Here is a 57095-nt window from a genome sequence, read left to right on the forward strand (position 1 = left end):
GGGGGGGGGGGGGGGGGGGGGGGGGGGGGGGGGGGGGGGGGGGGGGGGGGCGGGGCCCCCCCCCCCCCCGCCGCCCGCCCCCCCCCCCCCCCACGTCCACGTCCCGGCAGGTGTTACGACCCCAGGATCGTCGTCAGGAACTCGCCGGTCCACGCCAGCAGTTCGCGGCCGATGACCGGCTTGCCGCCGATCTTGCCGGTCGTCGGGCGCGGGACCAGGATCTGGTGGGCGGACGGCTTGATGACCGTCTTGGGGTGCAGGCGCTTCAGACGCAGCTCCTGGGACTCACGCAACTCCACCGGGGCGAAGCGGATGTTGGAGCCCTGGAGGACGATCTCGCCGACTCCGCAGGCGCGGGCCAGCATGCGCAGGCCCGCCACCAGGAGGAGGTTCTCCACCGGTTCGGGCAACGGGCCGTAGCGGTCGGTCAGTTCCTCGCGGACCGCGCGGATGTCGTCCTCCGAGGTGGCCGAGGCGATCGCGCGGTACGCCTGGAGGCGCAGCCGCTCGCCGGGGGCGTAGTCGTGCGGGACGTGCGCGTCGACCGGGAGCTCGATCTTGACCTCCAGCGGGGGCTCCTCCTCGACGCCGCCCTCCATCTGGGCCCGGTAGTCGGCCACCGCCTCGCCGACCATGCGGACGTACAGGTCGAAGCCGACGCCCGCGATGTGGCCGGACTGCTCGCCGCCCAGCAGGTTGCCCGCGCCGCGGATCTCCAGGTCCTTCATCGCCACGTACATGCCCGCGCCCATCTCCGTGTGCTGGGCGATCGTGGCGAGGCGTTCGTGGGCCGTCTCCGTCAGGGGCTTCTCGGGCGGGTACAGGAAGTAGGCGTAGCCCCGGTCACGGCCCCGGCCCACCCGGCCGCGCAGCTGGTGGAGCTGGGAGAGGCCGAAGTTGTCGCCGCGCTCCACGATCAGGGTGTTGGCGTTGGAGATGTCGATGCCGGACTCGACGATCGTCGTGGAGACCAGGACGTCGAACTTCTTCTCCCAGAAGTCCACCACGACCTGTTCCAGGGCCTGTTCGGACATCTGGCCGTGGGCGGTGGCGATGCGCGCCTCGGGGACGATCTCCCGCAGGCGGGCGGCCGCCCGGTCGATGGACTCGACCCGGTTGTGGATGTAGAAGACCTGGCCCTCACGCAGCAGTTCGCGGCGGACCGCCGCGCCAATCTGCTTCTCCTCGTACGGGCCGACGAAGGTCAGCACCGGGTGGCGCTCCTCCGGCGGGGTGGTGATCGTGGACATCTCGCGGATGCCGGTGACCGCCATCTCCAGCGTACGGGGGATGGGCGTCGCGGACATCGTCAGCACGTCCACGTTGGCACGGAGCTTCTTCAGCTGTTCTTTGTGCTCGACGCCGAACCGCTGCTCCTCGTCGACGATGACGAGGCCGAGGTCCTTGAACTTCGTCTCGGACGAGAACAGCCGGTGCGTGCCGATGACCAGGTCGACCGCGCCGTCCTTCAGACCTTCGAGCGTCGCCTTGGACTCCGTCTCCGACTGGAAGCGGCTCAGCGCGCGGACGTTGACCGGGAACTGGGAGTAGCGCTCGGTGAACGTGCCGTAGTGCTGCTGGACCAGCAGCGTCGTGGGAACGAGGACCGCCACCTGCTTGCCGTCCTGCACCGCCTTGAACGCCGCCCGGACCGCGATCTCCGTCTTGCCGTAGCCGACGTCGCCGCAGATCAGCCGGTCCATCGGGACCGTCTTCTCCATGTCCTCCTTGACCTCGGCGATCGTGGACAGCTGGTCGGGCGTCTCCGCGTACGGGAAGGCGTCCTCCAGCTCGCGCTGCCAGGGGGTGTCCGCGCCGAAGGCGTGTCCGGGAGCCGCCATGCGGGCGCTGTACAGCTTGATCAGGTCGGCGGCGATCTCCTTGACCGCCTTCTTGGCCCGCTGCTTCGTCTTCGTCCAGTCCGCGCCGCCGAGCCGGTGCAGCGTCGGGGCCTCGCCGCCGACGTACTTGGTGACCTGCTCCAGCTGGTCGGTCGGGATGTAGAGGCGGTCGCCGGGCTGGCCGCGCTTGGCCGGGGCGTACTCGACCAGCAGATACTCGCGGGTCGCGCCCTGGACCGTGCGCTGCACCATCTCCACGTACCGGCCGACGCCGTGCTGCTCGTGGACGATGTAGTCGCCGACCTCCAGGGTCAGCGGGTCGATGGTCTTCCGGCGGCGGGCCGGCATCCGGCCGAGGTCCTTGGTGGCGGTGCGCTGCCCGGTCAGGTCGGTCTCGGTGAGCACCGCCAGCTTCAGCGCCGGGGCGACGAAGCCCTGGTCGATCGCCCCACAGGAGACGTGCACGAGGGAGGGGGCGATCTCGGTGAGGTCCGGGTCGAGACGGGCCGCGATGCCCTCGCCGCCCAGCACCTCGACCGTACGGGAGGCGAGGCCCTGCCCCGCCGTCACGTACACCGTGCGCCAGCCGTCGGCCAGCCAGCCCTTGGTGTCGGCCAGCGCGCGGGCGGTGTCGCCCCGGTACGCCTCCGGGGCGTGCATGGACAGCTGGAGGGTGTCCTCGTCGTGGTCGGCGGCGTCGGCCGCGAAGGGGGAGAGCGTCCACCACATCATGCCCAGCTCCCGGGCCCGGTCCCGGACGTCCCCGAGACCCCACAGCGAGGCCGCGCCCACGTCGATCGGGGCCTGTCCGCCGCCCGCGCTCGCCGCCCACGACGCCTGGAGGAACTCCTGGCTCGTGGCGACCAGGTCGGCCGCCCGTGTCCGCACCCGCTCCGGGTCGCAGACGATCGCCATCGCGTCCTCCGGCAGCACGTCCAGCAGCAGCTCCATGGCGTCGACCAGCACCGGGGCGAGGGACTCCATGCCCTCGACCGCGATGCCCTCCGCGATCTTCCCGAGCAGTTCGCCCAGCTCCGGGTGGGCCTCGGCGAGGGCCGCCGCCCGCTCCCGCACCTCGTCGGTCAGCAGCAGCTCACGGCAGGGCGGGGCCCACAGCCCGTGCGCGGCGACCTCCAGGGACCGCTGGTCGGCGATCTTGAAGTACCGGATCTCCTCGACGTCGTCGCCCCAGAACTCCACCCGAAGGGGGTGCTCCTCGGTCGGCGGGAAGACGTCCAGGATGCCGCCCCGTACGGCGAACTCGCCGCGCTTCTCGACCAGTTCCACCCGGGCGTACGCGGCGGCCGCCAGCGCTTCCACCACCTCCCCCAGGTCCGCGCTCTGCCCGCTGCTCAGGCTCACCGGCTCCAGTTCGCCGAGCCCCTTGACCTGCGGCTGGAGCACCGACCGGATCGGCGCGACCACGACGGAGACCGGGCCGGTCTCCGGGTCGTCCTCGCGCGGGTGAGCGAGCCTGCGCAGCACGGCGAGGCGGCGGCCCACCGTGTCCGAGCGGGGCGAGAGCCGCTCGTGCGGCAGCGTCTCCCAGGACGGGAACTCCGCGACCGTGTCCGGCGGCAGCAGCGTCCGCAGCGCCGCGGCCAGGTCCTCGGCCTCCCGGCCCGTCGCGGTCACGGCGAGCACCGTGCGTCCGGTCTGCCGGGCCAGCGCCGCCACCGCGAACGGCCGGGCGCCGGGCGGACCCACCAGGTCCACATGCGTCCGGTGCCCGTCCCCGGCGGCCTTCACCGCCTCGCCGAGCGCCGGGTCCGTAACGACGACATCCAGCAGACCTTGCAGACTCATGGGGTTTCCGTCCGGGATCAGATCGGGGCCAGCTCACTCTGGCCTCGCCTCCAGCAGCCGGCTGCTGCCAGGGGGCAACGCGAAGGACCCGACACGTGGGACGGGCCGGGGGTTCCAGGGTACGGCCCGGGACCGACAGCCGCTCCCGCAACCCGGGGGCCCGGCTCCGATGCCCCGGCGCTGCGGGGCGGGGTGGGCGGGGGCTGCCAGGGGGGAGGGGGCGCTGCCGGGGGGGAGGGGGCGCTGCCGGGGGGGGCGGGTGCTACCCGGGGGGGGCGGGTGCTACCCGGGGGGGGCGGGTGCTACCCGGGGGGGGCGGGTGTTGCCGGGGGCGCGGGAGCTGCCGGGGGTGCGCCGGCGTGTGCTCGCGCCCGCGGGCGCCCCCGCGCGACAACCCGCGTCAACGGCCTCCGTCGACAACCCCCCGCAACGACCCCGGCCCCGGGACGTTGGAGGAACGTCCCGGGGCCGACCGTCATCCTAAGGTGACCCCCTCACGGGTCACCCGCCCAGACCTCTCCTCGTCCGCACCCGCCTCACCCGTCCGTGGCGATCGCGTTCAGGACGTTCATCCGGCCCGCCCGGAAGGCCGGGACCAGCGCGGCGAACAGTCCGACCAGGGCGGAGCAGGCGAAGACCGTGAGGATCGTCGGCCACGGAATCTCCAGGACCTCCAGGCCCTCCAGCGCCAGCAGCTTCTGCGCCGCGGTGCCCCAGCCCATGCCGAGGCCCAGCCCCAGCAGGGCTCCGAAGAGGGCGATGACCACGGACTCCAGCCGGATCATCCGCCGCAGCTGGCGGCGCGAGAGGCCGATGGCACGCATCAGGCCGATCTCCCGGGTCCGCTCGACCACGGACAGGGCGAGGGTGTTCACCACTCCGAGCACCGCGACGATGATCGCGAGGGCGAGCAGGCCGTACACGATGTTCAGCAGCTGGCCGACCTGGTCCTTCAGCTGCTCCTTGAAGTCGGTCTGGTTCTGCACCTTGTAGACCGGATAATCGGCGATCGCGCTCTGGAGAGCCGCGTACACCTCCTTCTCCTTGCCCTCCTCCGCCTTGCCGAACATCACCTCGTTCTGCGGCATCCGGTCGGCGGGGACGTAGGAGGCGACGGTGGTGAGGTTGGCGTACAGCGCGCCGCGGTCGATATTGGTGTCGTCGGAGGTGACGGCCGCGACCTTCAGCTTCGCCGTCTCCCCCGCCCTGAACGCGACGGTGAGGGTGTCGCCGACCTTCACCCCGTGCTCGCCGGCGTAGGTGTCGCCGATGGAGACGGCGTCCTTGCCGTACGCCTTCGCCAGGTCGCCGGAGAGGACGGTCCGGCGGAGGTCCTGCTGGTATGTGGGGTCGGTGGCGGTGATCCCCTCGTCGACCGTCTTTCCGTCGGGGCCGGTGATCTTCGCCTTGACGAAGGCGTAGTCGGTGATGTGCTCCAGGCCGGGGACGGCCCGCACAGCCTCGGCGGCCTGCGGCACGATGGGCCGCCCGGTGGTGCCGTCCTGGATGATGAAGTCCGCGCCGACCGACCGGTCCAGCTCCTCGGTGGCCGAGGCCACCATGGAGGACCCGACGACGGACAGGCAGGCCACCAGGGCGAGCCCGATCATCAGGGCCGCGCCGGTCGCTCCCGTACGCCGGGGGTTGCGCAGCGCGTTGCGCTCGGCCAGGCGGCCGACCGGGCCGAAGAGCCGCAGGACGACGACGCTCAGCCCGCGCACCACCACACCGGCCAGCAACGGGCCGATCACGATGAAGCCGATCAGGGTCAGCAGCACGCCCAGGGCGAGGAACATCGAGCCCTCGGTGGCCTTGTCGGCCTGGGTGGTCGCCCACAGGGCCGCGCCGCCGCCCGCCGTGAGGACCAGGCCGGTCCCGGCCCGGACCCAGCCGGAGCGGCCGTCGGCGGGGGTCCCGGCGTCGCGCAGGGCCGCCATCGGGGAGACCTTCCCCGCCCGGCGGGCCGGGACGTACGCGGCGAGGACGGTGACGACGACGCCGAGCACCAGGCCGGTCACGGGCGTCGTCCAGGCGACGGTGAGGTCCCGGGTGGACAGCTCCATGCCCACCGCGCCCATCAGCTTCATGAGGCCGACCGCCAGCCCGACCCCGGCGGCGACTCCGACGGCGGAACCGACGATGCCGAGGAGGACGGCCTCCAGCAGGACGGAGCGGTTGACCTGCTGACGGCTGGAGCCGATGGCCCGCATCAGGCCGATCTCGCGGGTCCGCTGGGCGACCAGCATCGAGAAGGTGTTGACGATGAGGAAGATGCCGACGAGGAAGGCGATCCCGGCGAAGCCGAGCATCGCGTACTTCATGACGTCCAGGAAGGCGCCCATGTCGTCCTTGTTGGCGTCGGCGGCCTCCTGCTGGGTCTGGAGCTTGTACGCGGCTGAGCCGTCGAGGGCGGCGGCCACGTTCTTCTTGAGCTGGGCGTCGCTGACGCCGCTCTCGGCGGTCACCAGGACCTGGGTGAAGACGCCGGAGGCACCCAGCAGGTGCTTCTGCGCGGTGGCGGTGTCCAGATAGACCATGGCCGCGCCCGGGTTGGTGACCGTGAAGGACGCGATGCCGCTGATCTTCGCCGTGAGGTCACCGGTGGCGGCGATGGTGCGCAGCTCGTCGCCGATCGCGAGCTTGTGCTTCTTCGCGGTGTCGGCGTCGACCATCACCTCGGTGGGACCGCGGGGTGCGTGCCCCGCGGTGATCTCCATCGAACGCAGGTCGTTCCGGGTCCAGTTGCTCGCGATGGTGGGGGCGCCGGTGTCGGAGCCCATGTTCTTGTTGTCGCTGTTGACGACGGTGACCGCCATGGAGAAGGCGGAGCCCTCGGCCCGCTTCACCCCGTCGGCCTTGCCGACCTGCTGGACCACGGAGGCCGGCAGCGCGGCGGGCTTGCCGTCGGCGGGCTGCTCGCCGTCGTCGGCCGCGCCCTTCGGGCTGACGGTGACGTCGGGCGAGGAGATGGTGAAGAGCTTGTCGAAGGTGGTGTTCATCGTGTCGGTGAACACGAGCGTGCCGCAGACGAACGCCACGGACAGCAGCACCGCCACGGCGGAGAGGGCCATCCGGCCCTTGTGCGCGAGGAAGTTGCGCAGTGAGGTCTTCCAGACGGTCATGACGTCCGCCCGCGCGCGTCGAAGTGCTTCATGCGGTCGAGGACCTGGTCGGCGGTCGGGTTGTGCATCTCGTCGACGATGATGCCGTCGGCGAGGTAGAGCACCCGGTCCGCGTAGGAGGCGGCCACCGGGTCGTGGGTGACCATCACGATGGTCTGGCCCAGCTCGTCCACCGACTTGCGGAGGAAGGAGAGGACTTCCGACCCCGCCCGGGAGTCCAGATTTCCGGTGGGCTCGTCACCGAAGATGATCTCCGGCTTGGCGGCGAGCGCCCTGGCCACCGCGACGCGCTGCTGCTGACCGCCGGAGAGCTGGGTGGGACGGTGCTTGAGGCGATCGGAGAGCCCGACGGTCTCCACGACCTGCTGGAGCCAGGCGGCGTCGGGCTTGCGGCCCGCGATGTCCATCGGCAGCGTGATGTTCTCGATCGCGTTGAGCGTCGGGAGCAGGTTGAACGCCTGGAAGATGAACCCGATCCGGTCGCGCCGGAGTTGGGTGAGCTTCTTGTCCTTAAGTCCGGTGATCTCGGTCTCGTCGAGGAAGATCTCGCCCGAGGTCACCGTGTCGAGCCCGGCCAGGCAGTGCATCAGGGTCGACTTCCCGGAGCCGGACGGGCCCATGATCGCCGTGAACTGCCCACGGGCGATGTCGACATCCACCGTGTCGAGCGCGACGACCCGGGTCTCCCCGGTGCCGTACGCCTTGACGATCTGCCGCGCTCGCGCCGCGACGGCCGTACGCCCTCCAGTACCCCCGTGCCTGGGGATGGTCACAGCCGTTGTCACGGTAAATCTCCTATGTCACTCGATGAAGGGACGTCGCTGGGTACGGATTCGAGTCTGGCTTCAGGACGGGGTCCGGCGCGATGGTGCCCAGCGCAGTCTTGAGGTGGGGTTTTCCCCACCCGTCCCCCTGTGGTCCGCCGCAAGTCCGGCGTAGCGCCGCGGCGTAAGGAAAGGTTAAGGAGACGGCCCCACCTGGCACGTCCTCCGCCGGGAGGAAGGCTCCCTGGCCACGGTCAGGGGGTGCCCCCTAAGGGGCGTCGCCCTCCCCGTGGAGAGGAGGTCAGGGGCATCCTTCGAGCCTCACGGACGCCAACCGACCGGAGCCACAGCCTCCGCCCCGCGCCCGCCGAACCGGACCCGCTACGTCCGCCCCCTCGCCCGCCTTCCCCTTCCCTCTTCCTCTCCCTTCTCCCCTTGTCATCTCTCCCTTCTCCTGTCGTCGCCCCTTCCCTTCTCCTCTCTCGCTCTCTGGACCCCCTCCCCTTTCCGGGCGCGCGAATGAGACAGTGCCCCGGGAGATACGTGCATAGGGAAGGAAATCCGGTGAGCGGCTCGGACGGCGAACGCGGTGCACACGGAACGAACGACGTGCACGGAGCGCATGAAGGCGCCGACGTGCACGGTGCGGCGGGCGCGCATGGCGCGGCAGTCTCGGCAGGCGCTCACGGCTCGGCAAGCGCGGCAAGCGCGGCAGGCGCTCACGGCTCGGCAGGCGCGGCAGGCGCGCACAGGGAAGGCGAACCGGGCGTCCCCGCCGCCCTCGCCACCCCCCGGGGCCGTCGGCCCGTCGTCGCGGCGCTGATGCTCGGCATGGCCCTGGCGGCGATCGACGGCACGATCGTGTCCACCGCCGTCCCTCAGATCGTCGGGGACCTCGGTGGCTTCGCCGTCTTCTCCTGGCTCTTCTCCGGCTATCTGCTCGCCGTCACCGTCACACTCCCCCTCTACGGGAAGCTCTCCGACACCTTCGGCCGCAAGCCGGTCCTGATCGCCGGGATCGTCCTGTTCCTGGTCGGCTCGCTGCTCTGCGCCGCCGCGTGGAACATGGCCGCGCTGATCGCGTTCCGCATCGTCCAAGGGCTCGGCGGCGGCGCGCTCCAGGGGACCGTCCAGACCATCGCGGCCGACCTCTACCCGCTCAAGGAGCGGCCCCGTATCCAGGCCAAGCTGTCCACGGTCTGGGCAACCTCCGCCGTCGCGGGCCCGGTGGTGGGCGGACTGCTCGCCGGATACGCGGACTGGCGGTGGATCTTCCTGATCAATCTCCCGGTCGGCGCGATCGCCCTCTTCCTGGTCGTCCGCCACCTCCACGAGCCCGCCCGGCCCCGCCCCGCCACCCGCCCCCGTATCGACTTGGCGGGCGCGCTCGGTGTCTTCGCGACGGGCTCCCTGCTGCTCACCGCGCTCGTCCAGGGCGGTGTCGCCTGGCCCTGGCTCTCCGGGCCCTCGCTCAGCCTGTTCGCGGCGAGCGGGGTGCTCGGCGCGCTGACCGTCCTGATCGAGCGGCGGGCCGCCGAACCGATCATCCCGGGCTGGGTCTGGCGGCGGCGCACCATCGCCTCGGTCAACCTGGCCCTCGGCGCGATGGGGCTGCTGATGGTCGCGCCGACCGTCTTCCTCCCGACGTACGCGCAGTCCGTGCTCGGCCTCGGCCCGATCGCCGCCGGGTTCGTCCTCTCGGTGATGACCCTGAGCTGGCCCGTCTCGGCCGCCCTCTCCGACCGGGTCTACAACCGCATCGGCTTCCGCCTGACCGCGATCGTCGGCATGAGCGCCGCCCTGCTGATCCTGCTGGCCTTCCCGCTGCTCCCCTATCCCGGCGAACCCTGGCAGCCCGCGCTGATCATGCTGCTCCTGGGGGCGGCCCTCGGGCTGTTCCAGCTGCCGCTGATCGTGGGCGTGCAGTCGACGGTCGGCTGGTCGGAGCGCGGTACGACGACGGCGTCGGTGCTCTTCTGCCGCCAGGTCGGCCAGAGCCTCGGCGCGGCGCTCTTCGGGGCCGTCGCCAACGGTGTCCTCGCCGCCCGCCTGCTCGACGCCCCGGACCCCGGGCTCCCCGACGACCTGGACGCGGTCGCCCGCGCCCTGGAGCATCCGGGGGCCCTGTCGGAGGCGGCGACGGACCACCTGCGGCGGGCGGTCGACACGGCGGTCGACTACGTCTACGTGGGCGCGGCCGGAGCGGCCGCCCTGGCGCTGCTGGCCCTGATCACCCTCGCCCCACGCCGCTTCCCGGTCATCACCGAGGCGCCGGAGGAAGGTCGGCGGGACACCACCGCCGCCTGAGACGCCTGCCCCTGAGACGCCTGCCCCGGGGACGTCCGCCCCTCGGACGTCCGCTGCCGGGACCGGTCCACCAACGGTCACGCGGGGCACCACCGGCCATGGGTGGTGCCCCGCAGCGAGAAGCGCTCAAGGGTGGCGCCCCGCAGAGGGCGGGACCCAAGGGTGGTGCCCCGCAAGGGGGGTGGGTAGCGGCCCGCCGAGGGGGCGGGGCCCGCCCGGTCCGCGTCGGGTCAGCCGGCGCCCTGGCCGACGCTGCCCATCGGCCCGATCTCCACCGTGGGTTCGGGGCTGTCGGTGACGGGGAGCGAGGCCTCACCCGGCCACTTGAGCGTCACGGACTTCTTCTCGTCCGGAGGCGTCACCACGAGGCCCTTGATCTTGACGCCGGAACCGCCGGATTCATTCGCCTTGTAGAAGATGCCGAAATAGGTGGGCTCACCGCTCTTCAGCGTCGTTCCGTCGTCTTTCTGGTCCCTGCGGGTCGCGGGGATCGCCCCTTCGCTGGTCAACAGGTTCACCCCGGCGAATCCCTTGATGGAACATTCCCGATCGGACTTGTTCAGCAGCTTGACGGCGACGACTTTCGTGGGGTCGTCACCGATGGTCGCGTCGCTCGCCGTGAGCGTGAGGTCGTCCGTGTGGCACCTCTCCGGCTTCGCCCCGGCTGCGGAATCCTGGCCCGACGTGCCCTGTTCAGGCGCTTCCTCCTGCGACCCGGTCCCGGTGGAGTCGTTCTCCTGCTGGTCGGCGGGGGCGGATTCCGTCTGCTCCCCGGCAGGGGTGGAGGAGGACTTCGAGACGTTGTCGGTATTGGTCGTGCCGTCGTCGCCCCCGCACGCGGAAAGGGAAAGTCCCGCGACGACGGCTACGGCGGTGACGGCCATCCTCTTCGTTCGCATGAATACGCTCCTCGAATTCCATGGGAGCCTCGCCGTCCGTTCCCCCTGCGCGGCGGTGTCGGGTGGCCAGACCCTTCTACGGTCCAACCGCGCCTGCCCTCACCCCCGTTCCCGAAACCGCTTGCCGACCGCCTCGTCCATTCCTTCCTCAATCATTCCCTCACCCCTTTCCGGACGACGCGGCGAATGAAGCTCCGAGCTCCAGCCCCTCGGGCGGTTCCGCCGCCACCTCAGCCGCCACCTCAGCCTGCGCCTCCACCCAGACCGTCTTGCCGATCGGGTTGCGCGGTTCCCGACCCCGCCGCTCCCAACCTCACCGCGCCACCAGGCACTCCGCCAGGAACAGCCCGCGCACCGGGGCGTGGAGGGGAAGCGGCGCAGCATCGAGCCGAACCCGTGGGCGGTCAGCCCGAATCCGCGTAGGGCGGTACGGGCCCTCCCCTGTTCACCGCCCTTCGCCGTCGTTTTCCCCCTCTTCATGGTGGTTCGTCGCATCGCTCGACTCCCCTCACGTCACCCACACGTGCGGGTTCCGTGACGTTCCGTACTCACGAGTCGTCCGGGCGTCCTAGCCTCGGAAGGTGACAGCGCCTTACCTCTCACGCCGTAAGGAACGGAACGGACGCCGTGACCCAAGCGATGGATCCGCAGCCCTCCCTGGCCGCCCTGTTCGGCTCCCGTGTGCGCACGTTCCGCGGGGCGGCCGGTCTCACCCGGACCGACGACGGCTTCCTGCCCCAGGTGGTCGGCAGTCGGATCGACCGGGTGGAGCGCGCGACCGGAGCGAACCCGGCGCCGGAGCTGGTCAGCCCGGCACTGGAACTGTTCAGCCCGGCGCTGGGCCTGGTCAGAAGGTGCGCATCATGGCCGGTTGACCGAGGAACCGGTCGAGATCGAGCGGTTCGCTCTGGCCTACCATCACCTCAGAGCACCGGCACCGCCCCCGCCGCTGTCGCTCGACCTGATCCGATCCGCGCTGGAGGTCGATTACCGTGCAGCGAGCGTCCCGTCCCGACCCGACCGGCGCCTGGCACGGCAGCGATCAGGCGGGCGGCGTCCGCGTTCAGTCGGCGGACGGATTCCCCGGCGTCGTCTCCGTCCGAGACAGCGGGACCCCCCACGACAGCAGGAACCCCCACGGGCCCGCGCCGCTTTTCACCGCACCGGCCTGGACCGCCTTCCTCGGCAGAACCGTCACCGGCTGAGGCCGTGCCACCGGTGGTCTCGCCCCTCATCCGGCGAGGCCGTCCGAGCGCGGGGGTACTCCTCTTACACGAGTCAATTCCGACCGTCCCGCACCGGGCGGAATATCTCTCAATATTGACCGAAAAGAGGCCCCTTGTTCGCGTCGGTGCCGCGCACAATTCGCGCTTTCCACCGCGCTGCCGGACGGCCCGTCCCCGTACCGCTCGCGCCACCCGCCCCGCCGGAGCACGCGTTGCCTCGGATTTCAGCTTTCTCCACAGGACCTACCACTCACAACACAACGAGCTCACGGCAGTGCATAGTTCACGACAATCTTGTACTGCCACCGGACTATGCCGCTCAGCAGATCACCCGGTGCCCCAGGATGGCTACGATGAGGTCGCTGCCTGCCGGGCAGGGGCTTCTCCCGCCTCACCTCCCCTTGTCGCCCGCCCACGCGGTCCGGGCCTCCGGGGGCGGCCCCACACCTTCTGCTCGGCATGAACTGAGGGACCCGCATCAATGCCCACACCCGAACCTGCCACCCAGCGGCGACCGATGAAGGCTCCGAAGGCCGTGACGGCCCCGGCCTGGGCCCTGCTGGCGCTGAGCGCCGCGGCCGGGATCGCGGCCGTCGTGCTGGCGCCCCAGGGCGCACGCGGCTGGGCCGTGACCGTCGTCGTCACCGCCGTGGTGATCCTGAGCGCGACACTCGCGATCGCCCACAGACTGGTTCTGCGGGCGCAGCGCACGGCCACGGAACGGACCGTCGAGGCCGACCGGCTCAAGGCGTCGACGGCGGCGCTCGAAGCGGACGCGGCGCACACGTCCGACGTGGCGCTGCCCGGCGTGGTCCGGCTGGTGCGCGGCGGCTGGAACACCGCCGCGGCCCTCGAACAGGTCCCCCCGCCGCGCAGTCCGCGCCATCGGAAGCTGCTGCACATCGCCGCGGCCACCATCGAGGAACAGGGCCAGCAGGCCGCGTCCCTCCAGGCGGACAACGCCAAGCTCCACGAGGAGCTGGGGAGCGAGATCTCCCGGCTCCGCGAGGAGTTGGAGGCGATGAGCGTAGAAGTGGAACGGTTCACCCGGGAGACGCTGCCTTCGGTGACCACCCGGCTCCGCGCGGGCGAGACCGGCGCCTCCGTACGGGCCGAGACCGCGCTGCCCGACCACCCGCTCCTGCGGGCGTCGGCCGAATCGGTGGTCCGGGAGCTGGCCCTGAGCGAGCGTCGCGCCCTGGCCGCCCAGACCGCCTCGGCCAAGGCCCTCAGCCGGGTCCAGGCGAAGGCCGTGAGCATGCTCGCCGATCTGCGCACCATGCAGGAACGTCACGGCGAGGAAGTCTTCGGTGACCTGCTGAAACTGGACCACAGCACCTCGCAGCTCGGCCTGATGACCGACCGGCTGGCCCTGCTGATGGGCGGGCGGCCCAGCCGCGCCTGGAACCGGCCGATCGTCATGGAGAGCATCCTGCGCGGCGCGGTCGGACGTATCGCCGCCTATCAGCGGGTGCGGCTGCACTGCTCGTCCACCGCGGCCATCTCCGGCTTCGCCGCCGAGAGCGTCATGCACCTCCTCGCCGAACTGATGGACAACGCTGCCAACTTCTCGCCCCCCATCGACGAAGTGCACGTCTACGTCGAGGAACGCGGCACCGGCATCGTCGTCACCATCGAGGACAGCGGTCTGAAGATGGCCGACGCCGCCATGCGCCGGGCGGCGGACTCCGTCTCCGGTCGGCTCACCGACCTCGCCTCCCTCCAGGGCACCCGGCTCGGCCTGTCCGTGGTGGGCCAGCTCGCGCTCAAGCACCAGATCAGCGTCAACTACCGCCCGTCCTCGCGGGGCGGGACCGGTGTGGTGGTCCTGCTGCCCCGGCATCTGATCGCGCAGCAGAACCGCGACCCGCAGCAGGCGCCCGGCCTTCCGGCCCCCGAGGGCGTGCCCGCCACCTCCGCGGCACCGGCACCGGCTCCGCCGTCGGCCACGCTCCCGCCCGCCACCACGGTGACGCCCCCCAGCGGTACGTCCGTCCCGTCCCTGCCCGCACCCACCACGCCCCCGGACCTCACCCCCGTGCCCCTGGCGTCTCCCGCCCCCGCCGCCGACCCCGCACCGGCCGCGCACCTGTCGCCGGACCCCGCCCCGGAGCACGGCCGGGACGCGGAGCGGCTGCGGGAGGCGGAGTACGGACGGGAGACGGAGTACGGACGGCAGGCTCCCCGCCCCGTCTCCCCCGAGCAGACCCCGGTCCTCCCTCAGCAGACCCCGGTCCTCCCCGAGCAGGCCCCGGCCTTCCCGGAGCAGGCCACCGCCGTGCCGCCGCAGGGCCCGGCCGTACCGGAGCCGACGGTTCTGCCGACCCGGAGCACCGCCCCGTCGACCCCCAACGGCCTCCCCGTCCGCACCCCCGGCCGGACCATGGGAGAGGCCGAGCGGGAGCGGGAGCGCGGCCGCCACCGGGCCCCGGCGAGTCCGCCCCCCACCGGCGGCGGCACCCCCCGGACGACCCCGCCGCGCAGCGCGGCCCAGCAGTTCGGGGCCTTCCGGCGCGGCATCGAACCCCAGGTGGACCCCTCGGGCCCGCCGGGCCCGGCCGCCCCGCCGCCGCCCGGCACCCCGTAGCCCGGCACGCCCCCCTCGTAGCCCGGTGCGCCCCCTCGTACCAGCCACGCCCGGTGCCCCCGCACCGGGCACCCCCGCTCGAACCTTCCGAGATTGGAGGTACGGGCCGACAGCCGGCCTTCCGGCCCGCACGGTCCGTCACACCACATGCAGACCACCGACACCAGCCTCACCTGGCTCCTGCAGAGGCTGCTGGAGCAGACCCCCGGCACACGGCACGCCCTGGCCCTCTCCCGGGACGGGCTGAAACTCTGCTGGACCGAACACCTCACCCTGGACCAGGCCGACCAGCTGGCCGCCATCTGCTCGGGCATGCAGGCCCTGGCCCAGGGGGCGTCCATCGAGTTCGGGGACAGCACCGGGGGCGTGAGGCACTCCATGACCGAGTTCCACGGCGGTCTGCTCTTCATCGTGGAGGCCGGGGAGGGCGCCCACCTGGCCGTGGTCGCCTCGGAGGAGGCCGACCCGAGCGTGGTGGGCCACCAGATGACGCAGATGGTCGACCAGATCGGCGACCATCTGCGCGCCGCACCACGCGGCGGGGCACCGGGAGGCCGGTCATGACGCTGCGCCCCGTCGACACCGGCTCCCCCGACCGGCTCTACACGGTCACCGGCGGACGCAGCCGGGCCGAGGACTCCTTCGACCTGGTGACACTCATCGTCGCCGAGTCCCGGCCCACCACGGGCATGCAGTCGGAGCACGTCCGCATCCTCGAACTGTGCAAGCACCCGACAGCCGTCGTCGAGGTCGCCGCGGAGCTCTCCCTGCCCGTCACCGTGGTGCGCATCCTCCTCGACGACCTGCACACCGCGGGCCGTATCACCGCCCGCCACCCCCGCGCCGCGGCCTCCGCCGCCGCGCTGCCCGACTCCGAGCTGCTGATGGAGGTGCTCGATGGACTCCGTAGGCTCTGAGCTGCCCACCCGGCGGACGCCGCTGCCCGACGCGGCCGAGACCGGTCTGAAGATAGTCATCGTCGGAGGGTTCGGCGTCGGCAAGACCACGCTCGTCCACTCGGTGAGCGAGATCCGCCCGCTGAACACCGAGGAGGTCATGACGCAGGCGGGCGTCGGGGTCGACGAGACCAGCGGGGTCGACGGGAAGACGACCACCACGGTGGCGTTCGACTTCGGCCGCATCAGCCTCAACGAGCGCATGGTGCTCTACCTCTTCGGCGCCCCCGGCCAGAAGCGGTTCTGGTTCCTGTGGGACCGGCTGTTCTCCGGCACCCTGGGGGCCGTGGTCCTGGTGGACACCCGCCGGATGGACGACTCCTGGTACGCGATCGACCGGCTGGAGCACCACGGAACGCCGTTCGTGGTCGCGGTCAACCGGTTCGACCACGACACCACGTACTCCCTCGACGAGATCCGTCAGGCCCTGGCCCTGCCCAGCCACGTCCCCATGGTCGACTGCGACGCGCGGGTGCGGACGTCCAGCAAGAACGTGCTGATCACCCTTGTCGACCACCTGCGCACCATGGCCATCGCCCGGGAGGCGACCGCATGAGCAGCACCTCCAGCCCCGCCTTCGGTTCCACCACCGCCCCCGGCTGCCCGGCCGGCCGGGGCGCGGTCAGGCTGTCGGGCACCTCCTACCAGCAGACGCCCACCGAGCTGTACCGCTCGCTGCGGTCGGAGCACGGCGCGGTCGCCCCCGTGCTCCTGGACGGGGACATCCCCGCCTGGCTGGTGCTCGGCTACGCGGAGCTGTCCTACGTCACCGAGCACGACGAGCTGTTCGCCCGCGACTCGCGCCGCTGGAACCAGTGGGAGAACATCCCGGCCGACTGGCCGCTGCTCCCCTACGTCGGGTATCAGCCGTCGGTGCTCTTCACCGAGGGCGACGAGCACCGGCGCAGGGCCGGGGTGATCACCGAGGCGCTGGAGGCCGTGGACCAGTTCGAGCTGGCCCGCGACTGCCGGTCCATCGCCGACAAGCTCATCACGGCCTTCGCCGGGAGCGGCCGCACCGAGCTGATGAGCCAGTTCGTCCACGCGCTGCCGATGCGGGCCGTGGTCCAGCTGTGCGGTATGCCCATCACGGGTGAGGACACCCAGCGGCTCGTCGACGACCTGCGCATCTCCCTCGACGCGAACGAGGGCGAGGACCCGGTGGCCGCGTACGGGCGGGTGGGCGACCGGCTGCGGCGGCTCGTCCAGGAGCGGCGCGCCGCTCCGGGCCACGACGTCACCTCCCGTCTGGTGACCCACCCGGAGGGCCTGACGGACGAGCAGATCGTCCAGGACCTCATCTCGGTGATCGCCGCCGCCCAGCAGCCCACGGCCAACTGGATCTGCAACACGCTCAGGCTGCTGCTGACGGACGAGCGGTTCGCGCTGAACGTCTCCGGCGGCAGGCTCAGCGTCGGCGAGGCGCTCAACGAGGTGCTGTGGCTGGACACCCCGACGCAGAACTTCATCGGCCGCTGGGCCGTCCGGGACATCCAGCTGGGCGGACGGCACATCCGGGCCGGTGACTGCCTGGTCCTGGGGATCGCCGCGGCCAACACCGACCCCGAGATCTGGCCGGAGTCCTACGTCGGCGCCGAGAACGCGGCGCACCTGTCCTTCAGCAGCGGCGAGCACCGCTGCCCCTACCCCGCGCCGCTGCTGGCGGACGTGATGGCCCGTACGGCGGTGGAGACGCTGCTGGAGCGGCTGCCGGACCTGATGCTCGCGGTGGACCCGGCGGAACTGCGCTGGCGCCCCTCCATCTGGATGCGCGGGCTGTCCGAACTGCCGGTCGTCTTCAGTCCGGTGGCGCAGTAGGAGCGGGCGGAGACAGAGGCAGGGCAGGGCAAGACAGGCGGGGCAGGGCAGGGCGGGGCAGAAGAAGCGTGGGCGGCGGGAGCACGGGTTCCCGCCGCCCACGCATCTACCGGGGAGCCGCCAGGCGTCAGTCGGCAGGCGTCCACCGACAGCCGTCAGCCGGAGACCGGGGTGAACCGGACCGGCAGGCTCTGCGGGCCCCGGGTGAAGACGCCGCGCTCGACCGGGTCGAAGCCGTCGGCCAGCCGGACGTCCGGCATGGCGTCCAGCAACTGGCCGACCCCGATCTCGACCTCCGCCTTGGCCAGCAGGGCGCCGACGCAGAAGTGGCGGCCCAGCGCGAAGGCCAGATGATCGGCCGCCGCCGAGAAGGCGTTCGTGGCGGCCAGGTCCTCACGGAAGATGTCGAAGGAGTCGGCGTCCCGGTACCGCTTGTCGTCGCGGTTGGCCGCGCCGATGAGACAGGTGACCGTGGCTCCCGCCGGTATCGCGCCGCCGCTCAGGGCGACCTCGGTGGTCGACTGCCGCATGATCATGTGGACCGGCGGCGTGTAGCGCAGGGTCTCGGCGAACGCCCGGGGTATCAGCTCGCGGTCGGCCCGGACGGCCGCCAACTGCTCAGGGTTCTGGAGCAGGTTGACGAAGATGGCCGCGATGGCCTTGTCGGTGGTCTCGCCTCCGGCCGCCAGCAGCAGACTGCAGAACGCCTTGATGTCCTCGTCGCTCATCCGCACACCGTCGACCTCGGCCGTGCACAGGACCGACAGCAGGTCGTCCCCCGGCGACTCGCGGCGCTCACGGATGACCGGCAGCATGTACTCGGCGAACTCGACCCGCGTACGCTCCCCCGCACGCACCACGTCCTGGTCGCCGGAGAGGTTGCCGAGGAAGGCGATGACCGCCGTGTACCAGCCGTGGAACCGGTCGTAGTCGGACTTGTCCAGCCCCAGCATGTCCGCGATGACGTTGACCGGGAACCGGCTGGCGTAGTCGGTGACCAGATCGACGGACCCGGTGGCCCGGAACCGGTCGATCAGCTCGCGCGAATTGCGCTCGATGACCGGCAGGAACTTGTCCCGGAGGTCGCTGCCCCGGAAGGCGGGAGCCACCAGCGCCCGGCGCACGGCGTGCTCCCGTCCGCTGAGCTGGAGGATCGTCCGCCCGTGCACGGGCTCGATCTGCCAGTCGTAGTTTTCCGTACTGAATTCGCCTTTTTTATCCTTGAAGACCCGCTCGACGTCCTCATAGCGCGAGACGATGTAACTCTTGGTGGCTTCATGCCAGATGAGAGGCTCGTCATCCCGCATGCGGCGATACGCCCCATACGGGTCACTCTCGAACTCCGGTGACAAGATGTCCGGTGCTCGGACCGTCATAACCACTCCCTTGCAGGAAGAACGGGGGGGGACTGCGAGGTGCACGACTCAATTCAGCTCGCACCGGCGGACATATGCAAGAGCCACCGGTCACTAACACCCCGTCATCGCCCACGGCGAACGTCCTTACGCCACAAGCCAGAAGCACCGTTCCGGTGATCAGGCGTCAGCGAAAAGCGGGGCAAGCGGAATGAGACGCCCGGGTCTCCGCGCCGGGCCCGGCACCGGGGAGAACCCGATGACGCGTGCGGGCAGGCCGGTCCGCCGGGACCGCGCCACCATCGTGTAGAGAGTGGGGACCACCAAGCCTCCACACGATCAGGAGCACCTCATGAGAATCCATCTGACCAGCGTCTTCGTCGACGACCAGGAGAAGGCCCTGCGCTTCTACACGGACGTGCTCGGCTTCGAGAAGAAGCACGACGTCCCGATCGGCGGCGAGGACCGCTGGCTGACCGTGGTCTCGCCCGAGCAGCCCGAGGGCACCGAACTCCTGCTGGAGCCTGCCAAGCACCCGGCCGTGAAGCCGTACACGAGCGCTCTGGTCGCGGACAACATCCCCGCCGCCTCCTTCGCCGTGGACGACGTGGCGGCGGAGTACGACCGGCTGAGCGCGCTCGGCGTGCGGTTCACCCAGGAGCCCGTCGCCATGGGCCCGGTCACCACCGCCGTGCTCGACGACACCTGCGGCAACCTGATCCAGATCGTCCACAGCGCGTAGCCGACAGCCGGGACGGAGGTCCGGGCCAGCCGGGACGGCGGTCGGAGGCGACAGCCGGGGGCGACAGCCGGGGGCGACAGCCGGGGGCGACAGCCGGGGGCGGCGGTCGGAGGCGGCAGCCGGGGGCGGGGGCAGGCCCTACGCCCCCGCCCCGTCCGCCGTCTCCACCTTCGCCCCGTCCGCCGTCTCCGTCTCCGTGACCGTTTCCGCCGCCTCCGCAGCCGTGGCCGTTTCCGCCGCCCCGGGTGACACCCGCCCCGTGAGTGCCGCCAGGGAGCTGCGTACGTGCGCCATGTGCGCCTGGGCCTCCTCGCGGCCCTCCTCGTGCTCCCGCAGCACCCGCTCCGTCTCCCGGACGATCCGCTCCTCCCGGAGCCGGGCCTCCGCGAGGAGTTCGGCGGCCCGCGCGTCCGCGTCCTCCTGGCCGTGCCGGGCCGTCTCCTGCGCGGCAGCCAGATCGCGGCTTGCCTCCGCGAGCAGCGTCTCCGCCCGCTCGGTCAGCTGCGCGTGGCGTGCCGCCGACTCCGCATCGGCCGCGGCGGTCTCCGCCTCCGCGGCCTTGCGGCGCTCGGCGTGCTCCTGGTCCTGGTGGGCGAGCACGCCCGTCGTACGCCGCCGTGTCTCGCCCATCGCGGCGTCGGCGGCGGCCCGCGCCTCCTCGGCGTCCTTCCGGGCGGCCGCAAGCACCTTCTCCGCTTCCCGGGCCGCCTCCGCGACCCGTTCCCCGGCCGCCCGGGAGGCCGCCTCGCGGACCACGTCCGCGGCTTCCCGGGCCGCGTCCCCGGCCGCCCGGCCCGCCGCCTCGGCCTCGTCCCGCACCGCCTGGCCCGCCGCCACCGCCGCCTCGTGCAGCTCCTCGGCCTCGCTCTCCGCGAGAGCCAGGATCTGGAGGACCCGCTCGCCCAGCTCCGCGTAGTCCGGCTCGGGCAGCGCCGCCACGGTCTCCGCCAGCCGGGCGGCCTCGGCGGTCAGTTCCTCCGCCCGGGCCGTCAGCCGGGAGACCTCGGCCTGCGCGGTGTCCCGCTCGGCGATCAGGGCGGCCGTCGCACGGTCCACCTGTTCCGGGCGGTAGCCCCGCCCCCGCACGCCGACGGTGTCGTACGCGGACACCGGTCCAGCACTCATCCCCGCAACCCCTCTCCGACTCACCGATGCGCCTCACCGACACGCCAAGGATGCGGCAATTGATGCCGGAAGTCGGAATCGATCAGGCGCTTTCCGGACGGAAGCGACCGGCATCACACAACCGGCCCCTGGGTGTCTGCCCCTTCGGGTGCGGCACGACACGAGGTGCCCGGACCCTCCCGGGGTCCGGGCACCTCGTCACCGTCGGCGGCGCTGCGGCGCGCGGCTCAGATCAGGCCGTCCCACATCTGCTCCAGCAGCACCGACCACCAGTTCTCCGGGGACGCCAGCGCCGCCGGGTCCAACGCCACCAACTGCGCCTGGAAGTCCACCGTCCAGCGCCCCGCCTGCTCCGGGTTCAGCCCGAACCGCAGCCGCCACATCCGGCCCAGCAACGCCATCGACCGCACGAACTCCGGCAGCCCCGTGTTCACGAACTGCGGCGGCACCGACTGCCCGCCGGGCCCGGCCTCCACCGGCACGGCCACGATGTTCGCCGTCCCGTACTGGACACAGAGCGCCTTGCCGAAGTCCGTGCCCATCACCAGGTACGACCCCGCGTCCGGTGCGGCCTGAATCCCCCGCTGGGCTGCCAGCTCACCCAGCGTCGGCACCACCGGCTGTCCCGGCTGCGCCCAGAAGAACGGCCCGAAATCAGCGGGCAGCCCCGCCCACACCAACGTACGGGCGACGATCTCCGGCACCCCCTGACGGGACACCGCGCGCTGGTCGAACCGGAGAATCCCGTGCGGCCCGAACGCCTGCATCAGCTCCTCGGCCACCGCCTCCGGCGGCAGCACGGGCGCGGGCGGCATCTGCGGCAGCGGCGCCCGCACCGGGGCGGGCCGCGCCGGGCCGTCCGCCACCTGGTGCAGCTCGCCCTGGTGGGTGAGCAGATGCCGCATGCCCTGCTGGCGGCTCGCGTGATCGGTCCCGTACGGGGCGACGCTGGTGATCCGCACCTGCGGCCAGGTCTCGCGGATCATCCGGGCGCAGTACCCGCCCGGCAGCTCACAGGACTCCAGCTCCGTGTGGAGCTCGATGACCTGCTGCGGCGGGACGTTCATCGCCCGCAGCTCGTGCAGCATCTGCCACTCGGGGTGCGGGGTGCCCGGCGCGGAGCGGCGGATCAGCTGCTGCTCGCTGCCGTCGGGAGCGCGGAACCGCAGCACGGCCTGGTAGCCGGGGCCCACGGTCGGCTGACCGGTGGGCTGCTGCGGATAGCCGTACGCCGGGGGCGGCGGGGTGTGCTGCCCCGGTGCCTGCGGCCGCGGTACGGGGCCGGGGGCCCCGGGCGGACCGGGCGGGCCCGGCGGACCCACCTGCGCGGGCGAGGCGAACATCGTCTCCGCGTGGTGCACGCCGCCCCTGGGCGGAGGCGTCGCACCCGGCGGCGGACCGGGAGGCCCCGGAGGACCGGCCGGACCAGGCGGCTGCGGTGCGCCGGGGGCACCGGGAGGGCCGGGGGGCTGAGGCACGCCCGGGGCTCCGGGCGGACCGGGAGGAGCCGGGACACCCGCGCCGATGCTGCTCCCGTCGGCGAGCATCGTCGCGGCGTGGTGCACCCCGCCGCCCGGAGGCGGACCAGGAGGAGGCGGCGTCGAGCCCGGCGGTGGAGGCGGACCGGGAGGGCCGGGAGGCGGCGTGGCGCCCGGGGCACCGGGCGGACCCGGAGGGCCAGGAGGCTGCGGCGCACCGGGCGGCGGGGTGGCCCCGGGCGCGGGCGGGCCGAGCTGGGAGACGAGCTGCGTCGGGATGTACCCGCCCGCCGGAGCCCCGGGCGCACCCGGACCGGACGGCGGCGTCGCACCCGGCGGCACCCCGGGCACCCCGGGCGGGGGCGGGGGCGGGGGCGGAGTTGACGGCTCGGCCCCGCGCGCACCGCGCGGCGGCACCGCGGCCTTGCTGGTCGTCGCGTCCGCGATGTCACTCGCGCCGCCGTCGCCCTGAGCGTCCCGCTCGGACCCGAGGGCCGGGGCCACCTGAGTACGCGGCAGCTGGCTGCCCCCGGACATCAGCGCGGTGGGCGCCTCCGCCGGGACCACCGGCGGCGGGTTCTCCTCGTCGTCCGCCCCCGACAGCGGCGGTGCGAACACGGTCGCGGGCAGCGGTACGGCCCCGTCGTCGGAGTCGGAGTTCGTATCCGTACCCGCCCACGGGGTCCCCTCTGCGGGCACCGCGCGGGCGGGCACGGAGGACGGGTCCGCGGAGGAGGACGAAGGGGAGTACGAGGAAGAGGAGGAACCGGAGGGTGAGGGGGAGGACGGGGAAGCGGCGAGGGAGCCGGGCGAGGCGGGGCCAGCCGCTCCCGTGCCCGCTTCGGCCTCCGTACCCGCTTCCGCCTCCGCACCCGCTTCCGCCTCCGCGGTCCGCCGCTCCGCCCGGTGATCCGGAATCCCCAGCTTGTCCGCCGCCTCCTGGAGCCACTCCGGCGGCGTCAACAGGAACGACGTCTGGTTCAGGTCCACCCGCTGCGGAGGCTCCGGAGCGGGGTCCGGCACACCCGCCGGGGCCCCGTACTCCTCCTCGTACCGCCGGATCACCTCACCCACCGGCAACCCCGGCCACAACGTCGCCTCGCCGCTGTCCCGGGCGATCACCAGCCGCTGACGGCCCCCGTCCGAGACCGGGCCCTCCGCCCGGTCCTCGGCCCACACCACGAAACCCAGGTCGAACTCACGGACCCGGACCTCACGGTGCTGGTACGCGGGCACGTCACCGTTGACCCACTCGTCCGCCCGCTCCTGCGCCTGCGCGAAAGTCACCACCGCGCTCACCCCTCCACCGGGACGGCCCGCGCGAAGCCGCCGTCCACCATCAGGTTCGCCACCGTCTCCAGCTCCGGCGGACTGCCCGCCAGCCGCTGGAGGAACGCGTCGAAGTCCGCACCGCACGACAACAGCAGCCGCTCCGAACGCTCCTGAACGCTCCAGCCGTCCTGGTCACGGGCATCGTCGATCGGGCAGAACCACACCGAACCCGGGCTCTCGCCGCGTACCTTCACCGCGAGCAGCCCGCCCTGCACGAACGCGACACCCAGGAAGTCCTTGGTGAAGTGATCGCGCAGACACTTGTTCACGTACACCAGATCGTTCACCGCGGCCTCGTCGCGCACCGTGAAGAACGGCTGGTCCACCAGCAGCCCCAGCTCCGCGTCCAGCGCCACACCCACCGGCGCCGAACCACCGGCCGCCTTCAGGAACGAGCGGTACGCGCCCGGCAGCCGGTACCCGAGATCCTCCTCGACGCCCTGGATCTGCTGCTCGCTCACCGCGACCGCGCCCTTCGGCAGCCGGAAGTGCGCCGGACGGGTCTCCTGCAACGGCCGGGTGCCCCGCCGGTCCAGGTCCACCGAAGTCCCCGCCAGACCAGCGTGATGCCGCAACAGCGCCTTCACCTCGACCGGCACCAGCTCCATCCGCCGGCCACCCGCCACGTGGTGCCAGGTCCAGCCGTGCGGAGTCGCTACCGGGGCGATCGTGTCCCACAGTTCATGACCGGCCGCCGCCATCGCCGCGTTCGCCGACACGTAGTCGGTGAGGCGCAGTTCGTCGACGCCGAAGCCCTCCGGCGGATCCGCGATCTCCGCGGCGGCCCGCGCGTACGGCGAGAGCACCGGATGACCGTCCGCGTCCATCCGCACACCTCCGGGATGGCGGGACGCCCGCACCGGATCCGGGAAGTGCACGACCTGCCCGGCATAGGCCGCGTTCGGTGGCGGGGCCTGCTGCCCGAGCCGACCTGTCGTCATGGCTGTCGCCCCCTGCTGCGTACTGGTGTTCCGCACAGCCTAAGCGGTGGGGCAACAGGGGTTCCCGCCCCGCCGGTTCCCTCACGAACGGTCACAGGCGCGTGACGGTGAGGCGACATTCTCGCACGTTCGGGCGACACGCAGGCACGTTTCCGCTCCCCAGCTTCCCCACCACCCGGCACATTTGGCAGGCTGTCCCCGCAACTCGGGGGATTGCAGGGAGGGACGCCAGCACGATGCATTCCGCACAAACCGTCACATCAGGGGATCCACGACCGCCAGGAGATCCACGAACGCCAGGGGAACGGATGCCGGGGGGCCCACGAACATCAGGGGAACCACGGACGTCAGGGGACCCGTGGACGCCAGGGGATCCGCGGACATCAGGAGAACAACGGACCGCAGGGGAACAACGGACCGCAGGGGACCCGCGACTCAGCTGGAGCAGCACCGAGACCGGCACCACCCCACGCCTGCTCCACCGCCGCGACGGGATCCTCCCCGCCGTGGCCGCCGCGCTCTCCATCCGCGGCGAAACCCTCACCTGCACCGCGGGTAAGGGGGACCAGCCACCCGCCCTGCACCCGCTCGTCCAGGACTTCCTCGACGCCCTCACCAGCGGCCAGCGCGAACGCTTCACCGGCCGCTGCCCCGAAGCCATACTGCTCTCCCGCCAGCTCACCGCCGCCGAGAACAGCCGCTCCCGACGCGCCCAGCGAAAACCCCTCACCAACGGGGAAGCCCGCCGCGCCCTCAAACACTCCCGGATCACCGCCCGCCGCATCCGCGAGGACGGCGACCCCCTCCACGGCAGCTACGCACCCCCCTGCCGCTCCTGCTCCGCCCTCCTCTCCCACTTCGGCGTACGCCCCGTCGACCTCACCACCACCGGCGCCGCCACCACCGCAGAGAAGGGCTGACCGCCCACCCATGCACGACCACCTCCAGCAGCACAGCTCCACCCGCTTCCCCGTCGCCGTCGACGCCGCCCTCCGCGAAGCGGGCTGGCAGCCCGGCCGCTGGGACATCCGCCAGGCCGAGGAGTGGGCCGACGCCCTGCGCGCCCACGCCTCCCCCGCGGGCCACCGGCACGCCGTCTTCCCCGCCGCCGTCGAGGCCTGGGCCGAGTTCGGCCGCCTCCGCATCACCGCCACCGCACCCGGCCGCCACATCACCCCGGCCACCGTCCGCGTCGACCCCCTGCACGGCCTCCACCTCGCCCGCACCCTCGGCGACCTCGGCCGCGCCCTGGAGACGGAAGTCGCCCCACTCGGCGCGGAGGGCGAGGAACAGGCCGTCCTGGCGATCGACACCGAGGGCCGCGTCTACAGCATCGACCACACCGGCGACTGGTACCTGGGCCAGGACATCGACGAAGCCCTGGCCACCCTCGTCACCGGCACCCAGCCCTCCCGCCTGACATCGCCGTAGCCCTCTCCTCCCGGGCACGCGCCTGGGAGGAGAGGGCTACGGGTCAGGACTCGTCCGGGCCGCGCAACACCCGAAGGACCTCGAAGGCCGACGCCGGGCGGGTTTCCCAGCGCGCGCCGCGCACCGCACGGGCTCGTCGGGTCAGGACTCGTCCGGGCCGCCCGGCAGCACCGCCGACACCCGGAAACCCCCCGCGTCCGTCGGGCCCGACACGAACACACCCCCCAGCGCCAGCACCCGCTCCCGCATCCCCACCAGGCCGTTCCCCCCGCTCGGCAACCCCGCGTCCGCCACCGCCGCGTCCGAAGGACCGTTCTCCACCTGCATCGCGACCTCGGACTCCCGATGCGCCAACCGCACCCACGTCTTCGCCCCCGCCGCATGCTTGTGGACGTTCGTCAACGCCTCCTGCACCACCCGGAACGCCGTCTGCTCCACCTCCGGCGGATACGGCCGCGGCTCACCGTCCACCGACAGCTCCACCGCCATCCCCGCCTGCCGCGACTGCGCCACCAGCACCTCCAGCTCACCCAGCCGGGGCCCGTCGTCCGACGACGCCGCGGCCGCGGCGGCCGCCGCCTGTCCCACCGACGCCAGCGGCACCGCACGCACACCCCCGCCCGCCGCGACGGGCGCCGTCATCGCGTCCCCCGTACGCAGCACCCCGAGCATCTCCCGCAACTCCGTCAGCGCCTGCCGCCCCATGTCCCCCACCAGCGCCGCGTTCCGCACCGCCTTCGCCGGGTCCTTCGGCGCGACGGCCTGAAGGGCGGCAGCGTGCACCACCATCAAGCTCACCCGGTGAGCGACCACGTCGTGCATCTCCCGGGCGATCCGGGTCCGCTCCTCCGTCCGCGCCCACTCCGCCCGCTCCTCGGCCCGGTCCGCGAGCAACGACAACTCCCGCTCCAGCGAATCGGCCCGCTCCCGCAGACTCTCCATCAACCGCCGCCGCGCCCCTATGTAGAGGCCGAGCAGCACGGACGGCGCCGTGAGCCCCACCGCCATGAAGACCGACATCAGCGGTACGTACCAGTCCCCCGGGCCGAAATCAGCCTGCTCGGCCACGTTCTGCCGCAGCCGCACATACGTGACGACGAACGTCCCCACCAACGCCATCGCGGCCAGGACCACGGTGATCCGGCGCGGCACCTCCGACGCGGCCAACGTGTACAGGCCGATCAGCAGCATCAGGAAGCCCATCTCGGCGGGCGTCAGCGCGATCGTCACCAGCACAACGGCGATCGGCCACCGCCGCCGGATCAGCAGCACCGAACCGGCCAGCACCCCGAACACCACGCCCACCGGCATCGGCAGACCCGTGTTCGCGGCGAACTCCACCCCCTCCAGGCCACACTCCAGCGCCGACACCAGCGCCAGCCCCACGTCCAGAGCGACACTGCGCCGCCGCTCCCACCACCAGTAGCCGCGGGTGGTCGATCCCGCCGCCTCCCGGTCTGCCCCCGTTGCGGTCATGGCCTCCACCCTACGGGCGGACGCAGTCCGACACCCGGCGACCGGCAACAGCACGTTCCGCGTTCGAACGCGCACGAAACGCACATGGATCGCCTGAAATGGCGAATCGACCAGACTTTCGACCCGGACGTTCGCATTCCGGACGAGAATCACCGCATGACGGAAACCACCAGCAAGTACGCCGACTTCGAGGGCTTACGCACCCAGGCGGTGGCGCTGCGCCGGGAGGGGCTCAGCCGCCGCCAGATCCGCGACCGGCTCCACGTCGACAACAACGACATCCTCAACCGCCTCCTCCACGGCGAACCCGCCCCGGAGTGGACGAAACGCCCGAACGCCAAGGACGACCTCCGGACGAAGGCCCGGGAACTGCGCCTCCAGGGCATGACGTACGACCAGATCCAGGTGGAGCTGGGGTGCTCCAAGGGGTCCATATCCCTGTGGGTACGGGACCTGCCGAAGCCGCAGCGGAGCCGGAGCGCCATCGAGCAGGCGCGCCTCGCGGGCCGGATGCGCTGGGACCACGAGCTCGCGGTGCGTGACGCCGAGCGGCAGCGGACGAAGGCGACCGCCCGGAGCGAGACGGCGACCATGTCGGACCAGGAGCTGTTCTACGCGGGCGTCGCGCTCTACTGGGCCGAGGGCGGCAAGGACAAGGTCTACGACCGGCGTGAATACGTCGCGTTCGTCAACAGCGACCCGAACGTCATCGCCGTCTATCTCGCCTGGCTGGACCTGCTCGGCATCGGGCGCGAGCGCCTCTCCTACCGGGTGATGATCCACGAGACGGCCGATGTCCCGGCGGCCGAACGTCACTGGGCCGACCTGGTCGGCATCGACGTCTCGGCACTTCAGAAGACGACCCTGAAGAAGCACAACCCGAAGACGGTACGGAAGAACGTGAACGAGGCGTACCGGGGGTGCCTGGTCATCCGAGTCGCCAAGGGCGCGACGCTCTACCGCCGTATCGAAGGATGGTGGTCGGGGATTGCCGACGGGGCCGCCTCCCGGCTCGAAGGCGGTGATCGACCCGGTAGGGTTGGGCCGTGATCCGCCGTGGGGTAGCGGCATCCCGCAGGCCTTTGGAGCCTTGAGACGCTGGTTCGAATCCAGCCGGCGGAGCTCACGTATCGGGCCCCGACCACACCGGTCGGGGCCCGCCCCCGTTTCCACCGGAAACACCCCCGGTATCCTGCGGATGACCACCACCCGAAGCCGAAGGGCACATCCGTGAGCGCAACCAGCCCGGCAGCCGTCGTCGTCCTCGCAGCGGGTGAGGGCACCCGTATGAAGTCGAAGACCCCCAAGGTCCTGCACGAGATCTCCGGGCGCTCGCTCGTCGGCCATGTCGTCGCCGCCGCCCGTGAGCTGGACCCCGAGCAGCTCGTCGTGGTCGTCGGCCACGCCAGTGAGCAGGTCACCGCGCACCTCGACGCCGGCGACGCCCCCGTGCGCACCGCCTTCCAGGCCGAGCAGAACGGGACCGGCCACGCCGTCCGCATGGGGCTCGAGGAGCTCGGCGGTTCCGTCGAGGGGACCGTGATCGTCGTGTGCGGCGACACCCCGCTGCTGTCCGGCGAGACGCTCGGCGCGCTCGCCGCCACCCACGCCGCCGACGCCAACGCGGTCACCGTGCTGACCGCCGAGGTCCCCGACTCCACCGGGTACGGCCGCATCGTGCGCGATTCCGTCTCCGGTGCGGTCACCGAGATCGTCGAGCACAAGGACGCCGACGCCGGGCAGCGGGCGATCCGGGAGATCAACTCCGGGGTCTTCGCGTTCGACGGGCGGCTTCTGGCCGACGCGCTGGGGAAGGTGCGCACCGACAACAGCCAGGGCGAGGAGTACCTCACCGATGTGCTGTCGATCCTGCGCGAGGCGGGTCACCGGGTGGGGGCGTCCGTGACGGGTGACCATCGCGAGATCCTCGGGATCAACAACCGGCTCCAGCTGGCCGAGGCGCGCCGTCTGCTGAACGAGCGGCTGCTGGAGCGGGCGATGCTGGCGGGCGTGACGGTGGTGGACCCGGCGTCCACGCTGATCGATGTGACCGTCACGTACGAGCGGGACGCGGTGGTGCATCCGGGGTCGCAGCTGCTGGGGACGACGCACCTCGCGGAGGATTGCGAGGTGGGTCCCCATTCGCGGCTCAAGGACACGGTCGTGGGTGCGGGTGCGCGGGTGGACAACTCCGTGACGGATGCGGCGGACATCGGGCCGGGGGCGTCGGTGGGTCCGTACGCGTATCTGCGGCCGGGGACGCGGCTGGGGGTCAAGGCGAAGGCCGGGACGTACGTGGAGATGAAGAACGCGACGGTGGGTGAGGGGACGAAGGTTCCGCATCTGAGTTACGTCGGTGACGCGACGATCGGTGATCACACCAACATCGGTGCGGCCAGTGTGTTCGTGAACTACGACGGGGTCGCCAAGCACCACACGACGATCGGTTCTCACTGCCGTACGGGTTCGGACAATATGTTTGTGGCACCGGTCACGGTGGGGGACGGTGTCTACACCGCCGCCGGGTCGGTCATCACGAAAGACGTGCCGTCCGGTTCGCTGGCCGTGGCACGGGGCCAGCAGCGGAATATCGAGGGTTGGGTGGCCCGGAAGCGTCCGGGCAGCGCGGCCGCCCAGGCCGCTCAGCGGTCGGCGCGGGAGTCCGAAGGGCAAAGCTGACCGGAAACAGGCGCGCCGGTGACGGCGTACCGTGATAGATGCTCACCCATTTCGGCTGGCTCGTTGCACATCGGGACCTCCGCGTGCGGCGCCAGATACCTGTCGAGGAGACTGTGCTGTGACCGGGATCAAGACGACCGGCGAGAAGAAACTGATGCTCTTCTCCGGCCGCGCCCACCCCGAGCTGGCCGAGGAGGTCGCCCATCAGCTGGGAGTCGGTCTCGTGCCGACGAAGGCCTTCGATTTCGCCAACGGTGAGATCTACGTGCGGTTCCAGGAGTCGGCGCGCGGCGCGGACTGTTTCCTGATCCAGAGCCACACCGCCCCGATCAACAAGTGGATCATGGAGCAGTTGATCATGCTGGACGCGCTGAAGCGCGCGTCGGCCCGCTCCATCACGGTGATCGTGCCGTTCTACGGGTACGCCCGTCAGGACAAGAAGCACAAGGGCCGTGAGCCGATCTCGGCCCGGCTGGTGGCGGATCTGATGAAGACGGCGGGTGCGGACCGGATTCTCACGGTCGACCTGCACACGGACCAGATCCAGGGCTTCTTCGACGGCCCGGTGGACCACCTGTTCGCGCTGCCGATCCTGGCGGACTACGTGGGCGCGAAGGTCGACCGCACCAAGCTGACGATCGTGTCGCCGGACGCGGGCCGGGTGCGGGTCGCCGACCGCTGGTGCGACCGGCTGGACGCGCCGCTGGCGATCGTGCACAAGCGCCGCGACAAGGACGTGCCGAACCAGGTCTCCGTCCACGAGGTGGTGGGCAACGTCGAGGGCCGGGTCTGTGTGCTGGTCGACGACATGATCGACACCGGTGGCACGATCTGCGCCGCCGCTGACGCCCTGTTCGCGCACGGAGCAGAGGACGTCATCGTGACGGCGACGCACGGGGTGCTGTCGGGTCCGGCGGCGGACCGGCTGAAGAACTCGAAGGTGAGCGAGTTCGTGTTCACGGACACGCTGCCGACGCCGGGTGAGCTGGAGCTGGACAAGATCACGGTGCTCTCGATCGCGCCGACGATCGCGCGTGCGGTGCGTGAGGTGTTCGAGGACGGTTCGGTGACGAGCCTCTTCGAGGAGCAGGGCTGATCCACCGCCTCGCGGCTGCGCCGACCGGTCGCGGATGATCCACTTTGGGGTGCGGCCTCCCCGCCGGGTAGACTCAGCGAGTTGCTCGGCGAGGGAGGCCGTACCCGTGTGTACGGCGGTCCGTTATCGACGCGCTCTTCGTAGCAGGCCTGTCGTGGGCCGGGTGACCGATCGTGTTCCGTCTTCCGACGGCTCACCCCACTGACGAGGAGTGCAACCATGGCTGAGATCAAGCTCGCCACCGAGGCCCGTACCGAGTTCGGCAAGGGCGCCGCCCGCCGCATCCGCCGTGCCGACCTGGTTCCCGGTGTCGTCTACGGCCACGGCGCCGAGCCGGTCCACATCACGCTGCCGGGCCACGAGCTGCTGCTGGCGCTGCGTACGGCGAACGTGCTGATCGGTCTGGAGCTGGAGGGCAAGGACACGCTGGTCATCCCGAAGGCCGTGCAGCGTCACCCCCTCAAGGGCACCATCGAGCACGTCGACCTGCTGACCGTGAAGCGCGGCGAGAAGGTCCAGGTCGAGGTCGCGGTGCACGCCGAGGGCGACCTGGCCCCGGGTGCCAACCTGCTGGAGTACGTCCAGGCGACGCTGCTGGTCGAGGCCGAGGCCACCCACATCCCCGAGGCCGTCACGGTCTCCGTCGAGGGCCTGGACGCCGGTGCCTCGATCCTCGCCAAGGACATCGAGCTGCCCAAGGGCGCCGCGCTGGCCGGTGACGAGGACGCCATCGTGATCCAGGTCGTCGCCGCGCAGGTCGAGGAGCCGGCCGAGGACGAGGCCGCGGAGGGCGAGGAGACCGAGGGCGCGGAGGCCTGAGCCTCGCGGTTCCCGCCTCACCTGCTTGACTGACGGGGTGGTGGTTCCCTTCCCGGGGAGCCGCCGCCCCGTTTTCCTGTGTTCCCTGCTCCTGATGTCCCTGCTCTGAGTTGTCTGCTCCTGATGTCCCTGCTCCTGAGTTGTCTGCCCCCGTACGCCCTGAGTTCCTGATCCCCTCCGAGGAGACCGAGCGCTGATGTCCGACGTAACCGACCCCTGGCTCGTCGTGGGCTTGGGCAACCCGGGTCCCGACTACGCGGCGAACCGGCACAACGTCGGCTTCATGGTCGCCGATCTGCTCGCGGAGCGGATCGGCGGGAAGTTCAAGCGGGCGCAGAAGGCGCAGGCGCAGGTGGTGGAGGGGCGGATGGGTCCGCCGGGGCCGGGGAGCCGCCGGGTGGTGCTGGTGAAGCCGATGTCGTACATGAATCTGTCGGGGGGGCCGGTGAACGCCCTGCGGGACTTCTACAAGGTGCCGACGGACCACATCGTCGCGGTGCACGACGAGTTGGACATCGACTACGGGATGCTGCGGTTGAAGCTCGGGGGCGGCGACAACGGGCACAACGGGCTGAAGTCGATGACGAAGGCGATGGGTCCGGACTATCACCGGTTGCGGTTCGGGATCGGGCGGCCGCCGGGGCGGATGCAGGTGGCGGACTTCGTGCTGAAGGACTTCGGGTCGGCGGAGCGCAAGGAGCTGGCGTTTTTGGTGGACCGGTCGGCGGACGCGGTGGAGTGTCTGCTGGCGGAGGGGCTGGAGCGGGCGCAGAGCGCGTACAACTCCTGACATTCCCTTCCCTGGTGGGGCGTTCTCCGGCCACGGGTTGACCGGGGGTGCGGGTCTGGCCAAGGATCGGCCCCCATGAAGCGGAGCTCTTCCCAGCGGGTGGTCCTGGCGGGCCGTCGGTTCGCGATGGGGCTGGTCGCCCTGGTGCTGCTCGTCGCGGGGGTGTGGTCGTCGTGGGACGCGGCGCATCACATCGTCCTGGCCAAGGGCCGCGAGCACGGCACGGTGACGGTGACGGAGTGCGGTGGGGAGCGGTGCACGGGCCGGTACGAGCCGGACGCGACGTCTCCCGCGCGGGCGCGGGTGACGGTGGAGCGGTCGGTGGCGGCGGAGGAGGGGGATCGTTTCCCCGTGGTGGTGAAGCCCGGTACGGACGTGGTGATCCGGACGGGGGTGCCGGGTTTTCTGCATGCCTGGATGCCGTTCGGCGGGGCGATGGTGCTGGCCGCGCTGGTGATCGGTGGCGGGCTGCGGATGCCGCGTACGGCGTGGGGTGTGGGAGTGGCGGGGGCGGCCCTGCTGGTGGCGACGTTCGTCGCGCTGTAGCGGGGCCGCCCCTGGGGTGCGTCCGTGGTGCGGTGTGCGTAAAGCCTTGTGCGTAGAGCGGTGTTCGTGACGCGGTGTTCGTAAGGCGCTGTGCGTAGAGCGGTGTTCGTGACGCGGCGTGTGTAACACGCTGTGTGTGACGCGTTGTTGGGCCGTGGTGTCCGTGGTGTGGGTCAGCCGGTGTTGCGCAGGCCCGCCGCGACGCCGTTGACGGTGAGCAGCAGGGCGCGGGAGAGCAGCGGGTCGGGCTCCTCGTCGCGTTCGGCGGCCTGGCGCTGGCGGGCGAGCAGGGAGACCTGGAGGTAGGAGATGGGGTCCAGGTAGGCGTCGCGGATGGAGAAGGTCTGCTGGAGCACCGGGTTGGTGTCGAGCAGCTTCTCGCCGCCGGTGATGCGCAGGACTTCCTGGACGGTGAGGGCGTGTTCGGCCTCGATGACGTCGAAGACGTGCTTGAGCTCGTCGGGGACGAGGGTGTCGACGTAGTGGCGGGCGATGCGCAGGTCGGTCTTGGCGAGGGTCATCTCGACGTTGGAGATGAAGTTGCGGAAGAAGTGCCAGTGTTCGTGCATCTCGTCCAGGACGGTGTCCAGGCCGGCTTCGCGCAGGGCCTTGAGTCCGGAGCCGACGCCGAACCAGCCGGGGACGATCTGGCGGGACTGGGTCCAGCCGAAGACCCAGGGGATGGCGCGCAGGCCGTCCAGGGAGACGCCCGAGCCGGGGCGGCGGGCGGGGCGTGAGCCGAGGTGGAGGTCGGCGAGCTGGTCCACCGGGGTGGAGGCGAGGAAGTAGGAGGGCAGGTCGGGGTCTTCGACGAGCTTGCGGTAGGCGCTGTGGGCGGCGTCGGAGACGGTGTCCATGGCCGCGTCCCAGCGGGCGAGGGCCTCGTCGGACTGGCGGGGGGCGGTGTGCAGGGCGGAGGCCTGGAGGGTGGCCGCGACGGTCAGTTCCAGGTTCTCGCGGGCGAGGGCGGGGATGAGGTACTTGTCGGAGATGACCTCGCCCTGCTCGGTCACCTTGATCTCGCCCTCCAGGGTCCCCCAGGGCTGGGCGAGGATCGCGTCGTGGGAGGGGCCGCCGCCGCGGCCGACGGTGCCACCGCGGCCGTGGAAGAGGCGCAGGCGTACGCCGTAGCGGTGGGCGACGTCGCGGAGGCGGCGCTGGGCGCGGTGGATCTCCCACTGGCTGGTGGTGATGCCGCCGAACTTGGAGGAGTCGCTGTAGCCGAGCATGACCTCCTGGACGTCGCCGCGCAGGGAGACCAGGCGGCGGTAGGAGGGGTCGGCGAGCATCTCGTCGAGGATGACGTCGGCGGCCTTGAGTTCGTCGGTGGTCTCCAGGAGGGGGACGATGCCGATCCTGGCCCAGCCGGCGTGGAGGTCGAGGAGTCCGGCCTCGCGGGCGAGGACGGCGGCGGCGAAGACGTCGTCGGCGCCCTGGCACATGGAGATGATGTAGGACTCGATGACTTCGGGGCCGAAGCGCTCGAAGGCTTCCTTGATGGTGTGGAAGACGCCGAGGGTCTTCTCGCCCGCCGCGTCGAGGGGGGCGGGGGTGGGGGCGAGGGGGCGGCGGGAGCGGAGTTCCTTGGCGAGGAGCTTCTGCCGGTAGTCGCGGGGCATGTCGGCGTAGCGCCAGGATTCCTCGCCGAGCCGGTCGAAGAGCTGGCCGAGGGTGTGGTGGTGGGCGTCGGCGTGTTCGCGGACGTCCATGGTGGCGAGCTGGAGGCCGAAGGCGGAGAGGGTGCGGATGGTGCGGTCCATGCGGCCGTCGGCGAAGAGGCCGCCGCGGTGTTCGCGCAGGGAGGTCTGGATGAGCTTGAGGTCGTCGATGAGCTGGGTGGTGCCGAGGTAGTCGCGGCCGGGGCGGTGGGGGGTGCCCTTGGCGAGGCGTTCGCGGGTGTTGACGAGCTTCTGCCGGATGCAGGTGGCCTTGAGGCGGTAGGGCTCCTCGGCGTTCAGCCGCTTGTAGCGGGGGCTGATCTCGGGGAGGCGTTCCAGGTCGGCCTGGAGGGAGGTGAGGAGTTCCTCGGTGGCTCCGGCGTAGCGGATGGAGTTGGAGAGGAGGCCGCGGAGGTAGTCGATCATCTCCAGGGCGTCGGTGATGCCGTGCTCGTGCTGGAGGATCAGGACGTCCCAGGTGACGGCGGGGGTCACGTTGGGGTTGCCGTCGCGGTCGCCGCCGATCCAGGTGCCGAAGGTGAGGGGGCGGGTTCCGGCGGGCAGTTCGACGCCGACGCGGTCGAGTTCGGCGGCGAGGTCTTCGAGGACGTCGCCGACGGCGCCCGCGTGCAGTTCGTCGAGGTAGTAGATGGCGTTGCGGGCCTCGTCGGCGGGCTCCGGGCGGACGACGCGCAGTTCGTCGGTCTGCCAGATGAGGTCGATGTTCTCGGCGAGGCGGAGGTCGAGGCGGCGGCGGTCGGCCTCGATGACCGGGGTCTCCAGCAGCTCGGCGATGCGGCGGAGCTTGTTGAGGACGGAGCGGCGGGCGGCCTCGGTGGGGTGGGCGGTGAAGACGGGGCGGACGTTGAGGTTCTTGACCGTCTGGCGCAGGTGCTCGGGGTCGGCGTCCTTGAGCCGGTCGGCGGTGCGGGCCAGCAGGCCGCCTTCGGCGGAGCGGCGGTCGCGCATCTCGTGGGCGCGGTGGACCTGCTCGGTGACGTTGGCGAGGTGGAAGTAGGTGGAGAAGGCGCGGACGAGCTGGGCGGCGGTCTCCAGGTCCGTGTCGCCGAGGAGCTGGGCGGCGGCCTCGCCGTCGGTCCGGGTCAGGGCGCGGACCCGCTCGACGAGGTCGAGGAGTTCGGGGCCTTCCTGGCGTACGAGGGTCTCGCCGAGGAGGTCGCCGAGGCGGCGGATGTCGGCGCGCAGCGAGGGGCTGGCGGCGGGGTTCTGGTCGGCACTGCTCACAGTGTGCGGCTCCTTGCAGTGAATGAGGAGGTGCGTTCGCCCGTCCGTCCCTGCGTGTGGCCGGGGGCGGGTGGGCGGGGTCCGGGGCCTGTGGCCGGCAGCGCGGGGCTGTCGCCACGCCCCGGCGAGCGGGTGCGGACCGCGCTGTCCGACCCTCCCAGGATAGGTGTCGTCGCAGGCGGCGTGTCCGCTGCCCCGGTGGGGGTGCGGGTGCCGCCGGACGTACAGGTCATCAGCCCTCTACCCCTTCGGCGGGTGCGGTATCGCGGGTGACGGGCCGGAGGTGCCTCTCGTCCTGTGGGGCCCGTCACTGCCATACTTACCAAGCCGTAGGTTACGGAACCGTAGCCAGGCCGTCCGTGTACTGCTTCCTCACCCTCCGGGGGCCTGACCCATGCCGACCACTCCCGATGTGATCGACGGGACCGACTCGTCGTCCGCCGCCGTCGCCACGCTTCCGGCCGCCACGCTGGGCGGGGACACGAAGGGGTCGATCGAGCAGTTCGCGCTGCTGGCGTTCATCGTGCTGCCGTTCCTGGCGCTGGTCGCGGCGGTGCCGCTGGCGTGGGGGTGGGGGGTGAGCTGGCTGGACGTCGGACTGATGGTGGCCATGTACTTCATCGGCTGCCACGGCATCACGATCGGTTTCCACCGGTACTTCACGCACGGTGCGTTCAAGGCGAAGCGGCCGCTGCGGATCGCGCTGGCCGTGATGGGGTCGCTGGCGGTGGAGGGGCCCCTGGTGCGGTGGGTGGCCGATCACCGCAAGCACCACCGGTTCTCGGACGCGGAGGGCGACCCGCATTCGCCGTGGCGGTTCGGTGAGTCCGTACCGGCGCTGATGAAGGGGCTGTGGTGGGCGCACATCGCATGGATGTTCGACGAGGAGCAGACGCCGCAGCACAAGTACGCCCCCGATCTGATCAAGGACCCGGCGATCCGGACGGTCTCGCGCCACTTCCTGACCTTCACGATCGTCTCGCTGGCGATTCCGCCGCTGGTCGGCGGTCTGGTGACGATGTCGTGGTGGGGGGCGGCGACGGCGTTCTTCTGGGGTTCGCTGGTCCGGGTCGCGCTGCTGCACCACGTGACGTGGTCGATCAACTCGATCTGCCACGCGGTGGGCAAGCGCCCCTTCAAGTCGCGTGACCGGTCGGGGAACGTGTGGTGGCTGGCGGTGCTGTCGTGCGGCGAGTCGTGGCACAACCTGCACCACGCGGATCCGACGAGCGCCCGGCACGGGGTGATGCGGGGGCAGATCGACTCCAGCGCCCGGCTGATCCGCTGGTTCGAGAGGCTGGGCTGGGCGTACGACGTGCGGTGGCCAAACGCCTCCCGTATCGCCTCCCGGCGCAAGCCCGTAGCGGCCGACGCGGCATGATTGACGACGTGGCGACGGACTCCAGCACGAGCAGCGAGAAGAGCAGGGCCTCCTCCACCCGCCGGGGCCGGCGGGTCCGGATGACGGGGAAGGAGCGCCGCGAGCAGCTGCTGGACATCGGGCGCGCCCTCTTCGCCGACAAGGGGTTCGAGGGCACGTCGGTGGAGGAGATCGCGGCGCGCGCCGGGGTGTCCAAGCCGGTGGTGTACGAGCACTTCGGCGGCAAGGAGGGCCTGTACGCGGTGGTGGTCGACCGTGAGATGCGCCAGCTGCTGGACATGGTGACGGGGGCGCTGACGGCGGGTCATCCGCGGGAGCTGCTGGAGCAGGCGGCGTTCGCGCTGCTGGACTACATCGAGTCGTACACGGACGGTTTCCGGATTCTGGTGCGGGACTCCCCGGTGGCGCAGTCGACGGGTACGTTCGCGTCGCTGATCAGCGATATCGCCACACAGGTGGAGGACATTCTCGGCCTGGAGTTCAAGGCCCGGGGGTTCGACCCGAAGCTGGCTCCGCTGTACGCGCAGGCGCTGGTGGGGATGGTGGCGCTGACGGGTCAGTGGTGGCTGGACGTGCGCAAGCCGAAGAAGGCGGAGGTCGCCGCGCATCTGGTGAACCTGTGCTGGCACGGGCTGGAGAACCTGGAGTCGAAGCCGCGGCTGATAGGGCACCGGAAGAACTGATCGTGGCTGGTCCGTAAACCCTTCCCCACCTCGTCACCCAATGTGATGACGTGGGTGGATTTCCCGCCGTAGGGTGGCCGGAAGGGCAGATGATTCGTCCATGGGAGGAACCATGACCGCCGAGCCGACCTCCGCGCACAGCTCCCGCTGGCCGGTGCCCCCGCAGGACGGATACACCGTGGACGACCTGTTCACGCTGCCCGATCTCCCGCCGCACACCGAGCTGATCGACGGGAGCCTGGTTTTCGTGAGTCCGCAGCGACGTTTTCACTCCAAGACGATTGACTTGTTGGTGAATGGCCTGCGCAGCACCGTTCCGACGGACATGAAGGTGGAACGGGAGATGACAGTCGCCCTGGACCGCCGCAACGGTCCGGAACCGGATGTGTCCGTCGTCGAGGCGGCCGCCGCGACAGACCTGGAGCAGACCTCGTTCAAGGCCGCCGACGTCCTCCTCGCCGTCGAGGTCGTCTCCCCCGACTCCGAGGCCCGCGACCGGGAGGCCAAGCCGCACAAGTACGCCACGGCGGGCATCCCGCACTTCTGGCTCGTGGAGATGACCGGCACCGACCAGCACCCGGTGGTGCGGGTCTACGAGCTGGACCCGGTGACGAAGGCGTACGCGCTGACCGGGATCCACCACGACCGGCTGAAGACGGGTGTGCCGTTCCCCGTCGACATCGACATCTCGGCGGACGCGCTCAAGGAGCTGTGAGGCCGCTTCCCCGCCCGGTCAGGGCTTGCGGGCCACGGCGAAGATGCGGCGGAACGGGAAGACCGTGCCGTGGGGGCCCGGGGGGTACGCCTCGCGCAGCAGGTCGCGGTAGGCGGTGAGGAACGCGTCGCGGGCCTGGGGGTCGTCGGCCAGGGCGGTGAGGACGGGGCGCAGGGCGGTGCCCTTGACCCAGTCCAGGACCGCGTCCTCGCCCTGGAGGGTCTGGAGGTAGGTGGTCTCCCAGACGTCCGCCGTGCAGCCGAGGCCGTGCAGGCGGGTGAGGTAGTCGGCGGGCCCCAGGGCGGCGGCGGTGCGGTCGCCGACGCCATGGAGGCGGGAGCGCCAGCGGTCGGAGGCGCGGAGGCGGGCGAGCAGGGTGTGGCTGGGGGCGGCGAAGTTGCCGGGGAGCTGGAAGGCGAGGGTGCCGCCGGGGGCGAGGGCGTCCAGCCAGCGCGGGAAGAGGTCGGCGTGGCCGGGGATCCACTGGAGGGCGGAGGTGGAGACGATCAGGCCGTACGTCTCGGTGGGCGTCCAGGCGGCGGCGTCGGCCTCGACGAAGTCGAGCAGTGGGGGGCGGGCGTGGGCGGCGGCTTCGGCGAGCATCTGCGGGGAGTTGTCGTAGCCGGTGATCCGGGCCTGGGGCCAGCGGTCGGCGAGGAGCGCGGTGACGTTGCCCGCGCCGCAGCCGAGGTCGGCGATGCGGGGTGCCGGGTCGCCGGGGAGGCTGCCGATCCGGGTCAGGAGGTCCTGGAAGGGGCGGGTGCGGTGGTCGGCGTGGCGCAGGTACTGCCGCGGGTTCCAGGTGGGTTCGGGGGTGGGCGTCATGGGCATCAGGATCACGCCGCCACTTTCTTGATGTCAAGACACTTGAATTCAAGAGACTTCATGTCGAGGGACCCTCTACACTGATCGACATGGAGGACGAGGTCGACCGTCTGGTCGCTGCATGGCGCCGAGAGCGCCCCGACCTCGACGTGGAACCACTGGAGGTGCTCAGCCGCGTCTCCCGTCTGGCACGCCACCTCGACCGGGCCCGACGTATCGCGTTCGCGGAGCACCACCTGGAGCCGTGGGAGTTCGACGTGCTCACCTCGCTGCGCCGGGCGGGTCCGCCGTACCAGCTCTCCCCCGGTCAGCTGCTCACCCAGACGCTGGTCACCTCGGGCACGATGACCAACCGTATCGACCGGCTCACCAAGAAGAACCTCGTCGAGCGGCTGCCCGACCCCAGCGACCGGCGCGGCGTGCTCGTCCGGCTCACGGCCGAGGGGCGGGACAAGGCCGACCAGTCGCTGGCCGGACTCCTCGACCAGGAGCGGGCCATCCTCGTGGAGCTCTCCCGTCAGCAGCGGGGCGAACTGGCCGGGCTACTGCGCCAGTTGACCGCCCCGTTCGACAACATCCCCGGTTAGCGGGGGCGGGGCGGGCTCCGCCGGTCCCACGCCCGCCCGGCGGGCCAGTGCCACGGCCGCGAGCGTGGAGTGCACCCCGAGCTTGCCCAGCACGTTCTGCATGTGGGTGCGGACCGTGTGCGGGGAGAGGAACAGCCGCTCGGCGACCGCCTTCCGGCCGAGCCCGGCCACCATGCAGCGCAGCACCTCGCGCTCCCGGGGCGTCAGCGACTCCACCAGGCGTTCGCTCTCGGTGCGGTGCTTGCGGGCGGCGGTCAGCTCCCGCAGGACCCCGGTGAGCAGGGCGGGCGGCAGATGCGTCTCGTCCCGCAGTACGCCCCGGATCACCGCGAGCAGCCGTTGCAGCGAGCAGTCCTTGGCCACCCAGCCCGAGGCCCCGGCCTGGAGCGCGCGGGCGGCGCACCGCGGGTCGTCCTGCTCGGCGAGCACCACCGACCGCAGGGCGGGGCGGCTCGAACGGACCCCCGCCACCAGCGAGATGCCGTCCGCGGGGGCCGGCTCGCCCTGGCGGGGAGCCGGCACGGGCGCGGCGGACGCGGGGGCGGTCGGCCGCGGGCCGCCGGCGGTGGGCGGCGGGACGGGGGCGGCGGGCGTGGTGCCGGGGGGCTGGGCGCCGAGTTCGGCGTCGACCAGCATCACGTCGTAGGGGCGGCCCTCGGCGGCTGCCCGCTCCAGCGCGCGCAGTGCGGCCGGGCTGCTGCCCGCGGCGGACACGTCCACGTCCGGTTCGGCGGCCAGGGCCGCCGCGAGCGACTCGGCGAAGATGCGGTGGTCGTCGACCACCAGAACCCGGATTCGACCCACAGACACCCCTATCGGCGGGGGCGGACAGCCGCGGGTGCGGCGCCCGGGGCGGGGGCGGGACGGCTCTGCCGACGGCCGCCGCCGTCGCACCGTCCGCCTGCCCGCCCCGGGCGCCGCACCCGACTCTCTCGCCCCCTGATTCAGCACCGGCCCCCACCGGTGCTGGGATCAGCGTACGGGCGGGGGCCGCGGGGGGAAGGGGATTCGCGGAACTGCCCGCCCCGGGTGTTTAGGGTGAGGTGCATGTTCCGTCTTGAGACAGAAGTAGACAAAGAACGTCGCATTCTGCTGAGCGGGCGACTGCACCAGGACAATGTCGCGGCCTCGGCCGGTCTGCGAGCCCTGCTGGGCACCTCCGCGGAGCCGGAAGTGCCGCTGGAGGTATGGGCGTTGGACGAGCGGGGGGCCGTCGCGGGCGGGCTGACCGGGCGGACCTGGGCGTACTGGCTCCACGTCGACCTGCTCTGGGTCGACGCGCCGCACCGGGGGCTCGGCCTCGGTGCGGGGCTGCTCGCCGAGGCCGAGCGGACGGCGCGCGCCGAGCGCGCCTGCACCCGCTCCCGGCTGGAGACCTGGGACTTCCAGGCCCCGGACTTCTACCGGAAGCAGGGCTACGAGGAGATCGGCCGGGTCGAGGACTACCCGCCCGGCGTCACCGAGTTCATCCTGGCCAAACGGCTCTGAGCGCGGCGAGGCGCGCCCTCACCGCAGGCGGCGCGCGCCCGCCGAGGGGACGGCGGTGAAGATCCCGGGGGCCGCGTGTCCGGCCGCGGCGAACGCCTTGGTGACGGCGTCCGCGACGGCGTCGGCCGCCCCCGCCTCGACCAGGACGATCGCCGAGCCGCCGAAGCCGCCGCCGGTCATCCGCGCCCCGAGCGCCCCGGCCTCGTTCGCCGCCGTGACCACCAGGTCCAGCTCCGGGCAGGAGACCCGCAGATCGTCGCGGAGCGAGCGGTGGCCCTCGTTCAGGACCGGGCCCGCGGCGCGGACCTCGCCCGCGTCGAGCAGTGCGATGACCTGCTCGACGCGGTGGTTGTCGCTGACCACGTGGCGTACGTAACGCAGGATGGACTCGGCCGCCCCGGCGTCGGCGAGGGTGGCGAGGCCCGCGGGGAGGTCCTCGTAGGGCAGGTCGCGGAGCATGGGTATCCCCAGCAGCCGGGCGCCCTCCTCGCACCCGGCGCGGCGCTCGGCGTACGCCCCGTCGCCCAGGGCGTGCTTGACCCGGGTGTCGACGACCAGGAGCGTCAGGCCCTGGGCGGCGAGGTCGAAGGGGACGTGGCGCAGCGAGAGGTCCCGGGTGTCCAGGTGCAGGGCGTGGCCCTCGGTGCAGCAGGCGGACGCCATCTGGTCCATGATCCCGGAGGGCACGCCGACGAAGTCGTTCTCGGCGCGGCGGCCGATGACGGCGAGTTCGGCGGGGGTCAGGCCGAGGTCGAAGAGGTCGTTCAGGGCGAGGGCGGTGACGACTTCCAGGGCGGCGGAGGAGGAGAGTCCGGCGCCGGTGGGGACGGTGGAGGTCAGCGCGATGTCGGCGCCGGTGACCGGGTGTCCGGCCGTGCGCAGCGCCCAGAGGACCCCGGCCGGGTAGGCGGCCCAGCCGTGGCCGGAGTGCGGGGTCAGTTCGTCGGTGCGCAGGGAGACGACGCCGCCGGGGACGTCGGTGGAGTAGAGGCGCAGGACGCCGTCGTCGCGGCGGGAGACGGCGGCGACGGCGGTGTGCGGGAGGGCGAGCGGCATGACGAAGCCGTCGTTGAAGTCGGTGTACTCGCCGATGAGGTTCACTCGTCCGGGTGCCGCCCAGATGCCGTCGGGCGTCTTCCCGTACAGCTCGGTGAAGGTGGCGGCCGGGTCGGCCGCGTGCCCCTCGGCGGCGGTCCCGGCCGGTTCGGGGGTCACGGTCGGTTCGGCGGTCTCGGTCATGGGGTGGTCGTGTCCTCTCGGCGGGCGAACTGCCAGGCGTCCGCGATGATTCCGGCCAGGTCGGCGCGGGAGGGCTGCCAGCCGAGGCGTTCGGCGGCGGTGGCGGCGGAGGCGACGAGGACGGCCGGGTCCCCGCCGCGGCGGGGGGCGGCGGTCTCGGGGACGGGGTGGCCGGTGACCTTGCGGACGGTCTCGACGACCTCGCGGACGGAGAAGCCGTTGCCGTTGCCGAGGTTGCAGATGAGGTGTTCGCCGGGGGTGGCGGCGTCCAGGGCGAGGAGGTGGGCGTCGGCGAGGTCGGCGACGTGGATGTAGTCGCGGACGCAGGTGCCGTCGGGGGTGGGGTAGTCGTCGCCGTAGACGCTGATCGACTCGCGCTTGCCGAGGGCGACCTGGAGGACGAGTGGGATGAGGTGGGACTCGGGGTCGTGGCGCTCGCCGCACTTTCCGTACGCCCCGGCCACGTTGAAGTAGCGCAGCGAGACGGCGGCGAGTGCGTGGGCGGTGGCCTCGCCGCTGATCATGTGGTCGACGGCGAGCTTGGAGGCGCCGTAGGGGCTGGTGGGGGCGGTGGGGTCGGTCTCGGTGATGGGGCTGGAGACCGGTTCGCCGTAGGTGGCGGCGGTGGAGGAGAAGACGAGGGTGCGCACCCCGTGTTCGCGCATGGCGGCGAGCAGGGCGGTGGTGCCGCCGACGTTGTTGACCCAGTACTTCTCGGGGTTGACGACGGACTCGCCAACCTGGGAGTAGGCGGCGAAGTGGAGGACGCCGTCGTAGGAGGGGTCCAGGTGGCGGGCGGCGTCCTGGACGCGGCCCTCGATGAAGGCGGCGCCGGCCGGGACGCCCTCGCGGAAGCCGGTGGAGAGGTCGTCGAGCACGGTGACGGTGTGCCCGGCCTCCAGCAGGTGCTGGGCGACGACGCTGCCGACGTATCCGGCGCCGCCGGTGACCAGGTACTTCCTGACCGGGCCGGTCGCGCCGCGGGGGCCGCTCCGGCTCGCCCCGGGGCCGCTCTCGCTCGGGGCGGTGCCGCCCTGGTTCCGGGGGGTGCCGCTCTCGCTCTGGGGGGTGCCGCTCTTGCTCTGAGGGGTGCCGCTCTCGCTCTGGGGGGTGCTCACTTGCTCGCTGCCTCTCGCAGTCGCCGGGCCGCGGTCTCCGGCGGTACGTCGTTGATGAACACGCTCATACCGGACTCGGAGCCCGCGAGGAACTTCAGCTTGCCGGAGGTCCGGCGAATGGTGAAAAGCTCCAGGTGCAGCGCGAAGTCCTCACGGCCGTCGATCCCGAACGGGGCCTGGTGCCAGGCGGAGATGTACGGGGTCGGCGGCTCGTCGGGGCCGAAGATCCGGTCGAAGCGCCTCAAGAGTTCCAGATAGACCTGTGGGAACTCTGTCCGTGCCGCGTCGTCGAGCGCGAGCAGGTCGGGGACGCGGCGGCGGGGGTGCAGGTGGACCTCGTAGGGCCAGTGGGCCGCGTACGGGACGTGGGCGATCCAGTGGTCGGTGGCGAGGACGACGCGGCTGCCGTCCCGCTCCTCGCGGGCGATCACGTCGTCGAAGAGGTTGCGGCCGGTCTCCGCGCGGTGCCGGGCGGCGGAGCGGAGCATCAGCTCGGTGCGGGGGGTGACGAAGGGGTAGCCGTAGATCTGGCCGTGCGGGTGGCCGAGGGTGACGCCGATCTCGGCGCCCCGGTTCTCGAAGCAGAAGACCTGGGTGACCTGGTCGAGAGCGCCCAGTTCGGCGGTGCGGTCGGTCCAGGCGGCGAGGACGAGGGCGGCCTGTTCCTCGGTGAGGTCGGCGAAGGACGCGTCGTGGTCGGAGGTGAAGCAGACGACCTCGCAGCGGCCGGAGTCCCCGGCGAGGGAGGGGAAGCGGTTCTCGAAGACGGCGACGTCGTAGTGGTCGTCCGGGATCTCGCTGAGCCGCCCGTCCCGGGTGGGGCAGAGGGGGCAGGCGTCGGCGGGCGGGTGGTAGGTGCGGGCCTGCCGGTGCGAGGCGATGGCGACGGCGTCCCCGAGGAGCGGGTCGCGACGGATCTCGGAGGAGGTCGCGACGGCGTCGAGGGGGCGGTGGTCGACGGCGTCGCGGACGGTGTCGTCGGCGAGGTCGTAGTAGATCAGCTCACGGCCGTCGGCGAGCGTCGTAACCGTCTTCTTCACCAGGGTCCTCCACCCGTTCCCCCAACAAACATAACCGCACATAACAAATCACAAGCAAACACCATCGGTCAATGGCCGACGCCGCCACTTCCCGCACCCTCCGCCCCATCCGGCTCGGCACCACCTCCCCGCGCCCCAGACACCCCGCACATGCCCCGCCTGCGCCCCCCATACTCGGACATTCCGCCATACCCGATCACGATCAAACAAAGAAGCCCATGGGCACTGTTCATTTCTCGAACATGAAGGCGTAGGTTCCGACGCGTTAAGTTCGTAACTTCGCGCAATGAAGCGAGTACCCCGCAATGCAGACACTGGCCGAAGGGCTTCGGCTCCCCACGAACGGGCTCGACTACGCCATCCTGGCGATCTACTTCGTCGTCGTACTCGGCATCGGCTTCATGGCCCGTGCGAGCGTGAAGACGAGCCTCGACTTCTTCCTCTCCGGACGGTCCCTGCCCGCCTGGGTGACCGGCCTCGCCTTCGTCGCGGCGAACCTCGGCGCCACCGAGATCCTCGGCATGGCGGCCACCGGCGCGCAGTACGGCGTCGCGGTGGTCCACTGGTACTGGATCGGCGCCATCCCCGCCATGGTCTTCCTCGGCCTGGTGATGATGCCGTTCTACTACCGGTCCAAGGTCCGCTCCGTCCCCGAGTTCCTGCTCCAGCGGTTCGACAAGTCCGCGCACCTGCTCAGCTCGGTCCTCTTCGCCTTCGCGGCGATCCTGATCGCGGGCGTCAACCTCTACGCCCTGTCGATCGTCGTGGAGGCGCTGCTGGGCTGGCCGCAGTGGGTCGCGATCGTCGTCGCGGGCCTGTTCGTGCTGGTCTACATCACCATCGGCGGTCTCTCCTCGGCGATCTACAACGAGGTGCTCCAGTTCTTCGTCATCCTCGCCGCGCTGATCCCGATCACCGTGCTGGGCCTCAAGCGGGTCGGCGGCTGGGGCGAGATGAGCGACCAGCTGACCCAGCAGCACGGCGGCGACTTCATGACCGCGTGGGGCGGCACCGGCATCGGTGACGCCAACCCGCTGGGCGCCAACTGGCTGACGATCATCCTCGGCCTCGGCTTCGTGCTCTCCTTCGGCTACTGGACGACGAACTTCGCCGAGGTGCAGCGCGCCCTGTCCGCGAAGAACCTCTCCGCCGCCAAGCGCACCCCGCTGATCGCCGCCTTCCCGAAGATCTTCATCGTCTTCGCGGTGATGATCCCGGGCCTGGTCGCCGCCGTGATCGTGCCGCAGATCGGCACGGCCGACTCCGATCTCACGTACAACGACGCGATCCCGCTGCTGATGCAGGAGCTGCTGCCCAACGGGGTGCTCGGCATCGCGGTGACCGGTCTGCTCGCCGCGTTCATGGCGGGGATGGCGGCCAACGTGTCCTCGTTCAACACGGTGTTCACGACCGACATCTGGCAGCGGTACGTGGTGAAGGACAAGCCGGACACGTACTACCTGAGGTTCGGGCGGCTGATCACCGCGATCGGGGTGCTCGCCTCGATCGGCACGGCGTTCATCGCCGCCAGCTTCTCGAACATCATGAGCTACCTCCAGACGCTGTTCTCCTTCTTCAACGTCCCGATGTTCGTCGTGTTCATCATCGGCATGTTCTGGAAGCGCGCCTCCATGAAGTCCGGTGTCTGGGGTCTGGTCGCGGGCACCGCCGCCGCCATGATCAACTACTTCTGGATCTACAAGGGCGGGATCATCGACATCCCCTCCGACCAGGGCGCCAACTTCGTCTCCGCGATCGTCGGCTTCGTCGCCGGTGCCGTGGTCATGGTCGTCGTCACCCTCTTCACCGCACCGAAACCCGAGGCGGAGCTGGCCGGTCTGGTGTACGGGACCGAGTCCCCGAGCCCGGACGAGGCGCTGGAGGAGGCCGACAAGGCCTGGTACCGCAAGCCCGCGCTGCTCGGCTGGGGCGCGATCGTGCTCGCCGCCGCCTGCTACATCCCCTACTCGTTCTGATCGGAGGAATCCACCATGTCCGACCTGCACAAGGAAGTCTCCGAGCTGGAGCGCAAGTCCGCGACGGCGGCCCGGCTGTTCGACATCCGGCGGATCATCGGCGGCCTGTTCGTGGTCTACGGGGTGATCGTCACCCTGGCCGGGATCAGCCCCTCCGACGCCGACCTGGAGAAGGCCGAGGGCGTCCACATCAACCTGTGGACCGGGCTCGCGATGCTGGCGCTCGGCCTGTTCTTCCTCATCTGGATGAAGCTGCGCCCGGCCGAGGCCCCGGCGCTCCCGGCCGAGGACCAGGAGACCGGCGCGGGCTGACCCGCCTGCCGCCGAGGCCACCCCGCGGGGGCTGTGCGTCACCCGTCCTGTCCGGGTCCGCACGGCCCCCGCGTGCCGTGGGCGTCGCCCGCGGCCCGCTCCAGCAGTCCCGTACGGGCCGCGAGGGCGGCCGCCTCCAGCCGGGAGCCGACCCCCAGCTTCATCAGGACCCGCTGCACATGGGTGCGCGCGGTGCTCGGGGCGATGCGCATCCCGGCCGCGATCAGCCGGGTGTCCTCGCCCTCGGCCACCCGCACCAGCACCTCCGCCTCGCGCGGGGTGAGCAGCCGCAGCAGCCGCCGCCCCTCGTCGTCGGGCTGGGCCGCCGGGTTCAGCAGCTCCGCGAAGGCCCCGCGCAGCAGCTGCGGGGCGATGGCGGACTCCCCCGCCCGCGCCTTGAGCATGGCCCGCTCGACGCCCTCGATGCGCTCGTCGTGCCGTACGTACCCGGCGGCCCCGGCGGCGAACGCGGCGGCGATCCCGCGCGGGCTGGGCACCGGACCGAGGACCACCACCGCCACCTGCGGGCGCTCCCGGCCGATCCGGGCGATCGGGTCGAAGACCCCGGGGGCGGCGGGCGACGCCGTACCGAAGAGGCACACCTCAGGGGCCCGGCCGACCACCAGTTCCGCCGCCCCCGAGGTGGGCGCCGCGGCGGCGAGCACCCGGTGGCCGCGCAGTTTCAGCGCCGAGGCGAGTGCCTCGGCGAGCAGGCGGTGATCGTCGACCACCATGAGCCGAACGCCCATCGGAAAAGCCCCCAGTGCCCCTGTTACCGCCCCGTACGGCGACCCCCCGGGTCTCCTGCCCCGGCAAGGTACACGCTTGTTCGACACCGCGCGGCCCCAACGGGGCAGAAGCCCCCCAGAATGCCGAATTCCGCGCTGTTCGAGGCTCGTTGACCGACGAACGGTGACCGTTCCGGAGGCGGAAACGATCAGGCCCCGCCGGTCGGTGATCGACCGGCGGGGCCCTCATCGGTGTGCGCCCTGCCCTCGGGAACCGCGGGCGGTCACTGCGCGCGGAAGCCGAGCGCCAGATACAGTTTGCGGTCGAGGTCGCTGCCGCTGCGCTCGCTGATGAGCTTCTTGGACTTGAAGAAGCGCCCCTGCCCGTAGAGGAACTCGGTGTGGTCGGTGGAGAAGCGGGTCTCCGCGTCCCGGACCGCCTCGTCGCTCGGGTTCTCCAGCAGCAGCGTCTGCTTGAAGGTCTCCCCGTTGATGGAGACGATCTGGCCGCCCTTGTCGTACGGGGGCTGCTTGTAGGCGATGACGTTGGTGCCGTCCATCCGGAGCGGGACCAGGGTGTAGCGGTCGCCCGCGTCCGCACGGGCGCCCATGAGCTTGCCGGTCTTCAGGTCGAAGGCGACGACCTCGTTGGTGTCGCCGTACTCCCCGGTGCCGTCGTGCTGCTCGGTCGGCAGGTAGAGCCGGTTGTTGCCGACGGCCATGTGCTGGCACTGCTCGACGTCGGTGGAGCCGCAGCGCGCCGCGTACTGGTCGGCGTCGGCGGGGATGCGCACGATCAGCTTGCCGGTCGCCGCGTCGATGGAGAAGAAGTCGGAGATGCCGCTGCCGTCCCCGGCGGTGTCGCCGACGTCGGCCGCGACCACCAGCGGCTTGGTGGAGACGATGGCCGCGTAGTCGACGCCCGCGGGCATCTTGAAGGTGGACAGCGGTGCGCCGGTCGCCGGGTTCAGCGCCTGGATCTCCAGCTGCGGACTGTCGTACGTACCGCACTTGCGGACCGTGGCGAGGGCCTCGCCGCCCGCGTAGCCCATGTCGTAGCAGCCGTCCGAGCCGACCTTCGGCTTCCACAGCTCGGCGCCGTTGTCCAGCTTGAAGGCGGCGCCGCCCCGGGTGCCGCCCGCGGCGACGGTGGTCCCGCTCAGGGTGACCTCGTCGAAGCGGATCTGCTGGTCACCGCCGGTGGCGCCGGTGACGCCCTTGCTCCACAGCAGCTTGCCGGTGGTCAGGTCGATGACGCCGACCTGGTTGCAGGAGGGGTACTTGTTCGCCTTGGTGGCCTTGGACTCCTCGAAGAGGATGGCCGTCTTGTAGTCCTTGCTCATGTGCCGGGACGCGCCGCAGACCTCGCCCTCCAGCGGCAGGGTCCACAGTTCGGTGCCCTTGTCCGCGTCGTAGGCGACGACCTCGCTGACGCCGCTCTTGACGAACGCCTTGTCGGTGAGCCAGGAGCCCGCGACCGTGGTGACGTCGGTGACCTTCGGCTCGGGGATCTGGAAGGCGACCTTCGCCTTGGTGCTGGCGGGCGCCTTCTCCTCGCCGCCGGCCAGCCCGTCGCCCTCGCCGCCCTTGCCTTCGCCGCCCTTGCCCTCACCGCCGGAGGTGGACGCCTGGTCGGTGCCGCCGTTCTTGTCGTCGCCGCCGGTGTTGGCGTAGATGACACCCGCGCCGATGATCAGCACGACGGCGACGGCCGCGGCCAGGATGATCTGCATCTGGGTGGAGAACTTCTTGCCGCCCCCGCCGCCGGCCGGGCCGGGCTGCGGGGCCCCGTACATCGGCTGGGTGGGGTAGCCGTACCCCTGCTGGGGCATTCCGGGCTGACCGGGCGGGCCGCCGGGCCCCTGCGGGTAGCCGTAGCCGGGCTGCGCCTGCGGGTAGCCGTAGCCGTTCGGCTGCGGCGCCGGCGGGGTGGGGTAGCCACCCTGCGGGGGCGGGCTGCCGTAGCCACCGGCCGGCGGGGCCGACGGGACGGTCGGCGGCTGCTGGGGCTGGTGGGGGTGCTGCTGGGGGTGCTGCGGCTGCTGCGGCTGCTTGGCGAAGGGGTCCGCGGGCGGCGGGGTCGGTGCGCCGAACCCTCCGGGCGGCGGGTCCTGCGGCGCGCCGAAGCCGCCGGAGGGCGGAGCGGCGGGCGGCGTCGGGGGGGTGTTCGGCTGCGGCGGGCCGGGCGGGGTGTCCGCGGGTCCGTTCGACGGCCCGTCGGAGGGCTCGTTGGGTGGCTGCGGGGGCGGCTGCGTCATGGCGTGCGTACCTCGGGTGAGCGGGAGGAGCGGGGACGATGGTGTGGGTCGTGTCCGGCCCGGACGGGGCCGGTGCGGACCGGATACGGCGGGTGCCGTTCGCGGAACGGGTTCGGCCAGGTGCCGTCGCGGACCGGACGCGGCGGGGTGCCGTCGCGACCGGAGCCGGTCGGGCGCTGGTGCGGCGGGAGCGGTCCGGTGCTGTCACGACCGGGCGGTCCGTGCTGTCGCCCGGCCGGTCAGGTGCTGTGGCGGGCGGTCACTTGCTGAACGCCAGCAGGGTGGACTGCTCCAGCTCCTCCTTGTCGTTCCCGGCGCTCACGCGCTCGCTGAAGACGAAGGAGCGGCCGCCCTCGTAGAGGACCTTGGCCGAGAAGAAGCCGTTCTCGATCCGGCCGGCGCCCCCGGGGTGCTGGAGCACCGTCCTGGGCGTGCCACCGGTCGCCGCGAGCGTCACGATCGCTCCGCTCGCGTCGTACTTCGGCCGCAGGTAGAGCACCAGGTCGCCGCCCTCCATACGGAGCGGCTTCAGGACCCGTCCGTCCGGGGCCGGGGCCTCCCACCGGGGCTTGCCGGTGTTCAGGTCGAAGGCGATGACCTTGTTGGTGCGGGCGGCCCCGCTGCCGTCGTCCTTCGTGGCCATGTAGAAGGTGTTGGCGTCGGCGGCGACGCCGCTGCACCCTTCGAGCTTCTTGCCGAAGATCGCGAAGCTGTTGCCGCAGTCGGCGACGAGCGTGTCGCCCTTGGCGGGCGTCAGCTGGGAGCGGAGCTTGCCGCTCTCGGTGAGCGCGGCGATCGCCCACTGCTTCTTGTCGCCCTGGTCGAGCCGGACGACGAGCGGGCTGACCGAGTAGACCTTGCTGACCTCCCAGCCACGCGGCGGCTGGTAGGTCCACTTGGGCTTCCCGGTGGCCGGGTCCAGCTCCTGGACCTGCTGCTGCGGGTTCTTGACGTCGTCGGTGCGGCAGCTGGCGGCGGCGATGAGCTTGGGTCCCCCGGCGAAGGCGAAGGGCTTGCAGGTGCCTTCGGGGGTGGCGAAGAGTGCCTTGCCGTCGCTGACGCGGTAGGCGTTGGAGTTGCCGGTGCGCCCGACGGCGACGGTGTCCCCGCTGATGGCGAGGCCGATGTCGGAGAGGAAGTCCCAGCTGCCGTTCTTCTTGACCGACTGCTTCCAGCCGGCCTTGCCGGTGGTGAGGTCGATCATCTGGAGGACCGAGCAGGTGGCCTTGTCCGTGGTGCCGTCCTTCACCCCGATGACGATCTTGCCGTCGGCGGTGGGGGTGTTGGGCGTGGCGCACACGTCGGCGGGGAGCGGGAGGTTCCACTTCTCCTTGCCGTCGGCGACGGAGTAGGCGGAGACCTTCCGGTACATGGCCTTGACGATGAGGTCGCCCGCGAACCAGGGGCCGTGCACGGAGGCGCCGCTGCGCGGCAGGTCGATGTCGTTCTTCTGGAGCCAGGCGACCTTCGCCTCGCCCGGCTTGCGCCCGGCGTTGAGGTCCTCGTTCGCCTCCCGGCCGTCGCCGTTGCCGTCGCCCTGGTCGACCGTCGGGGACTCGGCGGGGGCCTTGGGGTCGGCAGGTCCGGTGCTCTGGCCCGCGACGGGCTTCTTGTCGTCGCCGCTGTCGCCCACGACGAACCAGACGCCGACTCCGGCGGCCACGACCACGGCGAGCGCCGCCGCGACCACGATGCCGGTCTTCCCCCTGAGGCCCCCGCCACCGGACCCCGGTCCGCCGGGTGCGGGAGAGCCGGGGTACTGCTGCTGCGGGTAGCCGTAGGGCTGCGTCGGCTGGCCGTACGGGCCCGGGGCCTGCTGTCCGTACGGGCCGGGCTGCTGACCGTACGGGCCCGGCTGGCCGTACGGGCCGGGCGCCTGGCCGGGCTGGCCGTAGGGGCCGGGCGCCTGGCCGGGCTGCTGCGGGTAGCCGTAACCGGGCTGCTCGCCGGGAGGCGTCTGCGGGTAGCCGTAGCCCGGTGCGCCGGTGGGCGGCGTCTGCGGGTAGCCGTAGCCGGGAGCGCCGGAGGGCGGCGTCTGCGGCTGGGCGGGCGGCGGGCCCTGGGGCGGCGGCGGAGTCCCCTGCGGCTGCTCCTGCGGAGCCCCGAAGCCTCCCTGCGGCGGTGGCTGGCTGGGCGGCTGGCTCATCAGCACGTCCCCCTTCGTGCGGCCCGGTGCGCGATCCGGTCTCCCCCGCATTTCCCAGGAGGGTCAATCCCCCTCGGAAAGGAGCGAATCGGGCATGGCTTCCGCGGTGTTACGACAGTCGGGCGGGGCTTCTTTCTACCACCCGTCCACGGTCGAACACCGGATCGGTCCAGCCCCTGTTCCCAAGGGAGAACCGGGTCGTGATGCCCTCGTTACGCCCGGCCGGAGGTGATGGACAGTCACCGAAGGCGATCACCGCCCGCGGCTCCCTCTCCCCCTCGCCGGGCGCCCCCACCACCACCCCCGTCAGGCGTCCTCGGCCAGTTCCAGCCAGCGCATCTCCAGTTCGTCGCGCTCGGTGACCAGTTCGCGCAGTTCCGCGTCGAGCCCCGCGACCTTCTCGAAGTCGGTGGCGTGCTCCGCGATCTGCTGGTGCAGCGTGGTCTCGCGGGTGGAGAGCTTGTCCAGCTGCCGCTCGACCTTCTGCAACTCCTTCTTCGCGGCGCGGGCCTCCTGCGCCGAGACGGCGGGAGCGGCCGGGGCCGGGGCGGAGCGGGGTGCGGCGGAGGGGGTCGCCTCCTCCTCCATCCGCTGCCTGCGCTCCAGGTACTCGTCGATGCCGCGCGGCAGCATCCGCAGGGCGCGGTCGCCGAGGAGGGCCATCACCCGGTCCGTGGTGCGCTCGATGAAGAACCGGTCGTGGGAGATCACGATCATCGACCCGGGCCAGCCGTCGAGGAGGTCCTCCAGCTGGGTCAGGGTCTCGATGTCCAGGTCGTTGGTGGGCTCGTCGAGGAAGAGGACGTTGGGCTCGTCCATCAGGAGCCGCAGGATCTGGAGCCGGCGGCGCTCACCGCCGGAGAGGTCGCCGACCGGCGTCCACTGCTTCTCCTTGGTGAAGCCGAACTGCTCGCAGAGCTGACCGGCGGTCATCTCCCGGCCCTTGCCGAGGTCGACCCGGTCGCGCACCTGCTGGACGGCCTCCAGGACCCGGAGCGCCGGGTTGAGCTCGTGGACCTCCTGGGAGAGGTAGGCGAGCCTGACGGTCTTGCCGACGACGATCTTCCCGGCCGCGGGCTGCTCCTCGCCCTGGGTACGGGAGGCCTCGGCGAGGGCGCGCAACAGCGAGGTCTTGCCCGCGCCGTTGACGCCGACCAGGCCGATGCGGTCACCGGGGCCGAGCTGCCAGGTCAGGTGGGTGAGGAGGGTCTTGGGCCCGGCCTGGACGGTCACGTCCTCCAGGTCGAACACGGTCTTGCCGAGGCGGGCGTTGGCGAACTTCATCAGCTCGCTGGTGTCGCGCGGCGGCGGCACGTCGGCGATGAGTTCGTTGGCGGCCTCGATGCGGTAGCGCGGCTTGGAGGTACGGGCGGGGGCGCCGCGGCGCAGCCAGGCCAGCTCCTTGCGCATGAGGTTCTGCCGCTTGGTCTCCTCGGTGGCCGCGATGCGCTCCCGCTCGGCGCGGGCGAAGACGTAGTCGCTGTAGCCGCCCTCGTACTCGTGGACGGTGCCGCGCTGGACGTCCCACATGCGGGTGCAGACCTGGTCGAGGAACCACCGGTCGTGGGTGACGCAGACGAGGGCGGAGCGGCGGACGCGCAGATGCCCGGCGAGCCAGGAGATGCCCTCGACGTCGAGGTGGTTGGTGGGCTCGTCGAGGACGATCAGGTCCTGCTCGGCGATGAGCAGCTTGGCCAGGGCGATGCGGCGGCGCTCGCCGCCGGAGAGCGGGGCGATGACGGTGTCGAGGCCGTGCTCGAAGCCGGGCAGCGCGAGCCCGCCGAAGAGCCCGGTCAGCACATCGCGGATCTTGGCGCTGCCCGCCCACTCGTGGTCGGCGAGGTCGCCGATGACCTCGTGGCGGATGGTCGCCTCCGGGTCGAGCGAGTCGTGCTGGGTGAGCACGCCGAGCCGCAGCCCGCCGCTGTGCGTGACGCGGCCGGTGTCCGCCTCCTCCAGCTTGGCGAGCATCCGGATGAGGGTGGTCTTGCCGTCGCCGTTGCGGCCCACGACACCGATCCGGTCGCCCTCGGAGACCCCGAGGGATACGCCGTCGAGCAGGGCACGGGTGCCGTACACCTTGCTGACCTGCTCGACATTGACCAGATTGACGGCCATTTCACTCCTGTCCGGGGGATCGATCGACCGTCCCAGGGTACGGCGCGGCGGAGGGGGGCCGGTCCGGGGCCGGGGCCGGCCGGACGCCGGGATAGCCTCGTGCGGGTGTTTTGCGATCGACGGGGGAAATCTGTGGGTTCGGCGGTGGTGACCGTCCTGGTGGTGGACGACGACGCGCTGGTACGCGACGGTCTCAAGCGCATCCTGGAGTCGGCCGACGACATCCGGGTGCCAGCGGTCTGCGGCCCCGGCGACGCGCTGGAGCTGGCCCGGCTGCACCGGCCGGACGTGGCGCTGGTGGATCTGCACATGCCGGGTACGGACGGCGTCGAGGTGCTGCGCGGTCTGCGGTCCTCGGCGCGGCCGCCGCGGGTGGCGGTGCTGACGGGTTTCGGCGCGGACGAGCACGTGCGGCGGGCCCTGCGGGCGGGGGCGGCCGGTTTCCTCCTCAAGGACTCCGCGGTGGACGAGCTGATACCCGGGGTGCGGCTGCTGGCCGCAGGGGGCAGTGCGCTCTCCGAGCGGGTCGTCCGTTCGCTGCCGGGCTCCGCGGCCGAGGAGGTGACCGGGCCCGAGGACCCGCCGGGGGTCCGGCTGCTGACCGCGCGGGAGCGCGAGGTGCTGGCGCTGCTGCCCTCGGGCATGTCCAACGAGGAGATCGGCCGTCGGCTGTTCCTGAGCCGGACCACGGTCCGTGACCACGTGAGTGCCGTACTCACCAAACTGGGCGCGGCCAACCGCGTCCAGGCGGCCGTCATCGCGTCCGGGATGTGCCGGGAGCGTCCGGGACGCCTCGCCGCGCCGGGCGCGGGCGACCGGTGAGCGCGACCGGCGTCCGGCCAGGGCGCCGTGCGGTACCGGTGTGGGCGTCGTGGCGCCGGGGCGGACCGGCCGGAGGCGCGCTCGCGGACGGCGTCGTGGTCGCCGCCGCGGGGGCGGAGCTGCTGACCGTGGTGGGCGAGGTCGGTCCGCTGACGCTGGCCACGTACCTGGTGGCGGTGGGCGCGCTGGCCGTGCGGCGCCGGTGGCCGCTGCTGGTCGTCGCCGCGGCGGTGCCCGCCGCGGCGACCGGGTATCTGTGGCTGGCGCCGATGTTCGCGCTCGGCACGGCGGCCCGGCTGGTGCAAGGGGGCGCGGTGGTGGGCGGGGCCGCGGCCGGGATGTTCCTCGCCGCGCTCTCGCCCCTGGCGTACGAGATCCGACGCGGCGGGGAGCTGGGTTCCCCGGCCGCCCTCGCGGCGGGTCTGCTGGGGCCCGCGCTGCTGGCCGCCGGGCCGACGCTGCTGGGGCGGGTGGCCCGCAGCCGTCGGGCTCTGGGTGAGCGGCTGGCCGAGGCGCGGGCGGCGCTGGCCCGGGAGCACCGGCTCGCCGAGGAGCGGGCGGTGACGGCCGAACGGGCCCGGCTGGCCCGCGAGATGCACGACATCGTCTCGCACCACGTCAGCCGGATCGCCGTCGAGGCTGGGGTGCTGAGCGTCACCGCGGACACCCCCGAGGCGCGCCGGGCCGGGGCCCGTATCGGCAGGATCAGCTCCCTCGCCATGACCGAGCTGCGGGACACCCTGGAGGTGCTGCGGGACCCGTCGGCGGCGGGGAGCGGTCCCGGCTCCCTCGCGGACCTGCCCGCGCTGGTCGCGGAGAGCGGGGTCGCCGCGTCGTTCACGGACCGGGTGCCGGCGGACGCCGAGCCGGGCCCGGAGACGGAGTACGCCGCCTACCGCACGGTGCAGGAGGCGCTGACGAACGTTCTGCGGCACGCTCCGGGGGCGCGGGCCCGGGTGGTGCTGGCGCTGAGGGACGGCGTCCTGCTGGTCGATGTCGCCAACGGCCCGCCGCCCGGGGGCGCCGACGCGGCCGGGGTGCCGGGGGCGGGGCTCGGGCTGTCCGGGCTGCGGGAGCGCGCCGCGCTGCTGGGGGGCGGGGTGGAGGCAGGTCCGGCCGACGGCGGCGGGTTCCTGGTCAGCGCGCGGCTGCCGCTGTCCGGGCCGGTCCGACAGGTGTAGGGCCACACCCCCGACATCCGGGCGGATGAAAGGCGCGAAAGCCACCATGTACGGCACATCCGGCTGGTGGGCCTTGCGGCTGTTCCGCATGGTTCGTTACAACTCGACGCGCGCCGACCGGCGTCCGCCCCGCCGGGCAGTTTCAGCTGCCGGGCACCGTCAGAAGGAAACATCGCACGTGTCTGTCTCCATCCTCAGCCGCACCACCCTCCGCCGCGTCGCCGTCGCCGTCGCGGGCCTGACCGCGACCGGCGTCCTGCTCACCGCGACCACCGCTCAGGCCACCCCGGCCGAGCGCCCCGCACCCGGGGTGCCGGTGGGCGCGACGGCGGACGACGAGGCGTTGGCCCTCGCCTTCGAGGAGGCTCTGCGGATCATCGACGCGATCCCCGAGAAGGTCCTGGCCGAGGGTGAGGAGGCCACGGTGCGGTGGCTGGAG

General features: G+C 71.9%; 45 protein-coding genes and 1 tRNA gene (1 of these 46 running past the window's edge). 27 read left to right on the forward strand and 19 right to left on the reverse strand.

Annotated elements, in window-relative coordinates; all coding sequences use genetic code 11:
* Positions 1-113 precede the first annotated feature (113 nt).
* The 3 genes from mfd to ACIRRU_RS28115 form a co-directional block, all read right to left on the reverse strand.
* The gene (gene mfd / locus ACIRRU_RS28105; protein WP_403685119.1) at positions 114-3647 is read right to left on the reverse strand and encodes a transcription-repair coupling factor; all 3534 of its coding nucleotides are present in this window, start codon (positions 3645-3647) and stop codon (positions 114-116) included.
* A 536-nt stretch (positions 3648-4183) separates the two neighbouring features.
* Positions 4184-6769 (reverse strand): ABC transporter permease, encoded by a 2586-nt coding sequence (locus tag ACIRRU_RS28110; RefSeq protein WP_403685120.1) that lies wholly within the window; start codon positions 6767-6769, stop codon positions 4184-4186.
* Positions 6766-7554: an ABC transporter ATP-binding protein gene (locus tag ACIRRU_RS28115; protein ID WP_403685122.1), complete on the reverse strand. Its 789-nt coding sequence runs from the start codon at positions 7552-7554 to the stop codon at positions 6766-6768. Before ACIRRU_RS28115 ends, ACIRRU_RS28110 begins: the two co-directional genes overlap by 4 nt.
* 801 nt (positions 7555-8355) lie before the next feature.
* On the opposite strand from ACIRRU_RS28115, the gene ACIRRU_RS28120 reads away from it, so the two are divergent.
* The gene (locus ACIRRU_RS28120; protein ID WP_403685123.1) at positions 8356-9840 is read left to right on the forward strand and encodes an MFS transporter; all 1485 of its coding nucleotides are present in this window, start codon (positions 8356-8358) and stop codon (positions 9838-9840) included.
* A 230-nt stretch (positions 9841-10070) separates the two neighbouring features.
* On the opposite strand, the gene ACIRRU_RS28125 is transcribed toward ACIRRU_RS28120, so the two are convergent.
* Positions 10071-10739 carry a DUF4232 domain-containing protein gene (locus ACIRRU_RS28125; RefSeq protein WP_403685124.1) on the reverse strand — a complete coding sequence of 223 codons (669 nt, stop codon included), beginning with the start codon at positions 10737-10739 and terminating at the stop codon, positions 10071-10073.
* Positions 10740-11731: 992 nt separating this feature from the next.
* Here ACIRRU_RS28125 and ACIRRU_RS28130 point away from each other — a divergent pair.
* The 6 genes from ACIRRU_RS28130 (at position 11732) to ACIRRU_RS28155 (ending at position 17326) form a co-directional block, all read left to right on the forward strand.
* The gene (locus tag ACIRRU_RS28130; protein ID WP_403685125.1) at positions 11732-11944 is read left to right on the forward strand and encodes a DUF397 domain-containing protein; all 213 of its coding nucleotides are present in this window, start codon (positions 11732-11734) and stop codon (positions 11942-11944) included.
* Between the two features lie 538 nt (positions 11945-12482).
* Positions 12483-14552, forward strand: a complete 2070-nt coding sequence (locus tag ACIRRU_RS28135; protein ID WP_403685178.1) for an ATP-binding protein — start codon at positions 12483-12485, stop codon at positions 14550-14552.
* Positions 14553-14699: 147 nt separating this feature from the next.
* Positions 14700-15116: a roadblock/LC7 domain-containing protein gene (locus ACIRRU_RS28140; RefSeq protein WP_363201247.1), complete on the forward strand. Its 417-nt coding sequence runs from the start codon at positions 14700-14702 to the stop codon at positions 15114-15116.
* Positions 15113-15469 (forward strand): DUF742 domain-containing protein, encoded by a 357-nt coding sequence (locus ACIRRU_RS28145; RefSeq protein ID WP_363201246.1) that lies wholly within the window; start codon positions 15113-15115, stop codon positions 15467-15469. The genes ACIRRU_RS28140 and ACIRRU_RS28145 overlap by 4 nt, the downstream gene beginning before the upstream one ends.
* A complete protein-coding gene (locus ACIRRU_RS28150) occupies positions 15450-16064 on the forward strand; it encodes an ATP/GTP-binding protein (RefSeq protein WP_363201245.1) in 615 nt (204 codons plus the stop codon). The genes ACIRRU_RS28145 and ACIRRU_RS28150 overlap by 20 nt, the downstream gene beginning before the upstream one ends.
* Positions 16061-17326 (forward strand): cytochrome P450, encoded by a 1266-nt coding sequence (locus ACIRRU_RS28155; RefSeq protein WP_403685127.1) that lies wholly within the window; start codon positions 16061-16063, stop codon positions 17324-17326. The genes ACIRRU_RS28150 and ACIRRU_RS28155 overlap by 4 nt, the downstream gene beginning before the upstream one ends.
* A 155-nt stretch (positions 17327-17481) precedes the next feature.
* Here ACIRRU_RS28155 and ACIRRU_RS28160 read toward each other — a convergent pair whose 3' ends face one another.
* The gene (locus tag ACIRRU_RS28160; protein ID WP_363201243.1) at positions 17482-18633 is read right to left on the reverse strand and encodes a cytochrome P450; all 1152 of its coding nucleotides are present in this window, start codon (positions 18631-18633) and stop codon (positions 17482-17484) included.
* A 400-nt stretch (positions 18634-19033) separates the two neighbouring features.
* On the opposite strand from ACIRRU_RS28160, the gene ACIRRU_RS28165 reads away from it, so the two are divergent.
* On the forward strand, positions 19034-19423 hold the full coding sequence (locus ACIRRU_RS28165) for a VOC family protein (protein WP_363201242.1): 390 nt from the start codon (positions 19034-19036) through the stop codon (positions 19421-19423).
* 138 nt (positions 19424-19561) lie between these two features.
* Here the strand turns inward: ACIRRU_RS28165 and ACIRRU_RS28170 are convergent, their stop codons facing one another.
* The 3 genes from ACIRRU_RS28170 to ACIRRU_RS28180 form a co-directional block, all read right to left on the reverse strand.
* The gene (locus ACIRRU_RS28170) at positions 19562-20548 is read right to left on the reverse strand and encodes a cellulose-binding protein (RefSeq protein WP_403685129.1); all 987 of its coding nucleotides are present in this window, start codon (positions 20546-20548) and stop codon (positions 19562-19564) included.
* Positions 20549-20775: 227 nt separating this feature from the next.
* The gene (locus tag ACIRRU_RS28175; protein WP_403685131.1) at positions 20776-23316 is read right to left on the reverse strand and encodes an SUKH-4 family immunity protein; all 2541 of its coding nucleotides are present in this window, start codon (positions 23314-23316) and stop codon (positions 20776-20778) included.
* A 5-nt stretch (positions 23317-23321) separates the two neighbouring features.
* Positions 23322-24299, reverse strand: coding sequence for an SMI1/KNR4 family protein (locus tag ACIRRU_RS28180; protein WP_403685132.1), 978 nt, complete (start codon positions 24297-24299; stop codon positions 23322-23324).
* A 308-nt stretch (positions 24300-24607) separates the two neighbouring features.
* Here ACIRRU_RS28180 and ACIRRU_RS28185 point away from each other — a divergent pair, with 308 nt between their 5' ends.
* Positions 24608-25219 carry a YwqJ-related putative deaminase gene (locus ACIRRU_RS28185; RefSeq protein WP_403685134.1) on the forward strand — a complete coding sequence of 204 codons (612 nt, stop codon included), beginning with the start codon at positions 24608-24610 and terminating at the stop codon, positions 25217-25219.
* A 10-nt stretch (positions 25220-25229) separates the two neighbouring features.
* Positions 25230-25730 carry an SUKH-3 domain-containing protein gene (locus tag ACIRRU_RS28190; RefSeq protein WP_363201237.1) on the forward strand — a complete coding sequence of 167 codons (501 nt, stop codon included), beginning with the start codon at positions 25230-25232 and terminating at the stop codon, positions 25728-25730.
* Positions 25731-25871: 141 nt separating this feature from the next.
* Here the strand turns inward: ACIRRU_RS28190 and ACIRRU_RS28195 are convergent, their stop codons facing one another.
* Positions 25872-27206, reverse strand: coding sequence for a sensor histidine kinase (locus ACIRRU_RS28195; protein ID WP_403685136.1), 1335 nt, complete (start codon positions 27204-27206; stop codon positions 25872-25874).
* 156 nt (positions 27207-27362) lie between these two features.
* Here ACIRRU_RS28195 and ACIRRU_RS28200 point away from each other — a divergent pair, with 156 nt between their 5' ends.
* The 7 genes from ACIRRU_RS28200 (at position 27363) to ACIRRU_RS28230 (ending at position 33136) form a co-directional block, all read left to right on the forward strand.
* Positions 27363-28256 (forward strand): hypothetical protein, encoded by an 894-nt coding sequence (locus ACIRRU_RS28200; protein ID WP_403685137.1) that lies wholly within the window; start codon positions 27363-27365, stop codon positions 28254-28256.
* Positions 28257-28328, forward strand: a tRNA-Gln gene (locus ACIRRU_RS28205).
* A 108-nt stretch (positions 28329-28436) separates the two neighbouring features.
* Positions 28437-29885, forward strand: a complete 1449-nt coding sequence (gene glmU / locus ACIRRU_RS28210; RefSeq protein WP_403685138.1) for a bifunctional UDP-N-acetylglucosamine diphosphorylase/glucosamine-1-phosphate N-acetyltransferase GlmU — start codon at positions 28437-28439, stop codon at positions 29883-29885.
* Positions 29886-30003: 118 nt separating this feature from the next.
* On the forward strand, positions 30004-30981 hold the full coding sequence (locus ACIRRU_RS28215; RefSeq protein WP_069739222.1) for a ribose-phosphate diphosphokinase: 978 nt from the start codon (positions 30004-30006) through the stop codon (positions 30979-30981).
* A 219-nt stretch (positions 30982-31200) separates the two neighbouring features.
* The gene (locus tag ACIRRU_RS28220; protein ID WP_403685139.1) at positions 31201-31800 is read left to right on the forward strand and encodes a 50S ribosomal protein L25/general stress protein Ctc; all 600 of its coding nucleotides are present in this window, start codon (positions 31201-31203) and stop codon (positions 31798-31800) included.
* Between the two features lie 196 nt (positions 31801-31996).
* The gene (pth, locus tag ACIRRU_RS28225) at positions 31997-32590 is read left to right on the forward strand and encodes an aminoacyl-tRNA hydrolase (protein ID WP_403685141.1); all 594 of its coding nucleotides are present in this window, start codon (positions 31997-31999) and stop codon (positions 32588-32590) included.
* A 75-nt stretch (positions 32591-32665) separates the two neighbouring features.
* Entirely contained in the window at positions 32666-33136 is a 471-nt protein-coding gene (locus tag ACIRRU_RS28230; RefSeq protein ID WP_403685143.1) for a hypothetical protein, read from the forward strand.
* A gap of 173 nt (positions 33137-33309) precedes the next feature.
* On the opposite strand, the gene ppc is transcribed toward ACIRRU_RS28230, so the two are convergent.
* Positions 33310-36039 (reverse strand): phosphoenolpyruvate carboxylase, encoded by a 2730-nt coding sequence (gene ppc, locus ACIRRU_RS28235; RefSeq protein WP_403685145.1) that lies wholly within the window; start codon positions 36037-36039, stop codon positions 33310-33312.
* 394 nt (positions 36040-36433) lie between these two features.
* Between ppc and ACIRRU_RS28240 the strand changes: the two genes are divergently transcribed.
* From ACIRRU_RS28240 to ACIRRU_RS28250, 3 genes are all read left to right on the forward strand, one after another.
* A complete protein-coding gene (locus ACIRRU_RS28240; protein WP_403685146.1) occupies positions 36434-37420 on the forward strand; it encodes an acyl-CoA desaturase in 987 nt (328 codons plus the stop codon).
* Positions 37417-38103, forward strand: a complete 687-nt coding sequence (locus ACIRRU_RS28245; protein ID WP_363201228.1) for a TetR/AcrR family transcriptional regulator — start codon at positions 37417-37419, stop codon at positions 38101-38103. Before ACIRRU_RS28240 ends, ACIRRU_RS28245 begins: the two co-directional genes overlap by 4 nt.
* 112 nt (positions 38104-38215) lie before the next feature.
* Entirely contained in the window at positions 38216-38818 is a 603-nt protein-coding gene (locus ACIRRU_RS28250) for a Uma2 family endonuclease (protein WP_403685179.1), read from the forward strand.
* Between the two features lie 18 nt (positions 38819-38836).
* Here ACIRRU_RS28250 and ACIRRU_RS28255 read toward each other — a convergent pair whose 3' ends face one another.
* Positions 38837-39643, reverse strand: coding sequence for a trans-aconitate 2-methyltransferase (locus tag ACIRRU_RS28255; protein WP_403685147.1), 807 nt, complete (start codon positions 39641-39643; stop codon positions 38837-38839).
* An 89-nt stretch (positions 39644-39732) separates the two neighbouring features.
* Here ACIRRU_RS28255 and ACIRRU_RS28260 point away from each other — a divergent pair, with 89 nt between their 5' ends.
* The gene (locus tag ACIRRU_RS28260; protein WP_363201226.1) at positions 39733-40230 is read left to right on the forward strand and encodes a MarR family transcriptional regulator; all 498 of its coding nucleotides are present in this window, start codon (positions 39733-39735) and stop codon (positions 40228-40230) included.
* On the opposite strand, the gene ACIRRU_RS28265 is transcribed toward ACIRRU_RS28260, so the two are convergent.
* Complete coding sequence (locus ACIRRU_RS28265) at positions 40186-41034, reverse strand: LuxR C-terminal-related transcriptional regulator (protein ID WP_403685149.1); 849 nt, start codon at positions 41032-41034, stop codon at positions 40186-40188. The two genes, ACIRRU_RS28260 and ACIRRU_RS28265, sit on opposite strands and share 45 nt — an antisense overlap.
* Before the next feature lie 243 nt (positions 41035-41277).
* Between ACIRRU_RS28265 and ACIRRU_RS28270 the strand changes: the two genes are divergently transcribed.
* Complete coding sequence (locus ACIRRU_RS28270) at positions 41278-41718, forward strand: GNAT family N-acetyltransferase (protein WP_363201224.1); 441 nt, start codon at positions 41278-41280, stop codon at positions 41716-41718.
* Between the two features lie 18 nt (positions 41719-41736).
* Here the strand turns inward: ACIRRU_RS28270 and galK are convergent, their stop codons facing one another.
* The 3 genes from galK to galT form a co-directional block, all read right to left on the reverse strand.
* Complete coding sequence (galK, locus tag ACIRRU_RS28275) at positions 41737-42957, reverse strand: galactokinase (RefSeq protein WP_403685150.1); 1221 nt, start codon at positions 42955-42957, stop codon at positions 41737-41739.
* Complete coding sequence (galE, locus tag ACIRRU_RS28280) at positions 42954-43910, reverse strand: UDP-glucose 4-epimerase GalE (protein ID WP_403685180.1); 957 nt, start codon at positions 43908-43910, stop codon at positions 42954-42956. Before galE ends, galK begins: the two co-directional genes overlap by 4 nt.
* A 161-nt stretch (positions 43911-44071) precedes the next feature.
* Positions 44072-45115, reverse strand: coding sequence for a galactose-1-phosphate uridylyltransferase (galT, locus tag ACIRRU_RS28285; protein WP_403685151.1), 1044 nt, complete (start codon positions 45113-45115; stop codon positions 44072-44074).
* A gap of 305 nt (positions 45116-45420) precedes the next feature.
* On the opposite strand from galT, the gene ACIRRU_RS28290 reads away from it, so the two are divergent.
* Positions 45421-47091 (forward strand): sodium:solute symporter family protein, encoded by a 1671-nt coding sequence (locus ACIRRU_RS28290; protein WP_403685152.1) that lies wholly within the window; start codon positions 45421-45423, stop codon positions 47089-47091.
* Between the two features lie 15 nt (positions 47092-47106).
* Positions 47107-47403, forward strand: coding sequence for a hypothetical protein (locus ACIRRU_RS28295; RefSeq protein ID WP_363201219.1), 297 nt, complete (start codon positions 47107-47109; stop codon positions 47401-47403).
* 38 nt (positions 47404-47441) lie between these two features.
* On the opposite strand, the gene ACIRRU_RS28300 is transcribed toward ACIRRU_RS28295, so the two are convergent.
* The 4 genes from ACIRRU_RS28300 to ACIRRU_RS28315 form a co-directional block, all read right to left on the reverse strand.
* Positions 47442-48152: a LuxR C-terminal-related transcriptional regulator gene (locus ACIRRU_RS28300; RefSeq protein WP_403685154.1), complete on the reverse strand. Its 711-nt coding sequence runs from the start codon at positions 48150-48152 to the stop codon at positions 47442-47444.
* A gap of 263 nt (positions 48153-48415) precedes the next feature.
* Entirely contained in the window at positions 48416-50389 is a 1974-nt protein-coding gene (locus ACIRRU_RS28305) for a PQQ-binding-like beta-propeller repeat protein (RefSeq protein ID WP_403685155.1), read from the reverse strand.
* 259 nt (positions 50390-50648) lie between these two features.
* Positions 50649-52535: a PQQ-binding-like beta-propeller repeat protein gene (locus tag ACIRRU_RS28310; RefSeq protein ID WP_403685157.1), complete on the reverse strand. Its 1887-nt coding sequence runs from the start codon at positions 52533-52535 to the stop codon at positions 50649-50651.
* Between the two features lie 306 nt (positions 52536-52841).
* On the reverse strand, positions 52842-54653 hold the full coding sequence (locus ACIRRU_RS28315; protein WP_363201215.1) for an ABC-F family ATP-binding cassette domain-containing protein: 1812 nt from the start codon (positions 54651-54653) through the stop codon (positions 52842-52844).
* A 132-nt stretch (positions 54654-54785) separates the two neighbouring features.
* On the opposite strand from ACIRRU_RS28315, the gene ACIRRU_RS28320 reads away from it, so the two are divergent.
* From ACIRRU_RS28320 to ACIRRU_RS28330, 3 genes are all read left to right on the forward strand, one after another.
* Positions 54786-55475: a response regulator gene (locus tag ACIRRU_RS28320; RefSeq protein WP_403685158.1), complete on the forward strand. Its 690-nt coding sequence runs from the start codon at positions 54786-54788 to the stop codon at positions 55473-55475.
* Between the two features lie 38 nt (positions 55476-55513).
* On the forward strand, positions 55514-56656 hold the full coding sequence (locus tag ACIRRU_RS28325) for a sensor histidine kinase (RefSeq protein WP_403685160.1): 1143 nt from the start codon (positions 55514-55516) through the stop codon (positions 56654-56656).
* A gap of 178 nt (positions 56657-56834) precedes the next feature.
* On the forward strand, positions 56835-57095 hold the 5' end (the start) of the coding sequence (locus tag ACIRRU_RS28330) for a hypothetical protein (protein WP_403685162.1). The gene runs 315 nt beyond the window's last position; the window shows 261 of its 576 coding nt (coding positions 1-261); its start codon is at positions 56835-56837; the stop codon falls past the right edge of the window.

Origin of the sequence: Streptomyces sp. NPDC101181, assembly GCF_044767975.1 — a bacterium.
In the GTDB taxonomy this organism is placed as follows: Bacteria; Actinomycetota; Actinomycetes; order Streptomycetales; family Streptomycetaceae; genus Streptomyces.

What these genes read in the sequence shown, in the direction of transcription:
- pth (WP_403685141.1), top strand. Translation starts at nt 31,997, where the DNA reads ATGTCCGACGTAACCGACCCCTGGCTCGTCGTGGGCTTGGGCAACCCG.
- ACIRRU_RS28145 (WP_363201246.1), top strand. Translation starts at nt 15,113, where the DNA reads ATGACGCTGCGCCCCGTCGACACCGGCTCCCCCGACCGGCTCTACACG.
- ACIRRU_RS28135 (WP_403685178.1), top strand. Translation starts at nt 12,483, where the DNA reads ATGAAGGCTCCGAAGGCCGTGACGGCCCCGGCCTGGGCCCTGCTGGCG.
- ACIRRU_RS28180 (WP_403685132.1), bottom strand. Translation starts at nt 24,299, where the DNA reads ATGACGACAGGTCGGCTCGGGCAGCAGGCCCCGCCACCGAACGCGGCC.
- ACIRRU_RS28195 (WP_403685136.1), bottom strand. Translation starts at nt 27,206, where the DNA reads ATGACCGCAACGGGGGCAGACCGGGAGGCGGCGGGATCGACCACCCGC.
- ACIRRU_RS28220 (WP_403685139.1), top strand. Translation starts at nt 31,201, where the DNA reads ATGGCTGAGATCAAGCTCGCCACCGAGGCCCGTACCGAGTTCGGCAAG.
- ACIRRU_RS28125 (WP_403685124.1), bottom strand. Translation starts at nt 10,739, where the DNA reads ATGCGAACGAAGAGGATGGCCGTCACCGCCGTAGCCGTCGTCGCGGGA.
- ACIRRU_RS28170 (WP_403685129.1), bottom strand. Translation starts at nt 20,548, where the DNA reads ATGAGTGCTGGACCGGTGTCCGCGTACGACACCGTCGGCGTGCGGGGG.
- ACIRRU_RS28200 (WP_403685137.1), top strand. Translation starts at nt 27,363, where the DNA reads ATGACGGAAACCACCAGCAAGTACGCCGACTTCGAGGGCTTACGCACC.
- ACIRRU_RS28230 (WP_403685143.1), top strand. Translation starts at nt 32,666, where the DNA reads ATGAAGCGGAGCTCTTCCCAGCGGGTGGTCCTGGCGGGCCGTCGGTTC.
- ACIRRU_RS28260 (WP_363201226.1), top strand. Translation starts at nt 39,733, where the DNA reads ATGGAGGACGAGGTCGACCGTCTGGTCGCTGCATGGCGCCGAGAGCGC.
- mfd (WP_403685119.1), bottom strand. Translation starts at nt 3,647, where the DNA reads ATGAGTCTGCAAGGTCTGCTGGATGTCGTCGTTACGGACCCGGCGCTC.
- ACIRRU_RS28270 (WP_363201224.1), top strand. Translation starts at nt 41,278, where the DNA reads ATGTTCCGTCTTGAGACAGAAGTAGACAAAGAACGTCGCATTCTGCTG.
- ACIRRU_RS28305 (WP_403685155.1), bottom strand. Translation starts at nt 50,389, where the DNA reads ATGACGCAGCCGCCCCCGCAGCCACCCAACGAGCCCTCCGACGGGCCG.
- ACIRRU_RS28315 (WP_363201215.1), bottom strand. Translation starts at nt 54,653, where the DNA reads ATGGCCGTCAATCTGGTCAATGTCGAGCAGGTCAGCAAGGTGTACGGC.
- ACIRRU_RS28240 (WP_403685146.1), top strand. Translation starts at nt 36,434, where the DNA reads ATGCCGACCACTCCCGATGTGATCGACGGGACCGACTCGTCGTCCGCC.
- galK (WP_403685150.1), bottom strand. Translation starts at nt 42,957, where the DNA reads ATGACCGAGACCGCCGAACCGACCGTGACCCCCGAACCGGCCGGGACC.
- ACIRRU_RS28245 (WP_363201228.1), top strand. Translation starts at nt 37,417, where the DNA reads ATGATTGACGACGTGGCGACGGACTCCAGCACGAGCAGCGAGAAGAGC.
- ACIRRU_RS28300 (WP_403685154.1), bottom strand. Translation starts at nt 48,152, where the DNA reads ATGGGCGTTCGGCTCATGGTGGTCGACGATCACCGCCTGCTCGCCGAG.
- ACIRRU_RS28150 (WP_363201245.1), top strand. Translation starts at nt 15,450, where the DNA reads ATGGACTCCGTAGGCTCTGAGCTGCCCACCCGGCGGACGCCGCTGCCC.
- ACIRRU_RS28165 (WP_363201242.1), top strand. Translation starts at nt 19,034, where the DNA reads ATGAGAATCCATCTGACCAGCGTCTTCGTCGACGACCAGGAGAAGGCC.
- ACIRRU_RS28290 (WP_403685152.1), top strand. Translation starts at nt 45,421, where the DNA reads ATGCAGACACTGGCCGAAGGGCTTCGGCTCCCCACGAACGGGCTCGAC.
- ACIRRU_RS28255 (WP_403685147.1), bottom strand. Translation starts at nt 39,643, where the DNA reads ATGACGCCCACCCCCGAACCCACCTGGAACCCGCGGCAGTACCTGCGC.
- ACIRRU_RS28185 (WP_403685134.1), top strand. Translation starts at nt 24,608, where the DNA reads ATGCCGGGGGGCCCACGAACATCAGGGGAACCACGGACGTCAGGGGAC.
- ACIRRU_RS28110 (WP_403685120.1), bottom strand. Translation starts at nt 6,769, where the DNA reads ATGACCGTCTGGAAGACCTCACTGCGCAACTTCCTCGCGCACAAGGGC.
- ACIRRU_RS28140 (WP_363201247.1), top strand. Translation starts at nt 14,700, where the DNA reads ATGCAGACCACCGACACCAGCCTCACCTGGCTCCTGCAGAGGCTGCTG.
- ACIRRU_RS28250 (WP_403685179.1), top strand. Translation starts at nt 38,216, where the DNA reads ATGACCGCCGAGCCGACCTCCGCGCACAGCTCCCGCTGGCCGGTGCCC.
- ACIRRU_RS28295 (WP_363201219.1), top strand. Translation starts at nt 47,107, where the DNA reads ATGTCCGACCTGCACAAGGAAGTCTCCGAGCTGGAGCGCAAGTCCGCG.
- ACIRRU_RS28310 (WP_403685157.1), bottom strand. Translation starts at nt 52,535, where the DNA reads ATGAGCCAGCCGCCCAGCCAGCCACCGCCGCAGGGAGGCTTCGGGGCT.
- ACIRRU_RS28120 (WP_403685123.1), top strand. Translation starts at nt 8,356, where the DNA reads ATGCTCGGCATGGCCCTGGCGGCGATCGACGGCACGATCGTGTCCACC.
- ACIRRU_RS28155 (WP_403685127.1), top strand. Translation starts at nt 16,061, where the DNA reads ATGAGCAGCACCTCCAGCCCCGCCTTCGGTTCCACCACCGCCCCCGGC.
- ACIRRU_RS28160 (WP_363201243.1), bottom strand. Translation starts at nt 18,633, where the DNA reads ATGCGGGATGACGAGCCTCTCATCTGGCATGAAGCCACCAAGAGTTAC.
- ACIRRU_RS28190 (WP_363201237.1), top strand. Translation starts at nt 25,230, where the DNA reads ATGCACGACCACCTCCAGCAGCACAGCTCCACCCGCTTCCCCGTCGCC.